The organism is Thauera sp. WH-1, from assembly GCF_047806685.1.
Lineage (GTDB): Bacteria > Pseudomonadota > Gammaproteobacteria > Burkholderiales > Rhodocyclaceae > Thauera.
In genome coordinates this window covers 1-55,557 of sequence record NZ_JBLQGP010000008.1, presented here as the reverse complement: position 1 = coordinate 55,557, position 55,557 = coordinate 1, and the positions used below count along the sequence as shown (strand labels likewise).

General features: G+C 67.7%; 54 protein-coding genes and 3 pseudogenes (1 of these 57 only partly in view). 44 read left to right on the top strand and 13 right to left on the bottom strand.

Annotated features, from left to right (window positions below; translation table 11 throughout):
* From ACMV5O_RS09980 to ACMV5O_RS09960, 5 genes are all read left to right on the top strand, one after another.
* Positions 1-130, top strand: partial view of a flavoprotein gene (locus ACMV5O_RS09980; protein ID WP_416163314.1) — the 3' end only. 527 nt of this gene lie to the left of the window's left edge; the window shows 130 of its 657 coding nt (coding positions 528-657); the start codon falls outside the window, past its left edge; its stop codon occupies positions 128-130.
* On the top strand, positions 109-1,536 hold the full coding sequence (locus ACMV5O_RS09975) for a DUF6513 domain-containing protein (protein ID WP_416163313.1): 1,428 nt from the start codon (positions 109-111) through the stop codon (positions 1,534-1,536). The genes ACMV5O_RS09980 and ACMV5O_RS09975 overlap by 22 nt, the downstream gene beginning before the upstream one ends.
* Positions 1,533-2,114, top strand: a complete 582-nt coding sequence (locus ACMV5O_RS09970; RefSeq protein WP_416163312.1) for a DUF447 domain-containing protein — start codon at positions 1,533-1,535, stop codon at positions 2,112-2,114. Before ACMV5O_RS09975 ends, ACMV5O_RS09970 begins: the two co-directional genes overlap by 4 nt.
* 7 nt (positions 2,115-2,121) lie before the next feature.
* A complete protein-coding gene (locus ACMV5O_RS09965; RefSeq protein WP_416163311.1) occupies positions 2,122-2,826 on the top strand; it encodes a (5-formylfuran-3-yl)methyl phosphate synthase in 705 nt (234 codons plus the stop codon).
* A 70-nt stretch (positions 2,827-2,896) separates the two neighbouring features.
* Positions 2,897-4,231 (top strand): trypsin-like serine peptidase, encoded by a 1,335-nt coding sequence (locus tag ACMV5O_RS09960; RefSeq protein ID WP_416163310.1) that lies wholly within the window; start codon positions 2,897-2,899, stop codon positions 4,229-4,231.
* Here the strand turns inward: ACMV5O_RS09960 and ACMV5O_RS09955 are convergent.
* The 3 genes from ACMV5O_RS09955 to ACMV5O_RS09945 are packed head-to-tail and all read right to left on the bottom strand — an operon-like array spanning position 4,173 to position 7,085.
* Entirely contained in the window at positions 4,173-4,817 is a 645-nt protein-coding gene (locus tag ACMV5O_RS09955; protein ID WP_416163309.1) for a protein kinase, read from the bottom strand. The genes ACMV5O_RS09960 and ACMV5O_RS09955 overlap by 59 nt on opposite strands.
* The gene (locus ACMV5O_RS09950) at positions 4,805-5,995 is read right to left on the bottom strand and encodes a hydantoinase/oxoprolinase family protein (RefSeq protein WP_416163308.1); all 1,191 of its coding nucleotides are present in this window, start codon (positions 5,993-5,995) and stop codon (positions 4,805-4,807) included. Before ACMV5O_RS09950 ends, ACMV5O_RS09955 begins: the two co-directional genes overlap by 13 nt.
* Positions 5,973-7,085, bottom strand: a complete 1,113-nt coding sequence (locus tag ACMV5O_RS09945) for an ATP-grasp domain-containing protein (protein WP_416163307.1) — start codon at positions 7,083-7,085, stop codon at positions 5,973-5,975. The genes ACMV5O_RS09950 and ACMV5O_RS09945 overlap by 23 nt, the downstream gene beginning before the upstream one ends.
* Here ACMV5O_RS09945 and ACMV5O_RS09940 point away from each other — a divergent pair.
* Positions 7,084-7,794, top strand: coding sequence for a HisA/HisF-related TIM barrel protein (locus ACMV5O_RS09940; protein WP_416163306.1), 711 nt, complete (start codon positions 7,084-7,086; stop codon positions 7,792-7,794). The genes ACMV5O_RS09945 and ACMV5O_RS09940 overlap by 2 nt on opposite strands.
* Before the next feature lie 154 nt (positions 7,795-7,948).
* Here ACMV5O_RS09940 and ACMV5O_RS09935 read toward each other — a convergent pair whose 3' ends face one another.
* Positions 7,949-8,539, bottom strand: a complete 591-nt coding sequence (locus ACMV5O_RS09935) for a type II toxin-antitoxin system RelE/ParE family toxin (RefSeq protein ID WP_416163305.1) — start codon at positions 8,537-8,539, stop codon at positions 7,949-7,951.
* 130 nt (positions 8,540-8,669) lie between these two features.
* Here ACMV5O_RS09935 and ACMV5O_RS09930 point away from each other — a divergent pair.
* From ACMV5O_RS09930 to ACMV5O_RS09815, 24 genes and pseudogenes are all read left to right on the top strand, one after another.
* Positions 8,670-8,864, top strand: a pseudogene (locus ACMV5O_RS09930) (integrase); the annotation flags it as partial.
* A gap of 48 nt (positions 8,865-8,912) precedes the next feature.
* Positions 8,913-9,227 (top strand): hypothetical protein, encoded by a 315-nt coding sequence (locus tag ACMV5O_RS09925; protein ID WP_416163304.1) that lies wholly within the window; start codon positions 8,913-8,915, stop codon positions 9,225-9,227.
* Positions 9,224-9,388: a hypothetical protein gene (locus tag ACMV5O_RS09920; protein WP_416163303.1), complete on the top strand. Its 165-nt coding sequence runs from the start codon at positions 9,224-9,226 to the stop codon at positions 9,386-9,388. The genes ACMV5O_RS09925 and ACMV5O_RS09920 overlap by 4 nt, the downstream gene beginning before the upstream one ends.
* Before the next feature lie 13 nt (positions 9,389-9,401).
* Positions 9,402-9,815, top strand: a complete 414-nt coding sequence (locus tag ACMV5O_RS09915) for an SAM-dependent methyltransferase (RefSeq protein WP_416163302.1) — start codon at positions 9,402-9,404, stop codon at positions 9,813-9,815.
* On the top strand, positions 9,812-11,104 hold the full coding sequence (locus tag ACMV5O_RS09910) for a ParA family protein (RefSeq protein WP_416163301.1): 1,293 nt from the start codon (positions 9,812-9,814) through the stop codon (positions 11,102-11,104). The genes ACMV5O_RS09915 and ACMV5O_RS09910 overlap by 4 nt, the downstream gene beginning before the upstream one ends.
* Positions 11,101-12,534: a hypothetical protein gene (locus ACMV5O_RS09905; protein ID WP_416163300.1), complete on the top strand. Its 1,434-nt coding sequence runs from the start codon at positions 11,101-11,103 to the stop codon at positions 12,532-12,534. Before ACMV5O_RS09910 ends, ACMV5O_RS09905 begins: the two co-directional genes overlap by 4 nt.
* 561 nt (positions 12,535-13,095) lie before the next feature.
* Complete coding sequence (locus ACMV5O_RS09900; RefSeq protein ID WP_416163299.1) at positions 13,096-14,409, top strand: formylmethanofuran dehydrogenase; 1,314 nt, start codon at positions 13,096-13,098, stop codon at positions 14,407-14,409.
* Positions 14,406-16,082, top strand: coding sequence for a formylmethanofuran dehydrogenase subunit A (locus ACMV5O_RS09895; RefSeq protein ID WP_416163298.1), 1,677 nt, complete (start codon positions 14,406-14,408; stop codon positions 16,080-16,082). The genes ACMV5O_RS09900 and ACMV5O_RS09895 overlap by 4 nt, the downstream gene beginning before the upstream one ends.
* A gap of 29 nt (positions 16,083-16,111) precedes the next feature.
* Entirely contained in the window at positions 16,112-17,047 is a 936-nt protein-coding gene (gene fhcD / locus ACMV5O_RS09890; RefSeq protein WP_416163297.1) for a formylmethanofuran--tetrahydromethanopterin N-formyltransferase, read from the top strand.
* Positions 17,044-17,940: a formylmethanofuran dehydrogenase subunit C gene (locus ACMV5O_RS09885; RefSeq protein WP_416163296.1), complete on the top strand. Its 897-nt coding sequence runs from the start codon at positions 17,044-17,046 to the stop codon at positions 17,938-17,940. The genes fhcD and ACMV5O_RS09885 overlap by 4 nt, the downstream gene beginning before the upstream one ends.
* Before the next feature lie 112 nt (positions 17,941-18,052).
* The gene (fae, locus tag ACMV5O_RS09880) at positions 18,053-18,586 is read left to right on the top strand and encodes a formaldehyde-activating enzyme (protein ID WP_416163295.1); all 534 of its coding nucleotides are present in this window, start codon (positions 18,053-18,055) and stop codon (positions 18,584-18,586) included.
* Positions 18,587-18,596: 10 nt separating this feature from the next.
* A complete protein-coding gene (gene pabB, locus ACMV5O_RS09875) occupies positions 18,597-20,531 on the top strand; it encodes an aminodeoxychorismate synthase component I (protein WP_416163294.1) in 1,935 nt (644 codons plus the stop codon).
* A complete protein-coding gene (locus tag ACMV5O_RS09870; RefSeq protein ID WP_416163293.1) occupies positions 20,524-21,240 on the top strand; it encodes an HAD family hydrolase in 717 nt (238 codons plus the stop codon). The genes pabB and ACMV5O_RS09870 overlap by 8 nt, the downstream gene beginning before the upstream one ends.
* A gap of 116 nt (positions 21,241-21,356) precedes the next feature.
* A complete protein-coding gene (locus tag ACMV5O_RS09865) occupies positions 21,357-22,400 on the top strand; it encodes an ArsJ-associated glyceraldehyde-3-phosphate dehydrogenase (protein ID WP_416163292.1) in 1,044 nt (347 codons plus the stop codon).
* A gap of 2 nt (positions 22,401-22,402) precedes the next feature.
* Positions 22,403-23,734 (top strand): organoarsenical effux MFS transporter ArsJ, encoded by a 1,332-nt coding sequence (gene arsJ, locus ACMV5O_RS09860; protein ID WP_416163291.1) that lies wholly within the window; start codon positions 22,403-22,405, stop codon positions 23,732-23,734.
* Positions 23,735-23,768: 34 nt separating this feature from the next.
* Positions 23,769-24,101: an ArsR/SmtB family transcription factor gene (locus tag ACMV5O_RS09855; RefSeq protein WP_416163290.1), complete on the top strand. Its 333-nt coding sequence runs from the start codon at positions 23,769-23,771 to the stop codon at positions 24,099-24,101.
* Between the two features lie 20 nt (positions 24,102-24,121).
* Positions 24,122-25,183, top strand: coding sequence for an ACR3 family arsenite efflux transporter (gene arsB / locus ACMV5O_RS09850; RefSeq protein WP_416163289.1), 1,062 nt, complete (start codon positions 24,122-24,124; stop codon positions 25,181-25,183).
* Positions 25,180-25,278: pseudogene (locus tag ACMV5O_RS09845) on the top strand (arsenical resistance protein ArsH); the annotation flags it as partial. The gene arsB and the pseudogene ACMV5O_RS09845, both read left to right, overlap by 4 nt.
* Positions 25,279-25,322: 44 nt before the next feature.
* A complete protein-coding gene (locus ACMV5O_RS09840) occupies positions 25,323-26,792 on the top strand; it encodes a permease (RefSeq protein ID WP_416163288.1) in 1,470 nt (489 codons plus the stop codon).
* Between the two features lie 2 nt (positions 26,793-26,794).
* Positions 26,795-27,034, top strand: coding sequence for a thioredoxin family protein (locus tag ACMV5O_RS09835; protein ID WP_416163287.1), 240 nt, complete (start codon positions 26,795-26,797; stop codon positions 27,032-27,034).
* A 69-nt stretch (positions 27,035-27,103) separates the two neighbouring features.
* Positions 27,104-28,042, top strand: a complete 939-nt coding sequence (locus ACMV5O_RS09830; RefSeq protein ID WP_416163286.1) for an AEC family transporter — start codon at positions 27,104-27,106, stop codon at positions 28,040-28,042.
* Positions 28,043-28,279: 237 nt separating this feature from the next.
* Entirely contained in the window at positions 28,280-28,654 is a 375-nt protein-coding gene (locus tag ACMV5O_RS09825; RefSeq protein ID WP_416163285.1) for a hypothetical protein, read from the top strand.
* 22 nt (positions 28,655-28,676) lie between these two features.
* Positions 28,677-29,675 carry a hypothetical protein gene (locus tag ACMV5O_RS09820; protein ID WP_416163284.1) on the top strand — a complete coding sequence of 333 codons (999 nt, stop codon included), beginning with the start codon at positions 28,677-28,679 and terminating at the stop codon, positions 29,673-29,675.
* Positions 29,676-29,771: 96 nt separating this feature from the next.
* Entirely contained in the window at positions 29,772-30,698 is a 927-nt protein-coding gene (locus ACMV5O_RS09815; protein WP_416163283.1) for a peptidoglycan-binding domain-containing protein, read from the top strand.
* A gap of 84 nt (positions 30,699-30,782) precedes the next feature.
* Here ACMV5O_RS09815 and ACMV5O_RS09810 read toward each other — a convergent pair whose 3' ends face one another.
* Positions 30,783-31,718 (bottom strand): LysR substrate-binding domain-containing protein, encoded by a 936-nt coding sequence (locus ACMV5O_RS09810; protein WP_416163282.1) that lies wholly within the window; start codon positions 31,716-31,718, stop codon positions 30,783-30,785.
* Positions 31,719-31,815: 97 nt separating this feature from the next.
* Between ACMV5O_RS09810 and ACMV5O_RS09805 the strand changes: the two genes are divergently transcribed.
* A complete protein-coding gene (locus ACMV5O_RS09805; protein ID WP_416163281.1) occupies positions 31,816-33,039 on the top strand; it encodes an MFS transporter in 1,224 nt (407 codons plus the stop codon).
* Positions 33,040-33,117: 78 nt separating this feature from the next.
* Entirely contained in the window at positions 33,118-33,567 is a 450-nt protein-coding gene (locus tag ACMV5O_RS09800) for a MaoC family dehydratase (RefSeq protein WP_416163280.1), read from the top strand.
* Between the two features lie 24 nt (positions 33,568-33,591).
* Here ACMV5O_RS09800 and ACMV5O_RS09795 read toward each other — a convergent pair whose 3' ends face one another.
* The 5 genes from ACMV5O_RS09795 to ACMV5O_RS09775 form a co-directional block, all read right to left on the bottom strand.
* On the bottom strand, positions 33,592-33,993 hold the full coding sequence (locus ACMV5O_RS09795; RefSeq protein ID WP_416163279.1) for a PIN domain nuclease: 402 nt from the start codon (positions 33,991-33,993) through the stop codon (positions 33,592-33,594).
* The gene (locus tag ACMV5O_RS09790; protein WP_416163278.1) at positions 33,990-34,184 is read right to left on the bottom strand and encodes a type II toxin-antitoxin system VapB family antitoxin; all 195 of its coding nucleotides are present in this window, start codon (positions 34,182-34,184) and stop codon (positions 33,990-33,992) included. Before ACMV5O_RS09790 ends, ACMV5O_RS09795 begins: the two co-directional genes overlap by 4 nt.
* 83 nt (positions 34,185-34,267) lie before the next feature.
* Positions 34,268-37,111 carry a formate dehydrogenase subunit alpha gene (fdhF, locus tag ACMV5O_RS09785; RefSeq protein ID WP_416163277.1) on the bottom strand — a complete coding sequence of 948 codons (2,844 nt, stop codon included), beginning with the start codon at positions 37,109-37,111 and terminating at the stop codon, positions 34,268-34,270.
* The gene (locus ACMV5O_RS09780; RefSeq protein ID WP_416163276.1) at positions 37,108-38,865 is read right to left on the bottom strand and encodes an NAD(P)H-dependent oxidoreductase subunit E; all 1,758 of its coding nucleotides are present in this window, start codon (positions 38,863-38,865) and stop codon (positions 37,108-37,110) included. Before ACMV5O_RS09780 ends, fdhF begins: the two co-directional genes overlap by 4 nt.
* Before the next feature lie 47 nt (positions 38,866-38,912).
* A complete protein-coding gene (locus ACMV5O_RS09775) occupies positions 38,913-39,305 on the bottom strand; it encodes a hypothetical protein (protein WP_416163275.1) in 393 nt (130 codons plus the stop codon).
* Between the two features lie 316 nt (positions 39,306-39,621).
* On the opposite strand from ACMV5O_RS09775, the gene ACMV5O_RS09770 reads away from it, so the two are divergent.
* Positions 39,622-41,655 (top strand): sigma-54-dependent Fis family transcriptional regulator, encoded by a 2,034-nt coding sequence (locus ACMV5O_RS09770; protein ID WP_416163274.1) that lies wholly within the window; start codon positions 39,622-39,624, stop codon positions 41,653-41,655.
* Positions 41,656-41,767: 112 nt separating this feature from the next.
* Here the strand turns inward: ACMV5O_RS09770 and ACMV5O_RS09765 are convergent, their stop codons facing one another.
* From ACMV5O_RS09765 to ACMV5O_RS09755, 3 genes are read right to left on the bottom strand one after another with little or no spacing between them, the layout of a single operon-like run.
* Entirely contained in the window at positions 41,768-42,541 is a 774-nt protein-coding gene (locus ACMV5O_RS09765; protein ID WP_416163273.1) for an enoyl-CoA hydratase, read from the bottom strand.
* A 20-nt stretch (positions 42,542-42,561) separates the two neighbouring features.
* Positions 42,562-44,190 carry a cyclohexanecarboxylate-CoA ligase gene (aliA, locus tag ACMV5O_RS09760; protein WP_416163272.1) on the bottom strand — a complete coding sequence of 543 codons (1,629 nt, stop codon included), beginning with the start codon at positions 44,188-44,190 and terminating at the stop codon, positions 42,562-42,564.
* A 24-nt stretch (positions 44,191-44,214) separates the two neighbouring features.
* Positions 44,215-45,477, bottom strand: coding sequence for an ABC transporter substrate-binding protein (locus tag ACMV5O_RS09755; protein ID WP_416163271.1), 1,263 nt, complete (start codon positions 45,475-45,477; stop codon positions 44,215-44,217).
* 299 nt (positions 45,478-45,776) lie between these two features.
* Between ACMV5O_RS09755 and aliB the strand changes: the two genes are divergently transcribed.
* From aliB to ACMV5O_RS09700, 11 genes and pseudogenes are all read left to right on the top strand, one after another.
* Positions 45,777-46,925 (top strand): cyclohexanecarboxyl-CoA dehydrogenase, encoded by a 1,149-nt coding sequence (gene aliB / locus ACMV5O_RS09750; RefSeq protein ID WP_416163270.1) that lies wholly within the window; start codon positions 45,777-45,779, stop codon positions 46,923-46,925.
* Between the two features lie 118 nt (positions 46,926-47,043).
* Complete coding sequence (gene badH, locus ACMV5O_RS09745; RefSeq protein WP_416163269.1) at positions 47,044-47,811, top strand: 2-hydroxycyclohexanecarboxyl-CoA dehydrogenase; 768 nt, start codon at positions 47,044-47,046, stop codon at positions 47,809-47,811.
* A gap of 42 nt (positions 47,812-47,853) precedes the next feature.
* Positions 47,854-48,636 (top strand): 2-ketocyclohexanecarboxyl-CoA hydrolase, encoded by a 783-nt coding sequence (gene badI, locus ACMV5O_RS09740; protein WP_416163268.1) that lies wholly within the window; start codon positions 47,854-47,856, stop codon positions 48,634-48,636.
* Between the two features lie 103 nt (positions 48,637-48,739).
* Positions 48,740-49,894 (top strand): acyl-CoA dehydrogenase family protein, encoded by a 1,155-nt coding sequence (locus ACMV5O_RS09735; protein ID WP_416163267.1) that lies wholly within the window; start codon positions 48,740-48,742, stop codon positions 49,892-49,894.
* Positions 49,895-49,944: 50 nt separating this feature from the next.
* Positions 49,945-51,123, top strand: a complete 1,179-nt coding sequence (locus ACMV5O_RS09730) for an acyl-CoA dehydrogenase (protein WP_416163266.1) — start codon at positions 49,945-49,947, stop codon at positions 51,121-51,123.
* A gap of 37 nt (positions 51,124-51,160) precedes the next feature.
* A complete protein-coding gene (locus ACMV5O_RS09725) occupies positions 51,161-51,964 on the top strand; it encodes an ABC transporter ATP-binding protein (protein ID WP_416163265.1) in 804 nt (267 codons plus the stop codon).
* Positions 51,964-52,671: an ABC transporter ATP-binding protein gene (locus ACMV5O_RS09720; protein ID WP_416163264.1), complete on the top strand. Its 708-nt coding sequence runs from the start codon at positions 51,964-51,966 to the stop codon at positions 52,669-52,671. Before ACMV5O_RS09725 ends, ACMV5O_RS09720 begins: the two co-directional genes overlap by 1 nt.
* A gap of 58 nt (positions 52,672-52,729) precedes the next feature.
* Positions 52,730-53,617 (top strand): branched-chain amino acid ABC transporter permease, encoded by an 888-nt coding sequence (locus tag ACMV5O_RS09715; RefSeq protein WP_416163263.1) that lies wholly within the window; start codon positions 52,730-52,732, stop codon positions 53,615-53,617.
* The gene (locus ACMV5O_RS09710; RefSeq protein ID WP_416163262.1) at positions 53,618-54,559 is read left to right on the top strand and encodes a branched-chain amino acid ABC transporter permease; all 942 of its coding nucleotides are present in this window, start codon (positions 53,618-53,620) and stop codon (positions 54,557-54,559) included.
* 34 nt (positions 54,560-54,593) lie between these two features.
* The gene (locus ACMV5O_RS09705; protein ID WP_416163261.1) at positions 54,594-55,292 is read left to right on the top strand and encodes a nitroreductase; all 699 of its coding nucleotides are present in this window, start codon (positions 54,594-54,596) and stop codon (positions 55,290-55,292) included.
* An 86-nt stretch (positions 55,293-55,378) separates the two neighbouring features.
* Positions 55,379-55,557 (top strand): annotated as a pseudogene (locus ACMV5O_RS09700) (electron transfer flavoprotein subunit beta/FixA family protein); the annotation flags it as partial.

The following is a 55,557-nucleotide window of genomic DNA, read 5'->3' as shown; positions in this document are numbered from 1 at the left end:
GCTCGAGAACGTCGAGCGCCTGCGCCGCATCGACTTCTGCGAAGTGGTCGAATCCCCCGAAGAACTCGAGCGCGCGCTGCAGTTGCGCCTCGATACGCTCGCCCTGACATGGAACACATCCTCTTCCTGACCGGCCGCCTGGCGCAGCACAGCCTGGAAAAGGTGCTCGCCGGCATGACGCCCGCGCCCTTTCGCTGGCAGGTGCGCGAACTCGGCCTGCAGGTGGCCGGGCTGATGACCGCCGACATGATCGCGCGCCGTCTGCATGACGTCAGCGGCTTCGACCGCGTGATGGTGCCGGGGCGCTGCCGCGGCGACCTCGACGCCCTGAGCGCGCACTTCGGCGTGCCGGTCGAGCGTGGCCCCGAGGAGCTGAAGGACCTGCCGCGCCACTTCAACCGCGCGGCGCGGGCGGTGGACCTGTCGCAGTACGAGACGCGCATTTTCGCCGAGATCGTCGACGCGCCCCAGCTCGACGTGGCCGGCGTCGTGGCGCGCGCGCGCCAGTTGCGCGCCTGCGGGGCCGACGTCATCGACCTCGGCTGCCTGCCCGAGACCCCTTTCGCCCATCTCGAGGACTGCGTCGCGGCGCTGAAGGCCGAGGGCCTCGCGGTGTCGGTCGACTCGCTCAACCCGCAGGAGCTGCTGCGCGGCGGCAAGGCCGGCGCCGACTACCTGCTGAGCCTGTCGCTCGACACCCTGTGGATCGCCGACGAGGTGGCCTCGACGCCCGTGCTGATCCCGCGCGAGCCGTCCGATGAGGCATCGCTGCATGCGGCGGTCGATGCCATGCTGGCGCGCGGCCGGCCCTTCCTCGCCGATGCCATCCTCGACCCGATCCCCTTCGGCCTGCTCGCCTCGCTGTGCCGCTACCAGCGCCTGCGCGAGCGCTATCCCGAACTCGCGATCATGATGGGGGTGGGCAACGTCACCGAACTGACCGAGGCCGACACCAGCGGCATCAACGCGGTCCTGTTCGGCATCGCCGCCGAGCTGCGCGTGGCGGCCGTGCTCACCACCGAGGTCAGCGGCCATGCACGGCGGGCGGTGCGCGAGGCCGACATCGCGCGCCGCATCATGCATGCCGCGCGCGAGACGCACAGCCTGCCCAAGGGCCTGTCCGACGAGCTGATGACGGTGCACGACAAGCGCCCCTTCCCCGACACGCCGGCCGAGATCCTAGAGACCGCCGCCGCGGTGCGCGACCCGAACTTCCGCGTGCAGATCTCCGAGCAAGGCCTGCATGTCTACAACCGTGACGGCCACCACATCGAATCCGAGCCCTTCGCCCTGTGGCCCAGGCTCGGGCTCGAGCACGACGGCGGCCACGCCTTCTACATGGGGGTGGAGCTCGCGCGCGCCGAGATCGCCTGGTCGCTCGGCAAGCGCTACACCCAGGACCAGCCGCTCGCCTGGGGCTGTGCGACCGAACGTGCGGCACAGGACCTGCTCACCTGGTGCGCGCCGGCTTCCACCAAACAGAAGGGGTCGCCGCCCGTGCGACCCGAAACCGCTCCAGAAAGGCCCGAACAATGATCTTTGAAACCGTGGTCAGTACGCTCTCGCCCGCGGGCGAGGTGCATCTGGCGCCAATGGGGGTGCGCTACGAGGGTGAGGGCGACGACGCCGTCGTCATCCTGATGCCCTTCAAGCCGTCGAAGACGCTGGACAACATCCTCGCCACGCGCTGCGCGGTGCTCAATCTGACCACCGACGTGCGCGTGTTCGCCGGCTGCGTCACCGGCCGCCGCGACTGGCCCACGGTGGCGCTCGAAGGATTCCATGGCCGCCGCCTGGAGGGCGCGCTCGGCCATGTCGAGCTCACCTTGCGGGGCGACCAGGACGACGCCTTGCGCCCGGTGCTGCGCATGCGGCGCGGGCGCGAAGTGCAGCACGGTGCCTTTGCCGGCTTCAATCGGGCGCAGGCGGCGGTGATCGAGGCCGCGGTGCTGGTGAGCCGGCTCGGCATGCTGCCGCGCAGCAAGGTCGAGTCCGAAATGGACTACCTGCAGATCGCCATCGACAAGACCGCCGGCCCGCGCGAACAGGAAGCCTGGGACTGGCTCTACGGCGCGGTTGTGCGCTTCTACGCCGACGCTGCGGGAGTGGCCTGAGATGCGCATGCTGGTCAGTGTGCGCGACGTGCCCGAGGCGCTCGAGGCCGCGCGCGTCGGCGTCGACTTCATCGACCTCAAGGAGCCGGCGGCCGGGGCGCTCGGCGGCCTGCCGCTGTCGATGCTGCGGGCGATCTGCGCCGCCCTGCGCGCAGGCCGTCGTGGCAATGCCGAGGGCGCGCCGCTGATCAGCGCGACGATCGGCGATCTGCCGGCGCAGGCGGAGGCGCGCATCGTGCATCGCGTGCGCCTGGTTGCGGCGAGCGGGGTGGATCTGGTGAAGGTGGGCATACCGGGGTGCGGTTCCGCGGCGCTGCCCCTACTGGCGGCGCTGGCGCGACTGCCGCTGGCAGTGGTGCCGGTGCTGCTCGCCGATGAGGGCCTGGATGCTGACGTGGTCGATGCCGCGTGCAGGCCGGCGTTTGCCGCGGTGATGGTCGACACCGAGGGCAAGCAGGCAGGCAGCCTGCTGCAGCGGGTGGCCGCGGCCGAGCTGCGGCAGTTCATCGCCGCGGCCCGCGCGGCGCAGGTCGCGGTGGGCCTGGCGGGGGCCCTGCGCGCCGATGACCTCGATGAGCTGGCCGTGCTGAGGCCGGATTTCGTCGGTTTTCGGACCGCGGTGTGCGAGGGCTCGCGCGCCGGGCGGCTCGATCCGCAGCGCCTGAAGGCGCTGCAGGCGCAGTTGCGACAGTCGGATCTGGTGCCGGGGTGACCGCATGGCGGGCGTGCGGCGATCAGTGCGCCCGTGGGGCGGCTGCGGCCTGAGGCCTGGGTTCGGCGCGATGCTGGCCGTGGCCCTCGTCTGGGGGGCCGGTTTGGCGCATGCGCCGCAGGCGGCGGCCAATGTCTTCGTCACCGATCAGCGCGAGTTTCGTGACGCCGACCAGCCCCTGCTGCGCTCGGTCGGCATGCTGGTCAATGCCCGCCGCCAGGTCGGCACCGCCTTCCTGGTCGGCGAGTGCCACATCCTCACGGCCTTTCACTCGGCCTTCTTCCGCGATGCGCAGGCCATCGCCAGCGCAGAACTCGCCAGCGGACCGCGCCCCGGCCATGCGCTCGAGTTCTACATCGGACCCGATCCGGCCAAGCCGGGGCGCTTTCGCACCCGGACCACGGCGCGGGTGGTCGACTACGGCAACTATCACCCCGGCGCGCCGCGCGGCATGACCGGCGACTGGGCGATCCTCGGACTGGAGGATTGCGTCGGCCGCGACTACGGTTTCCTGCCGTACCTGCGCCCGACTTCCGCCGACCTCGTGCCACGCGGCCCCTTGATGACGATCGGCTTTCCGACGGCAGGCTGGAACCGCGCCGGGGTGGCGGTCGAGGAGGGCTGCCGGGTGCGCGAAAGCGGCCCGGTGACCGGGCTGCTGGCGGTGGATTGTGCTTTTGGAAGCGGCATGTCGGGCGGGCCGGTGCTGGAACGCCAGGCCGATGGTCGCTGGCTGGTGGTGGGCCTGATGCAGCTGCGTTTTGCGCCGGTCGAGCGCGTGCTGCCGGCTTATGTGCACCGCCACCGCAACCAGATGCTGCACGCGGTAGCCTTCTTTCGCTCGCTTGATCGGATTCTTGCGGGTTCCAGCGGGCGGGTGAGCGCACCCGATCCCTCGAGCGAGCGCGAAGTCGCCTTCGAGCGCGCGGCGGTGGAACTGGTGCTGCGTGCGCGCGCCGAGGCCTTGCACGCGGACCCCGAGGCCAGCATCGCCCTGTGGCGCGGCGACCTCAACCGGGACGCGGTCAGCGAACTGATCCTGCGCCTGTGCGGACGCGAGGCAGCGCGGCAGGTGTCCTGCTCGCTGCATGTGCTGACGCGTGACAGTGGGGGGCGGCCGCGGCTGGCCGGGATGTTGCCCGATGCGGGCGGCCGGGTGCGGCTCGGATTCTCCGAAGTCAATGGCTGGCGGCCGCTGATTGTCGGCGGTGGCGGGCGTGCGCGCGGCGTGGTGTTCGACGGCCTGCGCTATCGCGCGCTGGAGTCTGGGGCCAGCGGCGCTGCGACGGCGTCGTCGCCAGGCAGCGAGGAGGCGGCCGACAAGGAAGGCAGCGAGGACGAGGAGATCATGCGCGTGGAGACGCTGCTGGCGCCATTGTTGAAGTCGCTGAATCTGTCGCGCTGAGCAGGGCGCGCAAGCCGGCGAGCGCGTCGCGCGTGAGCAGCTCGATACTTATGCCGGCGCCACTGCAGGCCCGGGCGAAGTCCGGAAAGCGGCGGTCGACGATGCCGTCGGCGGCCAGCGCGGGCCAGTCGCGCAATCCGGGTCCGGATGGCAGGGCACAGGACTTGAGCAGGACCAGACCCTGCGCGCCGAGTTGCAGCGCCAGCCAGGCCGCCAGACTGTCGGCGCTGACATCCCAGGTCGTGAGTTCGTCGGCATGGCTGCGCTGCAGCTCGGTCGGCAGCCACAAGGCGACCCGCCCGTCGCCTAGCGCGGCACGGATGGCGGTGGCGTTGTCCGCCAGTTGCAGGCGCGGCTCCAGACCGTGCAGCAGGTGGGCGAACTGCGCCATGCCGAGCACCGCCATGTTGTGGGCGCTCACGTCGTCCACCCGCCAGTGCGCCTGCGCGGCGCGGGCAGCGTCGGCAAAGGCGCCGCCGCCCGGCACCAGCACCAGCCTGCCAGCGCCGGCCTCGGCGCACAGGGCGAGCCAGTCGGGCAGCAGCGGGTCGCGCAGCAGGCTGCCGCCGAGCTTCAGGACGAGCATGCGGCCTCCGTCGGACACGGCGCCGGCGCCAGGCCGGCGGGCGCGGGCTGCGCCGCCAGCCACGCCACCGCCACGCTGGGCGCGCACACCCGGGCCCAGTCGGCGCAGGCCCCATCCACCGCGGCGAGGCGGTCGAAGCCGACCCAGGGGTGGCCGAGCGCATCGCCGAGCTCGTCCACCAGGAAGGCGCCGCAGCCGGCGCCGACCAGGGGCGCGTCCGCAGGCAGGCCGGCGACGCGGATCACGCGCTCGAGGTTGCGGCGGATCTCGGCCAGCATCAGCGCACGCCAGCGGCGGGCGAAGTCGGTCCAGTCGTCGGCGCCGGCGTCGCGTGCGTCGTGGCCGATCATGCGCGCCAGCCGCAGCCGGCTGCCGGCCTCGTCGCGCGCGCCCTCGTCGGCCGGCGGATAGAGGTCGTGCGCGGGGTCGAGCTCGGCGGTCAGGCGGAAGACGTCGGCCGTGGTGGCGAAGAACTCGTTCATCACGTTGTAGGCCTGGCCACGAAAGCGGATGCGGCGCGCGAGCGCGCACAGCGGGCTGCGCACCACGCCGAGATAGACCAGCTCGCCGCTGGCCAGCCGCGCCGCGTCGCTGCGTCCGCAGGAGACCGGGCGGCCGGCGCGGATCGGGATCAGGTCGGTGGTGGTGCTGCCGATGTCGATCAGGAGGGCGTCGGGCAGCGTGCGCGCGACCAGGCTGGCGCTGGCGAGCCAGTTGGCGGAGGCCACCGCCGGCCACTGCGCGGCCGCCGTGCCCGCGTCCAGCCAGCCGGCCTCGCCGGCGTAGAAGCGGGTCGCCGCGCCGAGGCGGTCGGCGAGGTGCGCGCACAGCGCGCGCACGCCGGCCTCGCGGTCGGGGAAGAGGTCGGTCATCTCAGCGGTCATCGTCACCGCGTGGCGGGCGTGAGCGAAGGCGGGCCAGCGCGCGCGGGCGGCGTGCAGCGCCTCGTCCAGATGCGCCAGCCCCTTCCACAGCGGCGTGGCCCACTGGCCGATGGCGGTGACGGTGCCGGCCTCGAGCAGGCTGGCCTTGACGTGCGCGCCGCCGATGTCCCAGCCGATGAGGGGCGCGCACCGGGCCCCGGCATCCGGGGTCGAGGAGGCGACGGCCGCGGCCTCGCGGGCGGCGGCGGCTGCGGTGTCAGGGGCGGGCGTCTCAGGCGTGTGTGCGGGGTGCATCGGCGGTTCCGGTGGCTTGGCGGGAAAATGCGGCGTCGTGGGCGGCGATGATGTCGGCGGCGAGCGTGCGCTGGCGCGCGCCGGGGCTGGGCGGCCTGGCGGTCTCCGGTGCCGGGGCGGCGAGGCCGGCGTAGGCGCAGGTCAGGCGCGGGTTGATCTCGATCACGCACAGCCGGCCATCGGGCTGGCGGACGAGGTCGAGGCCGACGAAGCCGGCCAGGCCGGGCACCGCGGCGGCGCAGCGCTCGGCGAGGTCGCGCAGCGCTTGCGTGACCGGCTCGACCCCGGTGTCGACGCCGGCAAAGCCGAGCTGGCCATCGGCTTCCAGGATGAGGCGCTGGCGGTTGACGCTCAGCACCTCGACGCCCCCGGCGGCACACAGCAACGACAGGCTCAGCGCCTCGCCCTCGACCCAGGCCTCGAGCGTCCATCGGGGGGTGAGGCCGGCGTCGGCTCGCGCCTCACCAAGACCACCGCTCGCGACGGCCGCGGCCAGCGCCGCGCGCGCGGCGGCGAAGTCGGCGAACACGCGGGTGTGCTCGCTGCCGGCACCGTCGTCGGGCTTGAGCACCCAGCGCCCCGGCTGCACGGGCGCAGGCAGGCCCGGCGCCCACGCCTGCGGCGTCGGAATGCCCTGCGCGGCGAGGCGCTCGCGGGTGCGCGTCTTGCTGGTCGCCAGCCGGATCGCGTCGGCGCTGCAGCCGATCCAGCGCGCCGGCGGTACGGCCGAGCACAGCGTGAGCAGGCAGTCGTCCGTCTCGGGCGCGATCACCCACACCAGGTCGAAGGCCGCCTTCTGCGCGCGCAACCAGTCGGCCAGATCGGCGACGCCGGTAGTGGACAGGCGCTGCACGGCCGCAGCGGGTGCGTGCATGGGCGGGTGCGCGGGCAGCCGTGCCAGGCCCGCGTCGGCAACGCTGATCTCCAGGCCGGGCAGGGCGCTCAGCTCGCCCAGCAGCGCATCGCGCATGCGCACGCCCTGGGCGAGCAGCGGCTCGCCGGCGGCGCCTGCCGGCTCGGCCGACGTGGCTTCTCCCAGCCCCCCCGCGCTGATAAATTCGAGCACCAGAATCCGTCGAGTCCTTGTCATGCAGCTCATTCCCGTCATCGACCTGATGGCCGGCCAGGTCGTCCGCGGCGTGCGCGGCGAGCGCAGCGCCTACCGGCCGATCCGGTCGTCCCTGTGTGAATCGAGCGCGCCGCTCGAGCTCGCGCCGCGCCTGCTCGAGCGTGCCGCGAGCGACACCCTCTACATCGCCGACCTCGACGCGCTGACGGGCGGCGCCCTGCAGTTCCAGATCCTGGCCGCGCTGCTGGAACGCCTGCCCGCGGTGCGGCTCTGGGTCGACGGCGGCTTTCGCGACGCCGAATCGATCGACGCCTTCCGCCAGCGCCTCGGCGCACACGCCGCCCGCGTCACCCCGATCGTCGCCAGCGAGTCGCTTGCCGACGCCGACCGCGCGCGCCGCTGCTTCGCGGCGCATCGTGCGCACTGCATTCTGTCACTCGATCGCCGCCAGGGCAGCCTGCTCGACCCCGGCGGCTGCCACGCCCACCCCGAATGGTGGCCTGCGCGCGTGATCGTGATGACGCTCGACCGAGTGGGCGCCGACGCGGGGCCCGACCTCGACACCCTGCGCAGCGTTCAGGCGCTGCGACCGGAGCTGCAGTTGATCGGCGCCGGGGGTATCCGCGACGCGGCCGACCTGCAGCGCGCCGCGGCGTCGGGCGCGCAGGCCTGGCTGGTGGCCTCGGCGTTGCACGACGGGCGTATCGGTGTGCAACACGGCGGCCAGTGATACAGGAATCGTGCCAGCGGCAGGGGTGTGGGGGGAGCAGGTGTACTGAATGGGACTTGGCGGAGCAGGCGCCAGAGATCGAAACTCGGGTGGCGCCTGCGGGCGGTTCCGTCGCTCGATCGCCAGGCCCTCGTCGCCTGCGCCACCGCAAGGCTCATGAATGCACTGGCGTTGCGGAGATCTTCACGCCCAGGGCATGAAGCAGCTTGAGCACCGTGTCATAGCGCGGCTTGGCGCCGGGCGTGAGCGCCTTGTAGAGGCTCTCGCGGCCCAGTCCCGCATCCTTTGCGAGTTGCGCCATGCCACGGGCGCGCGCTACGTCGCGAATGGCAGCGAGGAACACGTCAGGGTTTGGGTCTTCCAGGGCGGCCGTCAGATACTCCGCGATGGTTTCTTCATCGTTCAGGTAGTCGGCAGCGTCAAAGGTGGCGGTCTTGACCATCGTTCCCTCCTTGTCCAAAGCCCGCGCCATCGCGATGGCACGTTTGATGTCGCGCTTCTGCGACGACTTGTCCCCGCCCAGCAGAAGCAGATAGATCACTGCCCCACGTCGCGTGTAGTAAGCGCGATACCCGGGACCGACGTGTATCCGCATCTCCGAAACACCGTCGCCGACTGGCTCACAGTCGCCGAAATTACCGTGTTCGGCAGAGCGGATGCGGTGGACGATGCGGGCCCTTGCCACGTTGTCCTTCAAGCCTGCAAGCCAGGTGTCGAACTCGTCCGTACGCAGGAAGGTGTTCATGGGTGAAGTGTATCCGTAGGGATACACTCATACAAGGGCGAATCGGTGGCGAAGACCGAGAGACCCCCAACCCTGCACGTCGTGCTGCAGCCGTTGGCCTATTGCACGCCGTGGGCAATCTTCCACGATGGCCGCCGGTCTCGATCCATCCGACTACGGTACGCACGTGATGCGGCGTACAAAGGCGACCTTGATCTTCATGCGCACGAAGAACCTGCCGGGCGTTCAGTTCCTGCTGGGCCACTCCAAGCGCTTGCCGACCGTGCGGTATTTGGGTATTGAGGCGGACGACGCACTGGAGATCGACGAGCAGATCGAGATCTGATGGCGTAGGGCAAGTCGTCGACCTTTGCCGACACCCAGACTCGTCACCATGACCGGCAGCTTCGCAAAACAAAGCACCTTCCTGACAACCAACCCAAACAGCATTGTGGGAATGCTGATGAATACTGTAAAATGCAGTACATTTACAGTGGTTTCTGGAGAGGCTATGGCCACCGTCAAGACTGCCACCCTCACATTTCGTATTGACCCCTGCCTAAAAGAGGCGCTTCGCATTGCGGCGGATCAGGAGCTCCGGTCCATCGCGAACATGGTCGAATTTCTGATTCGGGACTACTGTGAGCGGCGCGGTATTGCAATTCCGTACTCAGAGGAGGCCAAGAACAACAACGGAGCGCGCTCATGATCAAGACAGTCAAGCAAGCCTGTCGGTTCAACCCCATCATCCGCAAGTATATAGTGGCTAGCAGCATTGAGCAGATCGCCGAGGAGGCCAGGAAATCCGAGATGGGTTCTACCGCCAAGGTACTGGACGTGCGTCTCAAGAGTCTGCTCTTCGGCAAGTGATACGACGATGCAAATGAAAGAAGATTTCCTCGATGCGCACCAACGCCACTTGGATGACGCAGAGCGTCTATTTCAGGCACAACGTTGGGCAAATGCCGATCATTTGTATGGCGTGGCTGCCGAGTGTGGATTGAAGGTGTTGCTAGAGAAGTTGAAGGGTGGGTCGCTCGACAAAGGTGATCGGCTGCATATCATGGAAGACAAAAAACCAGATAATGCCTGGGTTAGGTATCAGTCCTACATTTCAGGTCACCTTTTGGCGACAAAAATGTCTTTACCCCAATTCAATCCTTTCTCCAATTGGTTGGTTTCTCAGCGCTATGCGCATCAGTCCAATTTTGATCAGACAAAAGTGCAAGGCCATCAAGCGGGTGCTCTAGCTGTCGCAGCACTGGTCAAGAAAGCGGACAAAGAGGGCTTGCTATGATCACCTTCGACCAAACTCTGCCCGTTGCGCGTGAAGTCCTAGCAATCCACCACGATCAGATTTCGAAACTGGACTGGCTGATTCTGAACCGCGATCTGAATGGCCGTGTGCGCTTTATCGTTCCTGAGGAGATCGGTGCAGATGAGGTGCAGCGTCCCGAAATCGAGGCAGTCTACCAATCGCTTTCCAAACAGCTTGAGTTGCACGCCTATCCTATTGATTCGGGCATTCTCTATGAGGCGACCCAAGAGCAGGCGCACTATGGTGCACAGGCTTTCCGCCTGGATGGTTTTGATAACGTCTGGATTGTTGATCGACTGGCAAACGAAAGTGGATGGGAGTCCATTGCGGAGGTTGCAGGTGGTGCGCCCCGGATTGTGTTCTTTTCCATCAAGGGAGGCGTAGGCCGTTCAACAGCGCTTGCAGCAAGTGCTTGGGCATTGGCTCGGGCAGGCAAGCGCGTTCTGGTGCTTGATTTGGATCTTGAATCCCCGGGGCTTTCCAGCGCGCTGCTGCCAAGTGATCGGCAACCGAAGTATGGGGTTACTGACTGGTTGGTCGAGGATCTGGTTGATAACGGAGAGCCACTGATACAGGACTTGTATGCAACTAGCGGCTTGACTACGGCTGGTGAAATTTATCTGGTGCCTGCACATGGTCGTGATCCAGGAGAGTACGTCTCCAAGTTGGGACGTGTCTGGATGCCCAAAATCCGTGCGCAGATGCAAGCCGAATCCTGGTCGATGCGGTTGAATCGCTTGGTCAATACCCTTGAGGAGCGTATTCGCCCGCATGCGATCTTGATTGATTCACGCGCAGGCATTGATGAGGTCGCAGCAGCCTGCGTGACAGATCTCGGTGCGCACACTATTTTCATGTTCGCCATACAGGGGCAACAAACCTGGACAGGCTATCGAGCACTGCTCTCCCATTGGCAGCAACGAGGCGTGATTACGGATATTCGTGGTCGCCTACAGTTGGTTGCCGGATTGGTTCCGGACGATGAACGAAGGTTGGATTATCTGGCAATTTTGCGTGCCGATGCCTACGCCCTGTTTGCAGACACCTATGATGAAGTTGAGCCGGGAGCCATTAGCGACTGGAACTTCGAAGAAGACGACGACAATGCACCTCACTCACCGTTGCAAATTCGTTGGAATCGGGGCTGGTATGGCCTGCTGAGCCTGCAACATCGTATGGTGCAGGTCGATTACAGTGAAGTTCATTCTGTATACGGAGAGTTAATTGAGTTTCTGAATCGCTCACTCACGCAGGGGCAATTGGCATGATGAACCCACAAGCCATTCGGCAGGCCATCATTGCCGCACCTTTCGAGCTTGATAACAAGGGTGAAATTCCGCGCCCCGGAACCCTCTACATTCCACCAGCCCACCGTAAGGCACTATCCCGCGAGTCTGTTCTAGTGGTCGGCGCTCGAGGGGTGGGCAAGTCGTTCTGGACTGCTGCATTGAGTGATGATGATTTGCGTAAGCAGATCGGAGGATCAGTCGAGGAATTGGCCAAAACGCTTATTCATGTTGGACATGCAGCACGACCGAGCAGGCAGCTCTATCCGGATAAAGAAACATTCAAGGATTTGCTAGATAAGGGACATGATCCCTACCTTGTTTGGCGGGCAGTGGTGATTCGCTGGTTGTCGTCAATCGTTGACGAAGTCGTTACCCAAGCCTCCTGGACGGACTCTGTACAATGGGTCTTAGCAAACCCGGAGGAGTTTGCGCGGATTGCTGAGGCTGCAAATGAGAAGCTAGTTGAGCGCAATCAGTTGGGCATGATCGTCTTTGATGCGCTTGATCGCACAAGTGATGATTGGGATACTATGAACCGCATCGTGCGGGATCTTTTGCGGGTTGCGTTGTGGCTGAGAGATTTTCCGAACTTGCGTGCCAAGGTTTTTCTCCGCCCGGATCAGATGGAACGTACCGTGACATCATTTGTGGATGCCTCCAAAATACTGGCAACTCGTGCAGACTTGACTTGGGAACTCCAGGACTTGCATGCCATGATGTGGCAGCGTCTGATCAATGCGCCCGGCGGACATGGTGACTGCCTGCGTTCAGTGGCGACTTCAGTTCTGCCAGCTAGTGAAAAACTGCTCTCTGCGGGCAAAACTTGGATTTTGCCTCGAGCCTTATATTCGGAAGCACCTTATCAACGCAGGTTGTTCGAAGCACTGGCAGGGGACAAGATGGGCAAGGATGCACGGCGAGGCGTTCCCTATGTGTGGAGCGTTAGTCACCTTGCCGACGGCCATGGCTGGACTTCGCCACGTTCTTTTCTTGCCGCTATCAGTGCAGCCGCCGAAGACAGCGAACGATACTCCGACGAATACCCCTTTGCACTCCATTATGAAAGCATCAAGCGAGGTATTCAGAAAGCATCGCAGATTCGTGTTGAGCAGGTCGCTGAGGATGACCCCTGGGTTCCGGAAGTGATGTCCCCACTTGAGGGCACAAATGTTCCTTGCGAATACGATGGAATTAAGGCTGCTTGGGAAGACACATTCCGTGAGGGGCCGGGAAGCATTTCAACGACGCACCTACCACCGCAGCATGCCGGGAGTTGGGATGGTGTGCGCAAGGACCTAGAGCGACTTGGGATTCTAGTGAATCGCAAGGACGGCCGTATCGATATGCCCGATCTGTATCGTGTCGGTTTCGGTCTGGGCCGCAAGGGCGGCGTGAAACCCAGGAGCTGAGGCTTATAAGCATCCAGCGTTTTCAGAATAGGAAACAGACTACGGTTCAAACCAAACGCTTTACGTAATTCAAAGCAGTGCCTCGCGTAGCCGAAATCGTGGTCTGTCCCCAATTTGCCCCGGGGGCGCTGCCCCGGTCGGCAACCGGCCATACTGCGGACGCTCAAGGGAGATTAGTCAGATGTCCGCAAGGGCCGATGACCTCCCTGAGCCCAAAGCGAGACAGCCGACCGGACCACGATGCCTAACCCGCCATTGGCGTCCGGCGAGACTCTTCCACCGTCATCTCCTCGATGACCGCGCGCTGCGATCCAGCCAGCCTGCGATCCGGACGACGCGGATCGTGCCTCCGCAGCGCCCGGGTTCGCCATCTTCCAAGGGTAGAACGAGCTTCCAGGCCTGCTCAGTTGTGACACAGTCGGCCGCCACAGGGCCGCGGTGTTGTGCCAGAGTTGAACGCCACCGGGTGGCAGCGCGCCAGGGCGCTGGGCGGAGAACTCGCCCCGGGCCTGCATGTGCCCGTCGCCCCGGCTTGGCATATCGCTTGCATGGGGCGTGCGCATGAGTACGACGACCGAAACGAATCCCACCGCGTCCGTGTCCGCCGCAGCCGCGCAGCCGGCGAACTGGACCTGCCCGTTCTGCAGCCTGTTGTGCGACGGCTTTGCCGTGCGTGCAGGGGCTGCGCTGGAACTGATCGGCAGCGACTGCCCGCGTGCGCGCGCAGGGCTCGCTGCCTTCGATGGCCTGGGGCGTGTCACGCCCTGGGTGGATGGGGCGGGTGCGAGCCTCGATGCCGCGCTCGATGCCGCCGCCGACCGGCTGGCTGCCGCGCGCCTGCCGCTGTTCGGCGGGCTGGCCACCGACGTGCAGGGCATGCGCGCGCTGTACCGCCTGGCCAACGTCGGCGGGGCGATCCTCGACCACGCCCATGGCGAGGCGATGATGCCCGCGCTGCGCATGCTGCAGGACCGCGGGCAGATGTTCACCACGCTCGCCGAGATCCGTAACCGCGCGGACCTGATCGTCTGCGTCGGCACCGATGCGGTGTCGAGCCATCCCGAGTTCTTCCGCCGCTGCGCGCCGGCGGATGGGCGCGGCGAGGGCGGCCGGGTGGTGTTTCTCGCCGCCGGCGAGGGAACGCCCACCGCGGCCGACATCCCGTGGGCGAGCGCGGTTGAGGCGGTGCGCCCGGCGGGCGACCTCTTCGATGCGGTGGCGATGCTGGCGGCGCTGGTCGATGGCCGCCGGGTGGCCGCCGCCGCTTCCTCCGAACTCTCCGCGCTCGCCGACGCCATGCGCAGCGCCCGCTATTGCGTGATCGTCTGGGAGCCCGGCCGCCTGCCGCAGCACGGCGCGCTGGTCGGCGAAGCCCTGCTGCGCCTGCTGATGAACCTGAACCGCAAGACCCGCGCCGGCGCCTTCACCCTCGGCGGCAACGACGGCGCGCAGACCGCCAACGGCGCGATGAGCTGGCTCTCCGGCTTGCCGCTGCGCTCGCGCGTGGGGCCGCAGGGCGTGGATCACGACCCGCTGCAGTACGCCAGCGCGCGCCTGCTGGACGAGCGCGCGGTCGACTTGCTGCTGTGGGTGGCGAGCTTCACGCCCGGACTGCCGCCGCCGGAAACCGCGCTGCCGCGCATCGTGCTCGGCCACCCGGGGCTCGCGGCGGGCTGCGCGCAGGCGGGCACCGTGTTCATCCCGGTGGCGACGCCGGGCATCAACGCCGACGGCCATCTGCTGCGCGCCGACAGCGTGGTGTCGCTGCCGCTGCACGCGCTGCGAGACGACGGCCTGCCGACCGTGGCCGAGGTGGCGCGCGCGCTGGTCGCGCGCCTGACGAGCGGGGCGGCGGCAAAGGAGGGCGCGCAATGACGACGATCCGGCTCAAGGGCGGGCGCATCGTTGACCCCGCCAACGGCGTCGACGGCGAGATCCGCGACCTCGGCATCCGCGACGGCCGCATCGTCGCGCTGCACCCCGGGGACACCGTCGACACCGAATACGACCTCGCCGGCTGCGTGGTGATGGCGGGCGGCATCGACCTCCACACCCACATCGGCGGCGGCAAGGTGAACCTGGCGCGCATGATGCTGCCCGAGGACCACCGCCTGAACCGCCCGCGCGACTCGCTGCTGGAACTCGCCTCCAACGGCTGCTGCACCCCGGGCACGCTCGAGACCGGCTACCGCTACGCCCAGATGGGCTACACCGCCGCCTTCGAGCCGGCGATGCTCGCCGCCAACGCGCGCCAGGCGCACATGGAGATGGGCGACACGCCGATCCTCGACCACGGCGCCTACGTGATGCTGGGCAACGAGGAGCTGTTCCTCGAGATGCTGGCGCGCGGCGAGGACCCGCAGCGCATCCGCGACTACGTCGGCTGGGCGATCGGCGCCAGCAAGGCGATGGGCGTCAAGGTGGTGAACCCGGGCGGCATCTCGGCCTTCAAGTTCAACCAACGCAAGCTCGACGTCGACGAGGACCACGTGCATTGGCGGGTGACGCCGCGCCAGGTGGTGCATAGCCTGGCGCGCGCGCTGTCCGAGCTCGGCGTGCCGCACCCGCTGCACATCCACGCCAGCAACCTCGGCGTGGCGGGCAACATCGACTCCACGCTTGCCACCATCGACGCCCTCGAGGGCTTGCCCGGGCACCTCACGCATATCCAGTTCCACAGCTACGGCCGGGAAGGGCCGAAGAAGTTTTCCTCGGCGGCGCGGCAGCTGGTCGAGCGCGTCAATGCGGCGCCCAACGTCAGCATCGACGTCGGCCAGATCATTTTCGGCCAGACGGTCACCGCTTCGGGCGACACCATGCGCCAGTTTGCCAACGCCGACCTCGGCAACCCGCGCAAGTACGTCGGCGGCGACATCGAGTGCGACGCCGGCTGCGGCGTGGTGCCTTTCCGCTACCGCGAGCAGAGCTATGTGAATGCGCTGCAGTGGGCGATCGGGCTGGAGATCTTCCTGCTGATGGACGACCCGTGGCGGGTGGTGCTGACCACCGACCACCCCAACGGCGGCCCCTTCACCAGCTACCCGCACCTGATCAAGCTGCTGATGGACAAGAGTTTCCGCGACGAGCAGCTCGCCCGCCTGCACCCGGACGTGGCGGCGATGGCGGACCTGCGCGAGATCCGCCGCGAACTCTCGCTGTACGAGATCGCGATCATGACCCGCGCCGCGCCGGCGCGCCTGCTCGGGCTCACCGACCGCGGCCAGCTCGGCGTCGGCGCTGCCGCCGACATCGCGGTGTATCGCGAGGAGGCCGACCGCGAGGCGATGTTCGCCACCCCGGAATACGTGTTCAAGGACGGCCGCCTGGTGGCGCGCAAGGGCCGCATCGAGGCGGTGCCGGTGGGCGGCACGCACTTCGTCGAGGCCGACTACGACCCGGCGATCGAGAAGACGGTCGAGGCCTGGGCGGACCGCCACGCCAGCATCAGCTACCGCCACATGAAGATCGGCACCGACGAGCTGTGCTCGTGCAGCAACGGCGGCGCGCTGCTGGCGTGCAAGGTGCACGGACGCGGGAGGGCGCTGTGAGCAACCCGCCGCAGGAGACGACAAGCGCGATGAACACGGCGCCAAAAAGCGCGACGCTCAACGGCGTGACGATCGACGACACCTTCGCCGAGGCCTTCCCGATGAAGGCCACGCGGGTGCTGATCACCGCCCACAACGAGACCTGGGCGCGTCATGCGGCCGTGTCCATGACCGGCTTCGCCACCTCGGTGATCGCCTGCGGCTGCGAGGCCGGCATCGAGCGCATGCTGGGCGCGGACGAGACGCCCGACGGTCGGCCGGGCGCATCGGTGCTGCTGTTCTCGATGTCGGGCAAGGAGCTCGCCAAGCAGCTCGAGCGCCGCGTCGGCCAGTGCGTGCTGACCTGCCCGACCACCGCGATCTACGCCGGGCTCGATGAAGGCGAGGCGGTCGCGCTCGGCAAGAACCTGCGCTTCTTCGGCGACGGCTGGCAGATCTCCAAGATGATCGACGGCAAGCGCTACTGGCGGGTGCCGGTGATGGATGGCGAGTTCGTTGCCGAGGAGACCACCGCGTTGGTGAAGGCGGTGGGCGGCGGCAACCTGCTGCTGCTGGCGCGCGACACCGACGCGGCGCTGGCAGGGGCCGAGGCCGCGGTCGAGGCGATGCGTGCGGTGCCGGGCGTGATCATGCCCTTCCCGGGTGGGGTGGTGCGTTCCGGCTCCAAGGTCGGCAGCAAGTACGCCTCGTTGCCGGCCTCGACCAACGACGCCTTCTGTCCCGCGCTGACGCCGCTGGTCCGGGCGAGCGAGCTCGACGCCGACACCCGTAGCGTGATGGAGATCGTCATCGACGGCCTCACCGAGGCCGACGTGTCGGCCGCCATGCGCGCCGGCATCGCCGCCATCGCCGACCGCGGCGCGGCGGCCGGGGTCACGCGGATTTCCGCCGGCAACTACGGCGGCAAGCTCGGGCCTTTCCACTTTCATCTGCATACGCTGCTCGGCGGGGAGGGCGCGGCATGAGCGCGACACAAGGCTGGAGCCTGCGCCTGAAGGCGCAGCCGGACTTTCGCGTCGACTTCGGCGGCGTGCTTCCGGCACGGCTGGCGGCGATGACGGCCGACGAGGTGGCGCGCGTCGAGATCCGCCATGGCAACGAGAGGCTGGCGCTGGGCGAGCTGTTCGACGTCGCGGCGCTAGGCGGCGCGGCGGGTGAGGCGGGCGCCGGTGCCCGTTCGGCAGCCATCCCGGCGGCCGCCGCAGAAGGGCGTGTCGAGCCGGGCCCGGAACTGCACCTGGAGGGCGACCTCTCGCGCTTCGACGCCATCGGCCAGGGCCTGGACGGCGGCGTGCTACAGATTGACGGCGCGGTGGGCGACCGCCTGGGCCTGTCCATGCGCGGCGGGGAGCTCCGCGTCGCGGGCAGCGCCGGCCAGCTCGCCGGCTGCGAGATGGCGGGCGGCCTGATCGAGGTCGCGGGCGATGTCGGCGACTTCGCTGCAGGTGCCATGCCGGGCAGCATGGACGGCATGCGCGGCGGCACGCTGATCGTGCGCGGCAATGCCGGCGCGCGCTGCGGCGACCGCATGCGGCGCGGCACCGTGGTGCTGTACGGCGACGCCGGCGACTTCCTGGCCTCGCGCATGGTTGCCGGCACGATCGCGGTCGCCGGCCGGGTTGGGGGGCACTGCGGCTACGGCATGCGCCGCGGCACCCTGGTGTTCGCCGGGCCGCAGCCCCCGGCGCCGCCGACCTTCGTCGCGACGCGTCAAGATATCGTCGTGTTCTGGACATTGCTGCGGCGCAGCCTGGCCTATCATGGCGGCCCCTTCGCCGCCTTGCCTGCACGTGCGCCGCACCGTCTGGTCGGCGACCTGGCGGTCGATGGCAAGGGCGAATGGCTGCTGCCGACGTGACGCCGCCCGGCCTCGTCGAATCCGTCGCGCACACCACAGCCGATGCCGGGGGTACAAGCCCGGCATCGGCCGCTTTCGATCCGACTTCATTGACCCAAGAGGAAGCATGCGAATGAGCAAGTTCTACACCTTCCACGCTGGCGAAGCCACCGTGCTGGCTGCCGAAGGCCAGTTCACCGATGCCATGCCCGAGATCCTGATCGGCCGCACCGATGGCCCGGTGGGCCAGGCCTTTGCCAACATGATGGCGCAGAGCAAGGGCCACACCGCGATGTTCGCGATCCGCGCCTGCAACCAGATGGTGCGTCCGGCCACGATCACGGTGCCCAAGGTGACGCTCAAGGATTCCGCCAACATCGACCTCTTTGGTGGCGTGGTGCAGGCGGCCACCGCCGATGCGGTGATCGACTGCGTGATCGAGGGCATCATCCCGCGTGAAGTGGCGAACGAGCTGTGCATCATCAGCCTGGTGTGGATCGACCCGCGCTGTGCCAAGGACCCGAACTTGGACAAAAAGGACATGTACCGCACCAACTACGAGGCGACCAAGCTGGCGATCCAGCGCGCGCTCAACGACGAGCCGAGCATTGAAGAACTGATCGCCAACCGCCACACGATCAAGCACGACATGGACGACTGGAGCTGAACCGTTCGCCATGACCTGCTTCGCCCTGCTCGACGACTGCCACGCCACCGCCGCTGCGCCCACCAGCCGGCTCTTCACCGGCTTCGTGCGCGAGCATCGCTGCGACGACCCCGCCACGCTCGATGCGGTGTGGGCGGCGGCCGACCGCGACCTGCGCGCCGGCCTGCATGCGGTGGTGCTGGCCGACTACGAGTGGGGCGCACGCCTGCTGCATGCCGGGCATGAGCGTCTCGCGCCCGAGCACGGCGGCAGCCTGCGGGTGCTGATGTTCGAACAGATGGCGCTGCTCGCTGCTGACGCGGTCGAGGCCTGGCTCATCGCGCGCGAACGCGCGGACACCGGCGGCGAGCAGGGCGGTGATGGCCGCAGCCCGGCTCCGGCGGGGGCGCTCGACATCTGCCCGACGGTGGATCACGACGCCTTCTGCGAAGCGATCGCCCGCATCCACGCCGCGATCGGCGAGGGCGAGACCTACCAGGTCAACTACACCTACCGGCTGGACTTCCGCAGCTTCGGGTCGCCGCTGAGCCTCTACCGCCGCCTGCGTGCGCGCCAGCCGGTGGCTTTTGGCGCCTTGATCGCGCTGCCGCCAGGCACGACCGGGCTGGACTGGGTGCTGTCGTGCTCGCCCGAACTCTTCCTGCGCAACCGCGGCGGGCGCCTGATGGCCAAGCCGATGAAGGGTACCGCGCCGCGCGCGCGCGAGGCCGAGGGCGACAGCGAGATCGCGCGGCTCCTCGCCGGCGACACCAAGAACCGCGCCGAGAACCTGATGATCGTCGACCTGCTGCGCAACGATCTCGGCCGCATCGCCCGCACCGGCAGCGTGCGGGTGCCGGCGCTGTTCTCGGTCGAGGCCTACCCGACCGTGTTCCAGATGACCTCGACGATCGAGGCCGAGCTGCCCGACGACACCGGCTTTGCAGACCTGCTGCGCGCGCTCTTTCCCTGCGGCTCGATCACCGGCGCGCCCAAGCATCGCACCATGCAGCTGATCGCCGAGCTCGAGAACACGCCGCGCGGCCTGTATACCGGCAGCATTGGCTGGATCGCGCCGCCGGCGAGGCCGGAGCAGGCCTGCGGCGACTTCTGCCTGTCGGTCACCATCCGCACCCTGACCCTGCAGCAACGTGCTGACGGGGCCGGTTGCGACGGCCGCATGGGGGTGGGCGCGGGCATCGTCATCGACAGCCGGGCGGAAGAGGAATTCGAGGAGTGCGCGCTCAAGGCGCGCTTCCTGACCGGGCTCGACCCCGGCTTCAGCCTGTTCGAGACGATGTACGCGACGCGCGAGGACGGCGTCCGTCAGGTCGAGCGCCATCTGGCGCGGCTGGCGGCGAGCGCCGCAGCGCTGCACTTTGCCTTTCCGCGCGCGGCTATCGTCGCCGCGCTGCGCCAGCAGGTCGCGGGCCTGGCGCCCGGCCAGCCCAGCCGCATGCGGCTGGCCTTGCACAAGGACGGGCGCTTCGAGATCGTGGTGGCGCCGCTCGAGCCGCTGCCGCCCGGGCCGGTCGAGCTGCTGCTCGCGCCGGCGCCGATCGAGGACCCGCACGGCCTTTTCGCGCACAAGACCACGCTGCGCGGCCGCTACGACGCCGGCATCCGCGCGGCACAGGCGCGGGGCGCCTTCGACACCGTGTTCCTCGATGCCGACGGCTGGCTCACCGAAGGTGGGCGCAGCAACGTCTTCCTGCACATCGACGGCGAATGGCTGACGCCGCCGGTCGGCCGTGGCGTGCTGCCCGGCACGATGCGCGCCGCGCTGCTGGACGACCCGGAGTGGGCGGCGCGCGAGCAGGCCCTGCGCGTGGAGGACCTGCTGCGCGCCGAGCGCATCGTGCTGACCAACGCGCTGCGCGGCGTGCTCGAGGCGCGGCTGGCGTCGGGCGAGGCGGAGCGCGTCCGCCGTCCGGCAAGCGCAGCGGCACGTGCCGACCGTGGCTGACACGCTCGCGTCCTTCGATCTCGCGCTGTTCGATCTGGATTTCACGCTGATCCCCTTCGACAGCGGGCTGCGCTGGGCGCGCTTCATGGTCGGGGAGGGGGTGCTTGCGCCCGGCACCGATGAGGCCTATCTCGAGGTCTGCCATGGCTATGTCGCTGGCCGCACGCCGATCGAGGTGCTGCACCGCTTCGCCGCGCAGCACCTGCTCGCCATTGCGCCCGACGAGTTGCCCGGCTTGCAGGCCCGCTTCGAGGCGGCGATCCGCGCCGAACTGCCCGGCGCCAGCCGCGAGCTGGTTGCGCGCCACCAGCAGGCCGGTCACCTGTGCTGCATCGTGACCACCACCAACGAGATCGTTGCCCGCCCTTTCGCGCGCGCCTTCGGCATCGGGCACCTGCTCGCCAGCCAGCCGGTGCGCGTCGACGGCCGCTACACGGGCGACTACCTCGGCCCGCTGTGTCACGGCGCGGCGAAGGTGGCGCGCGTGGAGGCGTGGCTGCGGGCGCAGGCCGCGGAAATTGCCGGCGTGCCCGATGGCCAGGCGCCCGCTGCGGCCGCCGGTTTCCGCCAGCGCGTGTTCTACTCCGACGCCCGCAGCGATCTGCCGCTGCTCGAATGGGTGGACGACCCGATCGCGGTACGCCCCGACCCCGGTCTGCGCGCCCACGCCGAGGCGCGCGGCTGGAGGATCATCGAGCGGCTGGACTAGGGGCTTCAGGCCGGGACGTCATTCAGGCTGGCACCGCACGATCTTCATATTTCCTTCACAATGGCGCTTCTATAATTCAAGACTTCTAAAAATATCATCCTGTTGTGGAGTGCGACATGAGAGTGGGTATCAACGGCATGGGGCGCATCGGGCGGTTGGCCTTGCGCGCGGCGATGGGTGCGGCGGAGCGGCAGGCGGACGATCCGCGCGCCGGCAACCGGCTGGAAGTGGTGCACCTCAACGAACTGAAGGGCGGCGCGGCGGCGACGGCCCACCTGCTGGCCTTCGACAGCGTGCAGGGCAAGTGGCGCGCCGACATCCGTGCCGAAGGCGAGGATGTGATCCGCATCGACGAGCGCTCGCTGTCCTTCTCCTCGCACGCCACGGCGGCCGAGATCCCCTGGGGCGAACTGGGTGTGGACGTGGTGCTGGAATGCACCGGCAAGTTCCTGAGCCCCGAGACCCTGCAGGGCCACCTCGACCGCGGCGCCAAGCGCGTGATCGTGGCCGCGCCGGTGAAGACCGGTGGCGTGTTGAACATCGTCGTCGGCATCAACCATGAGGCCTATGATCCGGCGCGCGACCGTATCGTCACAGCGGCATCTTGCACGACGAACTGCCTGGCGCCGGTGGTCAAGGTGGTGCACGAGAATCTGGGCATCCGCCACGGCCAGATCACCACCATCCACGACCCGACCAACACCAACCTGGTGGTCGATGCGCCGCACAAGGACCTGCGCCGCGCGCGCAGCGCGCTGATGAGTCTGGCGCCCACCACCACTGGCAGCGCCACCGCGATCGCGCTGATCTACCCGGAACTCAAGGGCAAGCTCAACGGCCACGCGGTGCGCGCACCGGTGTTGAACGCCTCGCTGACCGACTGCGTGTTCGAGTTGCAGCGCGCGACCACGGCGGAGGAGGTCAACGCCTTGTTCAAGGCCGAGTCGGAGGGCGAGCTGGCTGGCATCCTCGGCTATGAGGAGCGCCCGCTGGTCAGCGTCGATTACGCCCGCGACACGCGCAGTTCGATCGTCGATGCGCTGTCGACGATGGTCACCGACGGCACGATGTTGAAGGTGTACGCCTGGTACGACAACGAGATGGGCTACGCCTGCCGCATGGTCGACCTGGCCTGCCACATGGAAAGCGTCGGCATTTGATGATGAACGCAGCACCCCGCCCGCCCTCGATGCCCCCCGCGCCCGCAGCGCCCCCCAAACCCGCGGCGCCCGCCGCCGGTGTGGGGCACGCCGCGCGCAACTACGCCATCGTCACCGCCGCCTACTGGGGCTTCACGCTCACCGACGGCGCGCTGCGCATGCTGGTGCTGCTGCATTTCTATCGCCTGGGTTATTCGCCGTTCACGCTCGCCTTCCTGTTCCTGCTCTACGAGGCGGCGGGCGTGCTGGCCAACCTTGTCGGTGGCTGGCTGGCGACGCACTTCGGTATCGCGCGCATGCTGGCGGTCGGCCTGGTGACGCAGATCGTGGGCTTCGTGCTGCTGTCGTTGCTCGACCCGGCTTGGACGGCGGCGATGGCCGTGGCCTGGGTGGTGGTGGCGCAGGGCATCTGCGGCGTGGCCAAGGACCTGACCAAGACGGCCAGCAAGTCGGCGATCAAGCTCACGCAGGCCGAGGCGAAGGCCGAGTCCCAAGGTGGAAGTCAGGGCCAGCTCTTCAAGTGGGTGGCGTGGTTCACCGGCAGCAAGAACGCGATGAAGGGCATCGGCTTCTTTCTCGGCGGCGTGCTGCTCGAGACGCTGGGTTTCCGCGGTGCGCTGTGGGCGATGGCGGGGCTGCTGGCGCTGGTGCTGATCGGGGTGGCGACATCGCTGCCGGCGATGATGGGCCGGAAGAAGGCCTCGCGCTCGGTGCGCGAGCTCTTTGCCAAGAACCCCGGCATCAACGCGCTGGCGGCGGCGCGGGTGGTGCTGTTCGGCGCGCGCGACGTGTGGTTCGTGGTCGGTGTGCCGGTGTTCCTGTATTCGGCCGGCTGGACTTTCACCATGGTCGGCAGCTTCCTCGCCGCGTGGACCATCGGCTATGGGCTGGTGCAGGCGGCCGCGCCGCACATCGTGCGTCGCAGCGCCGACGGCCTCAGCCGCGAGGTGCCGGCCGCACGCCTGTGGTCGGCGCTGCTGGCGGTGATTCCCGCCGCGCTGGCAATGGCGGTGTGGCTGCAGGTGCCGAATCTCGAGTGGGTGGTGGTCGGCGGGCTGGGCCTGTTCGGCTTCGCCTTCGCGGTCAATTCCTCGGTGCATTCCTACCTGGTGCTGGCCTATGCAGGCTCGGAGAAGGCGGCCGAGGATGTCGGCTTCTACTATGCCGCCAACGCGCTCGGGCGCTTCATCGGCACGCTGCTGTCGGGCCTGCTGTACCAATGGGGCGGGCTGCTGTATGCGCTGATCGGCTCGGCGCTGATGTTGTTGTTGTGCTGGCTGGCGACGCTGGCCTTGCCGCTGGTGCGTCAGGATGCCGCCCGGGGGGCGCCCTGAGCGGCGCCCTGAGCCGCCGGCCTGGAGAACGATCATGGAAAAGAACACTGCACTGCCCATCTTCGAGGCGTTGTCCTCGGGGATCCGCCTCGATGTCTTCCGCCTGCTGGTGCGCGTCGGCCCCGCAGGCATGGTGGCCGGCGAATTGTCGGCCGCGCTCGACGTCCCGCCGACCAACCTGTCCTTCCACCTCAAGACGCTGACCCACGCCGGCCTGGTGTCGGCGGAACAGGAAGGCCGCTACCAGCGCTACCGCGCCAACATGGCGCTGATGCGCGAACTGATTGCCTACCTCACCGAAGAGTGCTGCGCCGGCATGCCCGAGCTGTGTGGTGTCGACGCTTGTGGCTCCGGGCTGAACTGCTGAACTGAAGTTGGAGGCTTGAGATGGGGTTGTTCGAACGCTACCTGACGATCTGGGTCGGGCTGGGGATCCTCGCCGGCGTGGGGCTGGGGCTGCTCGCGCCGGGGGCTTTCCAGGCCATCGCCGGCCTCGAGTTCGCCCAGGTCAACCTGGTCGTCGCCGTGTTCATCTGGGTGATGATCTACCCGATGATGATCCAGATCGACTGGCACGCCGTGCGGGACGTGGGCAAGAAACCCCAGGGCCTGATCCTCACCCTGATGGTGAACTGGCTGATCAAGCCCTTCACGATGGCGGCGCTGGGCGTGCTGTTCTTCCACCACGTGTTCGCGCCCTGGGTCGATCCGGCTTCGGCCAGCGAGTACATCGCCGGCATGATCCTGCTCGGCGTGGCGCCATGCACCGCGATGGTCTTCGTGTGGAGCCAGCTGGTGAAGGGTGACCCCAACTACACCCTGGTGCAGGTGTCGGTGAACGACATCATCATGATCTTCGCCTTCGCGCCGATCGCCGCCTTCCTGCTCGGCGTGACCAACATCACCGTGCCGTGGGAGACGCTGCTGCTGTCGACCATGCTCTACGTGGTGCTGCCACTCGCGGCCGGCATGGCGACGCGGCATGCGTTGCAGCAGCGCTCGCCCACCGCGGTGGCGGCGTTCGTCGGCCGCCTCAAGCCCTGGTCCATCGTCGGCCTGATTGCCACCGTGGTGCTGCTGTTCGGCTTCCAGGCCAATACCATCATCGACAAACCCCTGGTGATCGCGATGATCGCGGTGCCGCTGCTGGTGCAGACCTACGGCATCTTCCTCATCGCCTATGTCGCCGCCAGGGCGATGAAGCTGCCGCACAATGTCGCCGGCCCGGCCTGCCTGATCGGCACCTCGAACTTCTTCGAGCTGGCGGTGGCGGTGGCGATCTCGCTGTTCGGGCTCAACTCGGGCGCGGCACTCGCAACCGTGGTCGGCGTGCTGGTCGAGGTGCCGGTGATGCTGTCGCTGGTGGCCATCGTCAACCGCACGAAGCACTGGTTTGCCCCTGCCGTCATCCCCGCGCGGCAGTGCGTCATGAAAGAGGAAGCACGCTGATGCGCGACATCGCGGGCTGCCTGGTCGATCGCTACAGCGAGCGCAAGGAGCGCGCGGCCGAGCTGTCGGCGCGGGTGAATCAGGCGGCAATCTGACGAGCGTGGGCGCACAATAAGGACTTCCTTGCGGGAGGGCGTACATGGACTCGGTGCTTTCCTGGGTGCTGCCCGTGCTCCACGGCGGCGTGGGCAACCTCGCCGCCTATCTTGCTGCCCATGTGCTGCTGTGCCTGCTGCCGGCCTTCTTCATTGCCGGTGCGATGTCGGCGCTGATTCCCAAGGAGACCATCACCCGCTTCCTCGGTCGCAACTCGAGCAAGGCGGTGTCGTATCCCGCTGCCGCTGCCGCCGGGTCCTTGCTGGCGGTGTGTTCGTGCACCATCGTTCCGCTCTTTGCCGGCATCTACAAGAAAGGCGCCGGCCTCGGCCCGGCGATCACCTTCCTGTTCTTCGCCCCGGCGGCCAACATCCTGGCGCTGGTCTACACCGGCGGCATCATCGGGCCTGACCTGGCCATCGCGCGCTTCCTGCTGTCGCTCACCTTCGGCATCGGCATCGGCCTGATCATGGCGCTGCTGTTCCGCGCGGACGACGTCGCGCACGACCTCGCCACCGACAGCGCCTTCGGCGCGCAGGGCGCGGGCATGGGGCGGATGGCGCTGGTCTTCCTGTTCGTGTGGGTGGCCTTGCTGCTCGCGGGCACGCTCAAGCTCGACGTGCTGACCGGGACGTATGTGAGCCTCCAACTGCCGCTCGCCGACGCCCAGGGCTGGCAGGCCGCGCTCGACCGCCTGGTGCCCTACGACGCGGCGAAGGGCGAGGAGGGTGTGTCGGTGCAGGGCGTGGTGCTGATCGCGCTGCTGGCGGCGATCGGCGTTGCGGCCTGGCGCGGGCTCGAGAACATCGCCGGCGGTGCCAACGCATGGACCTGGACGAGCCTGGCGCTGATCGCGGCGACGCTGCTGGCGGCGGCGCTTTCGGTGCAGCCGGTGGAAGGCGGGCTGCGCGTGGGCCTGACCGGCAAGTTCTTCGCCGTGGCCGCCGCGCTCGCGGTGTTGCATTTCATCGTGCGCCACCGCCTGAGCGAGGACGAACTGCGCGACTGGCTGTGGGAGTCGTGGCGCTTCGTGAAGCAGATCTTCCCGCTGCTGGTGGTGGGCGTGTTCATCGTCGGCATGATCCGCGTGCTGATCCGCCCGGAATGGATCGAGATGCTCGCCGGCACCAACTCGCTTACCGGCAACCTGGCGGGGGTCGCCTTCGGCGTGTTCATGTACTTCCCGACCCTGGTCGAGGTGCCGATTGCCAAGATGTTCCTCGAACTCGGCATGCACCGCGGCCCGCTGCTCGCCTACCTGATGTCCGACCCCGAGCTGTCGCTGCAGAGCGTCCTGATCATCGCGGCGATCATCGGCCGCACAAAGACCTTCACCTATGTCGGCCTGGTCGCGCTCTTCAGCGCGGCTGCCGGTTTGATCTACGGTGCCTGGATCGATGGCGCCGCGCTGCTCCTGCTCGCGCTCTACCTCGCGGGCTTCATCGTGGTTCTGGCGGCGCTGCTGTCGATTGCCAGCCGCCGCAGCACCGCGTCCTCACTCAAGGGAGTCTGATCATGCTCAGCATCAAGGTCCTCGGCCCGGGCTGCGCCAACTGCCGCAAGCTGGAAGAAATCGTGCACGAGGCGGTGGCCGCCACCGGGGTGGAGGCGCAGGTGGTCAAGGTGACCGACGTGGGCCAGATCGTCGCCTATGACGTGCTCAAGACGCCCGGCCTGGTGATCAACGACAAGCTGGTGTCGTCGGGGCGGATTCCGACCGCCGCGACGATTGCGGAGTGGATCCGGGCGGCTTGATGCCTGCCGAGGACAACCCACCGGCAACGGCCCACCCCAAGCCAGATCTGCGACGAAACCGCGTCCCCCATGCTCGCCATCCTCGCCATCACCGGCCCGATCTTCATCCTCATTGCCGTCGGCTTCGCTGCGGTGCGGCTGCGCGTGCTGGTGCCGACCGACATGCGTGCGCTTGGCGTCTTCGTGATCAATTTTGCGCTGCCCGCGCTGTTGTTTGGGGCAGTGTCGTCGGGGGCGCTCGCCGAGACCGTCCGCCTCGACCTGCTGCTGCCCTATGCGCTCGGCTCGCTGGTGGTGGCAGGCGGCGTGGTGGCGCTGGCGATGACGGCGCTGCGGCGCAAGCTGCAGATGGCGGCGGTGCTGGCGCTGGGCATGTCGGTGTCGAACAGCGCCTTCATCGGTTTTCCGATCGCCCGGCAACTGTCGCCCGACACTGCGAGCGCGGCGCTGGCGGTGTATGCGCTGGTCGAGGCGCTGATCATGTTCCCGCTGCTGCTGGCGCTGGCCGAGCTCGGGGGTGGGGGCGGTGGGCGCTGGCCGGTGGTACTCAGGGGGATCGTGTTGAGCCTGGCGCGAAACCCGATGATCCTCGCCATCCTCGCCGGCCTTGCGTGTTCGGCGCTGGGCTTGGCGCTGCCGGTGCCCTTTGCGCGCGCGGTGGAGCTACTGGGCAGCACCGCGGCGCCGGTGGCGCTGTTCTACATCGGCGGCACCCTGGCCGGCCTCAAGGTGCGAATTGCCGCCGGCGATATCGGCCTCATCGTCGCGGGCAAGCTGCTGCTGCATCCGCTCGGCGTTTATCTCGCCTTCCTCGCTTTCCCGGCCGCGGGCGAGGCCTTGAGTACCGCGGCCGTCCTCAATGCCTGCATGCCGATGATGAGCGTGTATCCGATCCTGGCGCAGAAGTACGGCCACGAGGGGCTGTGTGCGGCGGCACTGGTGGCGACCACGGTGAGCTCCTTCTTCACCATCAGCGGCTTCCTGTGGCTGAGCGGCGCCGGGGGGTGAGGCCCCGACCTACGTCGTCATGGTGAAGATGAAGCCGGACGGCGCGGGCGGCGTATCGGGTTGACACCGAGCCTTGTCCCGCGCTGCGCGCGCCCGCAGTGGCGGCAAGCCGATGCGGTCCGAATGCGGCAGCTTGCAAATGATGCGCCCTGTGCTAGACCAGACTCATCAGGCGCGTCGTCATCGGTCATATGACGAAAGGCGCTCCCCGACCGCGGACGACGAGGTGCAACATCGATGGATGCCGCATGGGTCCGCACGAGCCGCTTTCGCGCCGCGCTTGTGGTAATGGGTGCGGTACTCGCGCTGGCCGCGTGCACGACCGTGCGGATCGAATCCACGCTCGATCCCAATGCCGTCAGGATGGAGCGGCATTGGGGCGTGCTCGCGGTGGAGCTGCCGGACGCGACTTCGTCCTATGTGGCCGAGCTGCGTTCGTTCGGGTTGTCGCGCAGTCCGTTCGGCTGGACGGCGGGGTATGCGCGCCAGAGCTGGGCGGCACTCGACGATGAGTGCCGGGTGGTGGTCTGGGTCCTCACCCGCGAGGAGCTCGACGCAGCCCGTCAGTTGGCGAGCGACAGCGCGGGACTGTGCGTCGCCTCGGCACCCTAGGGGCAAACAGGAGATCGATCCGATGTGTCCGCTTGCGAAAGGCCTTGTGTGCGTCGCTCCGCTCATCCTCTATGCATGCACCAGCGCACCAGCACCGCCGCTCTTCTTCGGCGAGCAGGTCGTGATGGGGCTCGGCATCGGCACCGGTGCGGCTACCCAGGGGGTGGACTTCACGCTGGGCTACAAGGACCAGGACGTCGCCGTCGTGCCGGTCGGAGCGGTCAGTCAGGGCAGGGGGCAGGCCATCACGGCGCGCACGCAGGATGGCGCGGGCACCACGTGGGACAAGGACGCGCTGTCGGTGTTCGGGCAGTTCGAGGGCCAGGGCGCCCACGCTGCAGACAGTGGCTCCGGCACGCGAAAGGTGGCGCTCGGGCGCTTCTTCGCGACCGGCCTCGCCGCGACGAACCTCGCCGAAGCCTACCGTGACGGATGGGCCGGCCGGCCCAAGGGCCGCAAGGCACCGGCCGATGCCTCAATTGACTCGCGCGGCCCTGCCGAACCGGCCGCGACACCCGGGCCGCAGGATGGCGACGCGAAGGACGGCAAGGCGCAGGCCGCCGACGACGACTCCGAACGGCGTGGCGCGGCGGGCTCGCCGCAATCGAACTCGGCGAGTCTGGTCTATGTGCCGCCCCTCGTCTTTGCGCAGACCAATACCCTGGGCATCGGCCTCTCGACATCGGTGGCCGAGCAGGGCGTGCAGTTCAGCCTGGGCTATTCCGGCCGCGACATCGCCTTCGTGCCGGTCATGATCCGCTCTGCGGATGGTTCGTCCGCACGACTGGGTGGCCGCCATGGCGGGGAGGGGCCCGAACCCGACTACGAGGACGACGCGCTGTCGGTCTTCGGCCAGTTCAAGGTCGACACTGCAACCGAGACAGTGCAGTTCGGGCTGCAGCGCTTCTTCACCACTGGCATGGCCGCGCGGCGGCTGACCGAGGGGGTCAAGGCGGTGGTCGCGCGCGAGCTGCAGGCGCAAGAGAACGGCGCGGCGAGCGGCACCGGCCAAGCCCAGTGAGGAGCGCTGTGCGGCGCGTGAAGCCGCACAGCGAAGGACGCGCGCCCGCTGATGAGGCGCCGCGTCGCCCGGCATGGCACGTCGCGAGGAGAAATCATGGCGAAGAAATCCCGAAACCTGTCGAAGGTCAATCGCGAGGCCGAAGGTGGCCGCGCGCGGAAGACCCTGCCCCCTGCGACGCCTCAAGTGCCGTTTGCGGAGGACATGTCATTCGCGGACGACATGCCGTTCGCGGACGATATGCCCTTCGCGGCGACCCCATCCGTCGCCGCACCTGCCGAGCGGCCGAGTGCGCTGCTCGCACCGATCGTCCGGCGCGCTGGTCGCGAAGTGAGCGGCGAGGATGTGCTCGCCCTCGCGCGGCGGCATATCGGCGAGCCCTACAAGCTGGGCGCGCGCGCGCCGATGGCCAACGCCGGCTGGAAAGGGCCGTGGGACTGTGCCGAGTTCGTATCCTGGTGCGTGTTCCAGAGTTCGGGAGTGCTATTTGGCACGCAACCGCGCAACGACCCCGTGCGTGCGGATGCCTTCACCGGGTTCTGGGCGCAGCAGGCGCGCGCCGCTGGATGCACGGTGCGCGTGGCTGAGGCCGCAGTGATTCCAGGTGCCGTCCTGCTGCGCTTTCCGCAGCCCGGGGCGGTCGGCCACATCGTGTTCTGCGATGGCAGCGGCGGCACCGTGGAAGCGCACAGCAGCAAGACCGGCGTCATTGCCCACACGATCAGCGCGCGGCGCTGGGACACCGGTGTGCTCGTCCCCGGCATTCGCTACTTCCGCACCGGCGACCCGGTTCGGGTGACTGCGCCATCGGGCTTCTTCCGCCTGACTGAGCCGATGACCAAGTCGGACATGGTCGAGAAAATCCAGCGCCGCCTGGTGAAGCTCGGTTTTGCGCCGGGGACGGCAGACGGCATCTATGGGCCGCAGACGGCGGACGCGGTCAAGCACTTTCAGGCCGCGCGCGGGCTGGTGGTGGACGGCGAGGTCGGCCCGGATACGCTCGCCGAATTGGGGCTTTCGTGATGTAGCAGCGCTTTTCTGCTGTCCTTTGGCATCGACGGGCTCTGCGCTTTCCTCAATCCTTCGTTGTCCAGATTGACGCCCGCTTCACGTCCCCGCTGGGCGAGGCGCTTCCGGAGGTGTCCCGGCTGCCCCAGGCGAACGGCCTGCCTCCTCGATCAACCACTGCTTGACCGTCGCCACCGCCGAGCGCAGCGGCGGCCTGCCGTGGTGCACCAGGTAGTAGCCCTGCGTCAGCGCCAGCGCATGCGCGAACGGTTCGACCAGCGAACCTTCGGCCAGCTCCGCTTCCACCAGGTGCGGGCTGGTCATGACCAGGCCCTGCCCTTGGCGCGCGGCCTCGATCGCCATCAGGCTCTGGTCGAAGTGGATGCGCGGGATGGCGGCGATCTGCGCCGCCGACAGCCGGCTGTAGCGATCCAGCCAGGTGGGCCAGTGCGGTTGCAGTGTCGTCACCAGCAGCGTGGCACGAACCACGTCGTCGGGCGCGCGCAACGCGAGCGGGGCGAGATAGCGCGGGTTGGCGTAGACGCGGCTCTCGTCCTGCAGCAGCAGCGTCACGTCGAGTTCGGGGGCGCGGCCGTCGAAGTAACGGATGGCGAGGTCGATGGATTCGCGCTCGAGGTCGACCACCTGGGGCGTGGCATTGAGGTGCAGTTCGATCTCGGGATGCCGGCGCAGCAGGCCGGCCATGCGGCTGGCGAACCACTTGGTGGCAAAGCCGGGCGGCATGGACAGCACCACGGCGCTGTTGCGGCGGTCGCGGAGCCTGTGGCTGGCGTCGGCGATCTGCGCCAGCGCGGGCTGGATGCGCTTCCAGTAGCCGAGCGCGTCCTCGGTCGGCTGCACCTGGCGGACCTGGCGCACGAACAAGGCGACGCCCAGCCATTCCTCCAGCTTCTGGATCTGCTGGCCGACGGCACCGGCGGTGACGAAGAGTTCCGCCGCAGCAAGAGAAAAACTGCCGGTACGCATCGCGGCATCGAAGGCAACAAGCGCCTTCAGGGGCGGGTAAGGATTCATGGCATAGAAAATCTATTTCATGGCGCAGTATAGATCGTTTGTCGGCGACCGCCCGCGCGGACACAATCGCGCTCGTCCGAAAGCGGAAGTTCGAGCCATGTTCCACACCCTGCGCCGCCCCGATGTGCTGGTCGTCACCCTGGCTGCTGCCGGCATCCTGATGGTCACGATGGGCGTGCGGCAGTCGTTCGGCCTGTTCGTCAGCCCGCTCAACAGCGCGACCGGCATGGGCGTGGCCACCGTCAGCCTGGCGCTGGCGATCGGGCAGCTCAGCTGGGGGGCGATCCAGCCCGTCGCCGGCGCGCTGGCCGATCGCTACGGGGTGCGGGTGGTGCTGGTGGTGGGCCTGGCGGTGCTCGCAGTGGGCTGCGCGCTGACGCCCTTCGTCGACGACGGCTTCGGCCTCGCGGTGAGCCTGGGCCTGCTCGCCTCGATGGGCTCGGGGATCGGCAGCTTCTCGGTGCTGATCGGCGCCGCGGCGCAGCGCCTGCCGGCCGATGCGCGCGGTGCGGCGTCGGGGGTGATCAACGCCGGTGGCTCGTTCGGCCAGTTCGTGTTTGCGCCGCTGTTGCAGAAGCTGATCCAGTCGATCGGCTGGATGGGCGCAATGTGGGCGATGGCGGTGGCGGCGCTGGCGGCGCTGCCGCTGGTCGGCCGGCTCACGGCGCCCGGTGCCGCTACTGCAGCGGCGCCGGCGGCGGGGAGCGAGCAGCGCCTCGGCCCGGCCGTGCGCGCGGCGCTGAAGGACCGGAGCTACCTGCTGCTGCACGCCGGGTTCTTCACCTGCGGCTTTCACATCGCCTTCCTGGTCACGCATCTGCCTGGTGAGGTCGACCTGTGCGGCCTTCCGGCCGGGGTGGCCAGCACCTCGCTGGCCATCATCGGGCTGGCCAACGTGTTCGGCAGCCTGTTCGCCGGCGCCTGGGTGGGGCGCTACCGCAGCAAGCACGTACTGGCGCTGATGTATGGCTCGCGCGCGCTGCTGATCGCCTGGTACCTGCTGATGCCGCCCACCGCATGGACCTTCTACCTGTTCGCCGCCGGCCTGGGTTTCACCTGGCTGGCCACGGTGCCGCCGACAGCGGCGATCGTCGGCAAGCTGTTCGGTACGCGCTATCTGGCGACGCTGTTCGGACTGACGCTGCTGTCGCACCAGATCGGCGGCTTTCTCGGCGCCTGGCTGGGCGGTCTTGCGTTGAGCGCGTTCGGTGACTTCACCTGGATGTGGTACGCGGACATGGCGCTCGCCCTTGCCGCCGCACTGCTCAATCTCCCCATCCGCGAGGCGCGGGTGCAGCCGCTGCAGACGCACGCCGCCTGACCCGCCTGCGCGCGGCGATCGCGTCGTCCGCGGCTGAATTCAAGACCCACACGATGATCGGGCAAAGGAGCCTTGACGATGACACAGCCTCACTACCTCGACGACCTCACCGTGGGCCAGAGATTCGGCTCGGGCCGCCGCACGCTCGGACTCGACGCGATCCGGTCCTTTGCGGCCGAATTCGACCCGCAGCCTTTCCACCTCGACGAGGCGGCGGCGCAGGAAACGCTCTTCCGCGGGCTCGCGGCAAGCGGCTGGCACACTGCGGCGGTCACCATGCGGCTGCTGGTAGACAGCGAGTTCCGCCCGGCCGGCGGCGTGGTCGGCGCCGGCCTGGAGGAACTGCGCTGGCCGCGGCCGGCGCGGCCCGGAGACGAACTGCGTCTCGAGATCGAGGTACTCGATGTCCGCCCGTCGAAGTCGCGCCCGGAGCAGGGCATCGTCAAGGTGCGCGTCACGACGCTGAACCAGGACGATGAGGCACTGCAGGTCTACGTGGCGAATCTCGTGGTGCAGCGGCGGGCGTGAGCGGAGACGTCGCCCGGAGCCGAATCACGCTTCACGCATTGCCGAGCGCAGGCCAAGGTGGCGCACGAACGGGTCGAAGTCACGGTCGCTGAACAACAAGGCGTGGTCGTGCTCGATACAGCTCGTGGCGATCACGGTGTCGATGGTCTTGCGGACGGTGATACCGAGTGCCCGCAGCGTGCGGAAGTTGCGCGCGGCCTGGACGCCGATCGCGGCGCCGCCGAGGTTGAGCACCTCGAGCGCGCCGAGTAGCGTTCTTGCCTGCTCGAAGTCGCGGTCGCTGGTGAAACCTTGCAGGACTTCGGCGAGGATGAGGTCGCCGATGAGGATGGGCTCGCGGCCGAGCAGGGCGTCGAGGAAGTCCGCCTGCGGGGTGGGCATTCCGCGGAAATAGTCGATCCAGACGCTGGAGTCGACCAGGATCAACGGTCGGTCCTCATCGCGTCGAGATCGCCCTGCCAGTCGAGCTTGCCGTGCAGACTGCGGATCCTCTGCTGTTCGCACAGGCGCAGCAGGGTGCGCAGGCCGGTTTCGACCACTTCACGCTTGGTCTTGAGTCCGGTCATGCGCAGGGCGTCCTGCATCAGGTGGTCGTCGATTTCGATGTTGGTGCGCACGATGTGTATTCCTTTGATGATTGATACACATCATAGGCCCGGCGGCAGGCGATCGCAATGTACGGAGCTTCGAGCAACTGGCTTCAACCCCCCGTCAGCCTGCACGCCGCGTACTTGAACTCCGGGATCTTGCCGTACGGGTCGAGCGCCGGATTGGTCAGCATGTTGGCCGCCGCTTCCACGTAGCAGAAGGGTACGAAGACCATGCCTTCGGGCATCAGCGGGTCGCTGCGGGCGGTGAGCGTGATGCGGCCGCGGCGGGTCTCGATGGTAAGCGCGGCGCCGGGTTCGAGGCCGAGGCGGGCGAGTTCGCCGGGGGCGAGGGTGGCCACCGCGGCCGGCTCCAGCGCGTCGAGCACGCTGGCGCGGCGGGTCATGGAGCCGGTGTGCCAGTGTTCGAGCTGGCGGCCGGTGATGAGCACGGTGGGCCAGGCATCGTCGATCGGTTCGTCCGGCGGCAAGGGCACCGTCGGCCGGAAGCGGGCGCGGCCGCTGGCAGTGGGGAAGCGGTCGCCGAAGACCACGTCCAGGCCGGGCGCGTCGTCGGCCGGGCAGGGGTAGGTGACGGACTCCTCTGCGTCCAGCCGGTCCCAGCTGATGTGGTCGAGCGAGTGCATGCCGCGCTTCATCTCGGCGAACACGTCGCGCGGGTGGGTGTAGTGCCAGTCGAGGCCGAGCCGGCGGGCCACCTCCTGGATGATCCACCAGTCGGGGCGGGCGTCGCCCGGCAGGGGCACGGCGGCGCGGCCCATCTGCACCTGGCGGTTGGTGTTGGTGACGGTGCCGTCCTTCTCCGGCCAGGCCGAGGCGGGCAGGATGACATCGGCGAACTGCGCGGTCTCGGTGACGAACAGGTCCTGCACGACCAGGTGCTCGAGCTTGGCCAGCGCGCCACGGGCGTGCTCGAGGTCGGGGTCGGACATCGCCGGGTTCTCGCCCTGGATGTACATGCCGCGGATGGTGCCGTGGTGGATGGCGTGCATGATCTCGACCACGGTGAGGCCGGGCTTGTCGGCGAGCGGTGTGTTCCACAACTCCTCGAAAGCGGCGCGGATCTGCGCGTCGCCCACGGGCTGGTAGTCGGGGAAGACCATCGGGATGAGGCCGGCGTCCGAGGCGCCCTGCACGTTGTTCTGCCCGCGCAGCGGATGCAGGCCGGTGCCGGGGCGGCCGATGTGGCCGGTGGCGAGCGCGAGCGAGATCAGGCAGCGGGCGTTGTCGGTGCCGTGGGTGTGCTGCGAAATGCCCATGCCCCAGAAGATCATCGCGCGCTCGGCCTTGGCGTAGAGGCGGGCGATGTCGCGGATCTCGTCGGCGGTGACGCCGCAGGCGGGCGCCATGGCCTCGGGCGTCATCGGCGCGACGTGGGCCTTGAGCGCCTCGAAGCCCTCGGTGTGGGCGGCGATGTAGTCCTCGTCGTAGAGGTGCTCGGTGACGATGACGTTGAGCATGGCGTTGAGCAGCGACACGTCGCTGCCCGGGGTGAAGCGCACCATGCGGTGGGCGTAGGCGCCCAGGGTGATGCCGCGCGGGTCGAGCACGATGAGCTTGGTGCCGCGCTTGGCGGCCTGCTTGAAGTAGGTGGCGGCGACCGGGTGGTTCACCGTCGGGTTGCAGCCGGTGAGGACGATGACGTCGGCCTGCTGCGCCTGCATGAAGGAGGCGGTGACCGCGCCCGAGCCGATGCACTCGATCAGCGCCGCGACCGAGCTGGCATGACACAGCCGGGTGCAGTGATCGACGTGATTCGAATGGAAGCCGGTGCGCACCAGCTTCTGGAACAGCCAGGCCTCTTCATTGGAACACTTGGCGCTGCCGAAGCCGGCGAGCGCGTCGGGGCCGTGCGTGTCGCGCAGGCGGCGCAGACCGGCGGCGGCGAGGTCCAGCGCCTCGTCCCAGCTCGCGACGCGGAAATGGGTGAGCGGCTTGGCGGGATCGAAGTCGGGGTCGAGGCCCTTGGGCACGCCTTCGCGCCGGATCAGCGGCACGGTGAGGCGGGAAGGGTGGTTGGGGTAGTCGAAGCCGAAGCGGCCCTTGACGCACAGGCGGTTCTCGTTCGACGGCCCGTTGCGGCCCTCGACGAAGACGATTTTGTCGTGCTTGACGTGGTAGGTGAGCTGGCAGCCGACACCGCAATAAGGGCAGACCGAATCCACCTTGCGATCGGCGCACGCCGAGTCGCCGCGGCCGTGCTCATCGACGATGCGCGCCGGCATCAGCGCGCCGGTGGGGCAGGCCTGCACGCATTCGCCGCAGGCCACGCAGGTGCTGTCGCCCATCGGGTCGTCGAAGTCGAACACGACTTTCGACGCCGCGCCGCGGTGGGCGAGGCCGATGACGTCGTTGACCTGTACTTCGCGGCAGGCGCGTACGCACAGGTTGCATTCGATGCAGGCGTCGAGGTTGACGTGCATCGCGGTGTGCGAGGTGTCGGGCGGGGTCGGGGCTGCGCGGCGCTGCGGCAGGCGGCTGTGAGGGGCGTCGCGGGCGTCGATGTCGAGCGCCATCAGGTCGACCATCTCCCAGAAGTGGCTCGAGCGGTCGGGGCTGTCAGCGCGCGCCGGCTGGTCGGCGAGCAGCAGTTCCATGACGCCTTCACGGGCCGTGCGCACGCGTTCGGAGCTCGCGCTGCTGACCACCATGCCCGGCGTGGCGGGCCGGATGCAGCTTGCGGCCAGCGTGCGTTCGCCCTCGATTTCGACCATGCAGGCGCGGCAGTTGCCGTCGGCACGGTAGCCGGGCGCGTCCTTGAAGCACAGGTGCGGGATGCGCTCGCCGGCGCGCTTGGCGACCTGCCACAGGGTCTCCCCGGAAAAAGCCTGCACGCGGACGCCATCGAGGGTGATCTCGAAGGCGTCCAGCGGTGCAGTCAAGGAGGGAGCCGGAGAGGTGGAGGAGGCGGGGGACGCGGGAGCGGGCGTGCTCATGAGGCGGATTCCGTGTTGGCGGCGGCCGGGCGCAGGCGGATGCCCTGTCCTGCCAGTTCGACCGGGAAGAAGCGCAGCAGGCTGGTGACCGGGTTGGGCGCGGCCTGGCCGAGGCCGCAGATCGAGGCGTCCTGCATGACCTGGGCAAGGCGCTGGAGCTGGTCGGGGTCCCAGTCGTCGCGTTCGAGCAGGCCGAGCATCTTTTCGGTGCCGACGCGGCAGGGCGTGCACTGGCCGCAGGACTCGTCGGCGAAGAAGGCCATCAGGTTCTGTGCCACCGCGCGCAGCTCGTCCTGGTCGGAGATCACCACCACCGCGGCCGAGCCGATGAAGCAGCCATGCGGCTGCAGGGTGTCGAAGTCGAGCGGCAGGTCGGCCTTGTTTGCCGGCAGGATGCCGCCCGAAGCGCCGCCGGGCAGGTAGGCGAGCAGGCGGTGACCGGGCAGCATGCCGCCGCAGTATTCGTCGACCAGCTCCTGCAAGGTGATGCCGGCCGGCGCGAGGTGCACGCCGGGCTTGTTCACCCGGCCCGACACCGAGAAGCTGCGCAGGCCCTTGCGGCCGTGACGGCCCTGGCTGGCGAACCAGTCGGCGCCGCGCTGCCACAGCAGCGGAATCCAGTACACCGTCTCGACGTTGTTCACCAGCGTCGGGCGGTCGAACAGGCCTTTCTGCGCGACGAAGGGCGGCCGGTGGCGCGGCTTGCCGGGCTTGCCCTCGAGCGATTCGATGAGGGCGGACTCCTCGCCGCAGATGTAGGCGCCGGCGCCGCGGCGCAGGTGGATGAAGCCGGGCGCGGCCAGGCCGGCCGCCTCGGCCTCGGCGATCGCCGCGCGCAGTACCGCGTGCAGGCCGGGGTATTCGTCGCGCAGGTAGATGTAGAGCGCGGCGGCATCGACCGCCCAGGCGCTGATGAGTGCGCCTTCCAGGAAGCGATGCGGGGACTGCTCCAGGTAGTGGCGGTCCTTGAAGGTGCCGGGTTCGCCCTCGTCGGCGTTGATCACCATGTAGCGCGGCGCGGGTTCGGCGCGCACGAAAGCCCACTTCTTGAAGGTCGGAAAGCCTGCCCCGCCCAGGCCGCGCAGCCCGGCCTGCTCGAGCAGGCTGCTGAGCTGTTCGACGCTGACCTCGCCGCCGCGGGCCTGGGTGAGCAGCGCGTAGCCGCCCTCGCCGCGATAGGCGTCGAGGCGCGGCCAGTCGATGGGGGCGGGGTGAAGCGCCTCGCTCGCGAGCAGGGTGCGCACCGCCGCCGGCGTGGCGTCTCCAAGGTGGCGGTGGCCGACCTCGACCACGGGCGCGGCGTCGCAGCGCCCCATGCACGGCGCACGTACCACCCGTACCTGCTCCGGGTCGAGCTCGCCCGCCAGCGCCGACTGCAGGGCTTGCGCACCGGCGAGCTGGCAGGACAGGGAATCGCAGATGCGGATCGTCACCGCCGGTGGCGGAATTTCGCCGTCGCGGACGATGTCGAAGTGGGCGTAAAACGTGGCCGTCTCATAGACGGCAGCCATCGGCAGGTTCATCCAGTGCGCCAGCGCGCGCAAGTGGGCCATCGACAGGTGGCCCCGGGCGTCCTGCACGGCGTGCAGATGCTCGATGAGCATGTCGCGGGCGCGGCTGCGATCTCCGAGCAGGTGCTCGATCTCGCGCAGGGCGGCGGGATCGAGCTGGCGACCGCGCTGCGTGGCGCGTGTACGCCGCGTCGCAGCAACTGTCGACGCGGGCGAAATGCCGGATAGAGTCGATTGGGCCATCGTGATTGGGCTTCCCAGGCGTGCCTGGTGGTTTGAAGGAAGTGGGCTCAGCGCCCAAGGATGCGATCGAGCAGGCTGGCGAACCAGCTCTTGCTCGGCGCCTGGGGAGGCTGCCGGGGGGCAGGGCTGGGTTGCGACTGCGGCGCACGCGGCGCCGCGCTCTGGGCCGTCGCCGTCGCCGAAGCGGTGGCCGGGCGCTCAGGGGCTGCGGCCGGCTTTGGCGGTGTGGCTGCGCCGGTGCGCGCAGCGGCGGCAGGCGCTGCGGCCGCTGCCGGGGCTGCAGCGAAAGAGGTCGCCTGGGCGAGTCGTGCCTCGAGCAACTGTCGGTAATGACGCAGTTGCACGGAATCCTGGGGCGGGGTAGTGAGTCCGACGGTGGACGCGAGCTGCTCGAAGTGACGACGTAGGACCGAGTCGGTGGGCAGGGGACAGGCACTCATGATGGACGCCTCCTTGGTGGTTTTCGGTTTGCGCTGTGGATCGACGGCGAGCAGGGCTGGCGTGACTCCTTTCATTGCAAGCCTTGTGCCAGAATTGGGAGGCGTGTCCCTGCGCGGCTCGAGGCGCCTTTGTCGTGGGGTGCGCGCTGTCCGTCGGCTTGCGGGGTGAGGGTGGGCGGCGGGCATAGCCCAGCTTGATGCAGACCATTGTTCATCTGCATTTGCTTCAATCTTGGGCAGGTGCTACTTTTTTGAACATAAATATAAGTCGCATCCCGAAACCATGCTTTTCGGGAGCATACGGAGGAAGACCGACATGGCTGCTGTGCCGCAGTTGAAGGTGGCGCGCGAGGATCGAATTGCCGTCGCGCGCGAAAAGTTTTTCAACAGCGGGGTGCTGCCGGAAGACGATGTTTCGCCGCTGATCCTGCGCTCATGGGAGCGCTGCCGCGAGTCCGGCCTGGATCACCGTGGCGGTGGCAGCGTCGAGGTGGCCAGCCGCGGTCAGCTCGAGGAGTCGCGCAACCAGAGCACCAAGCTGCTCGATCTCGCCAGTGGCGTGATGGAGCACGTGTTCGAGCAGATTCGCGCCTCGGGCAGCATGGTCATCCTTGCCGATCCCGATGGCATGATCATCCACAGCCTCGGCGATGCCGCCTTCGTTGATCGCGCCCAGCGCGTGGCGCTGCAGCCGGGCGCCTGCTGGACCGAGACGCGACTGGGGACGAACGGCATCGGCACGGCACTGCAGGAGCGGACGCCGGTCGAGATCTTCGGCTCCGAGCACTACCTGGACCGCAACGTCTTCCTTGCCTGCTGCGCGTCGCCGATCTTCGATGCCCACGGTCGCATGGCAGGCGTGTTCGACATTTCCGGCGACTACCGCAACCCGCAGCGGCATACCCTCGGCCTGGTCCGCCTGTCGGTGCAACTGCTCGAGAAGCGCCTGTTCGAGTCCGAATTCGCCAAGGACATCCTGATTGCCTTCCACCCGCGGCCGGAGTACATCGGCAGCCTGCAGGAAGGGCTGATCGCGCTCAGCCCGGATGGCACCATTCTCGGCGCCAACCCGGCCGCGCGCGAATGGCTGTCGACACAGTCGGGCGACGCCGGCGCGCCCAATTTCAGCGATCTGTTCAGGCTCAGTTTCGGCGCCATTCTGGATCGGGCGCAGGCAAGCTCGAATGCACTCATCCGCCTCGGCATGAAGCAGGGTGGCGAGCTCTACGTGCAGGTGCGCAGCATGCGCCCGCTGGTGCTCACCCATGCCGGCCTGGTCGAGGTGGGCGAAGCGCGCGCACGCACACAGCCAGGGGTGAGCACCAAGGGCGGCGATCGCAGCGGCGAGCTGCGCTTGACGCTCGAATCGCTGGCGACGGGCGATGAGCGCCTGCAGCGCGCCATCGATCGCGCCAGACGGGTGGGCGGCAAGGACATCCCGCTGCTGATCCAGGGCGAATCCGGGGTGGGCAAGGAATTGTTCGCCCGCGCCTTCCACAACTCGAGTGCGCGTGCGGACGGTCCTTTCGTGCCGCTGAACTGCGCCGCCATTCCCGAGCACCTGATCGAGTCCGAACTGTTCGGCTACGTGGGCGGCGCGTTTACCGGCGCCCGCCGCGAGGGGGCGATCGGCAAGGTGCAGCAGGCCCATGGCGGCACGCTCTTCCTCGACGAGATCGGCGACATGCCGCTGGCGATGCAGACCCGTCTGCTGCGCGTGCTCCAGGAGCGTAGCGTGACGCCGGTCGGTGGCATGAAGGCGATCCCGGTCGATATCTCGCTGGTCTGTGCCACGCACCGCGTGCTGCGCGATGCGGTGGCCAACGGCGAGTTTCGCGAGGACCTCTATTACCGCGTCAATGGCCTCACCGTCACGCTGCCGCCGCTGCGCGAGCGCAGCGACGTGTCCAGCCTGGTCGATCGCCTGCTGGAGGCCGAAGCGCAGGATTCGGGGCGCAGTACGATCACGATCAGCGCCGAGGTGCGACGATTCTTCGAGACCTACCCCTGGCCGGGCAACATCCGCCAGCTGCACAGCGTGATTCGGGTGGCCGCCGCCTTGCTCGACGACGACGAGGACGAGATCGACTCGGTGCACCTGCCCGAAGAGCTGTTCGGGGCCGACTCCGCCAGCGAGCGCCTGGAGCCGTGTGCGTCATCGACGCCGGGCACGGTGGCGCCGGCCGCCCCGGCGCCGGCCGATCCGGCCGCCACGCGCAGCCTGGACGAGCTCGAGCTCGAGGCCATCGCTGCGGTGATGCACGAGGTCAAGGGCAACGTGTCGGCCGCCGCGCGCCGGCTCGGGGTGAGTCGCAACACGCTTTACCGCAAGCTCGGGCGCATGAGCTGAAGGCCCGCCCGCAGAAGCATCGGGCGGCGGCTTGGTACGATCACCCCAGTCGAGCCGCCGTCGAGGATTGGCATCCCGAGTTCGATCGATCCGCGCTACCCCGCAATCACCCTCAGCGGTTCTCGAAGCGCGGGCTGCGCTTGTCGAGGAAGGCGGCCATGCCTTCCTTCTGGTCGGCGAGCGCGAAGGTGGCGTGCAGCGTGCGGCGTTCGAACAGCAGGCCCTCGTTGAGCGGGCTTTCGAAGGCACGATTGACCGACTCCTTGAGCATCATCAGCACCGGCAGCGACTGCCTGGCGATGCCCACCGCGGCGGAGATGGCTTCTTCCAGCACCTTGTCGGCGGGGTAGAGGCGCGACACCAGCCCGCTGCGCTCGGCTTCGACAGCGTCCATGATGCGACCGGTCAGCACCAGGTCCATGGCCTTGGCCTTGCCGACCGCGCGCGGCATGCGCTGCGTGCCGCCGGCGCCGGGGATCACCGCCAGCTTGACCTCGGGCAGGGCGAACTTGGCCGTGTCGGCCGCGAACACCAGATCGCACATCATCGCCAGCTCGCAGCCGCCGCCCATCGCCACGCCGGACACCGCGGCGATGACCGGCTTGCGGAAGGTCTTCAGGCGCTCCCAGTTGCGCGTGATGAAGTTGGATTTGTATACATCCATGTAGCCCCAGGCCTGCATTGCGGCGATGTCGGCGCCGGCGGCGAAGGCCTTGTCCGAGCCGGTGATGACCACGCAGCCGACGTTGTCGTCGGCCTCGAAGGCGTCGAGCGCTGCCGACAGCGCGTTCATCAGCTCGTCATTGAGGGCGTTATGGACCTCCGGCCGGTTCAGCCGGATGAGGCCGACCCGGTTGAGGGTTTCGACGAGGATCGGGGATTTCACTCCGTGTTCTCCGTGTTCGATCACTGCGTGTCGGCGAACTGCCTGGCCATCTCGCGCAGCTTGAACTTCTGCAGCTTGCCGCTCGGTGTGGCCGGCATGCTGTCGACGATTTCGAGGCGCTCGGGGATGTACTGCTTGGTCAGCTTTTGTTCGTCGAAGTAGCGCACCATCTCCTCGAAGCTGAACTGACTGCCTGGTTTAAGCATCACGAACGCGCAGGCGCGCTCGCCGAGGCGCTTGTCCGGGTAGCCGACCACCGCGCAAGTCTGGATGGCGGGGTGCTTGTACAGCAGGTTCTCGACTTCCATGACCGGGATGTTCTCGCCGCCACGAATGACGATGTCCTTGCTGCGGCCGTTGATGCGCAGATAGCCCTCGTCATCGATGAAGGCGAGATCGCCGGTGTCGAACCAGCCGTCTTCGGACGTCGCGTTCAGATGGGGCCGCTTGAGGTAGCCGGCGAACAGCGAGGCGCCGCGGACATGCAGTGAGCCGGTCTCGCCGGGGGGCAGGGCCAGGCCGTTGGCGTCGACGACGCGGATCTCGATGCCGGGCACCGGGCGGCCGTCGGAAACACCGGATTTTTCCAGGGCGCGCCCCGGTTCGGTAATGGTGATCGCACCGTTCTCCGTCATGCCCCAGGCCGAACTGATGCGCAGTCCCATCAGGCGGTGCGCGCGCTCGATGAGGACTGGTGGAATCGGCGCGCCGGCGCAATTGAACTTGGTGAAGCTGGGGGACGTCTGTTCGCCGTCCTCGACGGCCAGGCACATGTCGGCGACGAAGGCTGCGGAGGCCATGCTGAAGGTGACGCCTTCGCTGCGGACGATGCGGAGCGCGAGCTTCGGATCCCAGATGTCCTGCAGCACGGTCGTCGAGTTCAGGATCAGGGGAAGCATCGCCAGGTAGCCGAACCCGGTGAGGTGGGCCATGGGCGAGGCGCCGAGCACGATGTCGGATGCCCCCAGTTCCATGACCTTGATGTAGGCGTGAAGGTTGGAGAACAGGGTGTTCGAGGTGTGCATCACGGCTTTCGGCTCGCCGGTGGTGCCCGAGGTATACATCAGCAGCATCACGTCGTCCGGTCCCAGGCCTTCCGCAGCAAGGGCTGGCGTGTCAGCGCGCATCAGCACATTGTCGAAGCTGTCCTCGCCTTCGCCGCCGATGACGACCAGACGCTTGAGGTGCGGCAACTCGGGCAGCATGGCGCGCGCCATCGCCTCGTAATCGTGGTTGCGGAAGGTCTTCGGGACGATGAGGACCTTGGATTCACCGAAGTTGAGCATGAACTTGAGTTCATGCTCGCGGAAGATGGGCATCACCGGATTGGCCGCGGCGCCGAGGCGGGCGCATGCCAGCGCGATGGCGATGAACTCCCAGGTGTTGGGCAACTGGAAGGTGACGACATCGGACTTGCCCACCCCCTGCGCCGCCAGGCCGCGCGCAATCAGGTCGGCGCGGCGGTCCAGTTCGCGATAGCTCAGGCGGAGGGGTTCGGCCTGGTCCTGGCGGTAGGACACCACGGCCGTCTTGTCCGGGCAGTGCGCGAGGGCGCGCTGGAAGAAGACGTTGATGGTCTCGTCGCGCCAGAATCCGGCGGCCTTCATCGGCCCCATGCGCGGGGCGAGCAGTACGGGATCGAAGTTCATGCTGTTCTCCTGACTAGGTCCGCGTTACTGCTTGACCAGCGGACACTTGGATTGGGCCAGCGGCAGCGCGGCGTCGCTGGCCGGGATCACGGCGCGGACGTGGTAGTAGTCCCAGGCTTCCTTGGATTCACTCGGCTTCTTGACTTCGAGCAACAGCATGTCGTGGGCGAACTTGCCGTCGGCGCGGATCTGGCCCTTGAACAGGCCGTCATCGATCTCGGTGGACTTCAGGTACTGCATCACCGCGGTGGCATCGTCGGTGCCGGTCGCCTCGACCGCCTTCAGGTAGTTCAGCACCGAGGAGTACACGCCGGCCTGCGCCATGCTCGGCATCTTCTTGGCCTGCTCGAAGAAGCGGCGGCCGAAGGCGCGCGTCTTGTCGTCGCGGTCCCAGTAGAAGCCTTCGGTCAGCGTCAGGCCCTGCGCGGTCTCGAGACCGAGGGCGTGCACGTCGTTGATGAACAGCACGATCGGCACCAGGGTCTGGCCGGCAGCGGTGATGCCGAACTCGGAGGCCTGCTTGATCGCGGTGATGGTGTCCTGGCCGCCGTTGGCGAGCGCGATCACGTCGGCCCGCGAGGCCTGCGCGCTGAGCAGGAAGGAGGAGAAGTCGGCGTTCGGGAAGGGGTGCTTGGTCGAGCCGACCACCTTGCCGCCGCTGGCGGTCACCACGCTGGCGGCGCCGTTCATCATGGCTTCGCCGGCGGCGTAGTCGGCGGCGATGAAGTACCAGTTCTTCTTGCCGGCGTTGACCATGGCCTTGGCGGTGCCGGCGGCGAGACCGTAGGAGTCGTACACCCAGTGCACGGTGTTGGCGTTGCAGCGCTCGTTGGTAATGGGTAGCGAGGCTGCGCCCGAAACCAGCGCGATCTTGTTCTTCTGCGCGACGACGTCCATCACCGACAGCGCGACGTTGGTGGTGACCAGCTCGGTGATGACGTCGACCTTGTCGCGATCGATCCAGCTGCGCGCGCGCTCGGCGCCGATGTCGGCCTTGTTCTGGTGGTCGGCGCTGACGATCTCGATCTTCTTGCCCAGCACCGTGCCGTCGGCGGAGAAATCCTTCACCGCCATCTGCGCAGCGATCACCGAGCCCTGGCCGGTGAAGTCGGCATAGGTGCCGGCCATGTCGGTGAGCACGCCGATCTTGACCACGTCGTCGCTGATCGCGGCGTAGGCAGGCGCGCTCACCACACCCATGAGGGCGAGGGCGCAGGCGAGGCGGGTGGGGGCGCCGAACTGCGCGCGGGCGGGTTTGGCGTGCTGGATTGTGGTCTGGTTGTGCATGTCTCGCTCCATTTTCATCTGTTCATGTGGACGGTCGCCGTCGAGGCAGCGCAAAGCTATCGGCAGGGCTTCTAGAAGTCAACAGCTTTACCTAAAAAAGCTGATGGCTGGATAGATTATTGTGCAGTGCACAACAAAGAGACGAAAAAAAAATCAATAAAAACAGGTAGATCGAAGTTCGTTGTATTGGGGTGGTGTGTGCGCTGGGCGCTCTGTTCGTGCAAATGCGTAAAGATATTGACAGATAAAATCGCCTGCTCCTAGAATGGCCTCACTCACAACGAACAGAGGTGCAGGCGATGGATTTCAGTCTGAGTTCCGAGCAGCAGGCGCTGGTCGACATGGCGGGTCGCTATGCCCGCGAACGTCTGGCACCGGGCTACAAGGCACGTGAAAAGGCCGAGCGCGTCGAGCGCGAGATCATTCTGGAAATGGGTGGCATGGGCCTGCTCGGTCCCGAGCTGCCCGAAGAAAAGGGCGGGCTGGGCGTCGGCTGCGTGAGCAGCGGCCTGCTGCTCGAGCAGATCGCCTACGGCGACTTCAACGTCTCCTACGTCAATCTGCTGGTGTCGCTGTGCGGCCAGATCGTCGCCACGCACGGCCGCTCGGACGAGGCGCGCGACTGGCTGGCCGAGGTGGTCGCCGGGCACAAGACGATCGCGATCGCGCTGACCGAGCCGAGCGCCGGTTCCGACGCTGCGCGGCTCAAGCTCAAGGCGGTGCGTGACGGCGACGACTTCGTGCTGACCGGCGAGAAGACCTCGATCTCGATGGCGACCCAGGCCGACGTGGCGGTGGTGTTCGCTCGCACCGGCAGCGAGGCCGATGGCGCTCGCGGCATCAGCGCCTTCCTGGTGCCGATGGACCTGCCCGGTGTGTCGCGTACCACCTTCGACGACATCGGCACGCGTCCGGTCGGCCGGGGCTCGATCTTCTTCGATGGCGTGCGCATCGGCCGCCACATGATGCTCGGCGACGAGGGCCAGGGCTTCATCCAGGTCATGCAGGGCTTCGACTACAGCCGCGCGCTGATCGGCCTGCAGTGCATGGGCGTGGCCCGTGCCTCGCTCGACGAGACCTGGCGCTATGTGCAGGAACGCGAAGCCTTCGGCAAGCCGATCGGCGAGTTCCAGGGCGTCACCTTCCCGCTTGCCGAGGCCGAGACCCTGTACGAGGCATGCCGGATGCTGTGCCTGCGCACACTCTGGCTCAAGGACAACGACCTGCCGCACACCGCCGAGGCGGCGATGTGCAAGTGGTGGGGGCCCAAGCTGGCCTGCGACATCATCCACCAGTGCCTGCTGACGCACGGCCACGGCGGCTACGGCGGCGACTACGACTTCGGTCAGCGCTACCGCGATGTCATGGGCCTGCAGATCGGCGACGGCACCGCCAACATCATGAAGATGATCATCGGCCGCCAGAAGATCGCCCAGTACCGCATCTGACGCAGCCGTACCCGAATCACGCCCGGCCGCGGCCGGGTTCCCGAGATCAACAGCATCGGCGCCTTGCTGGCGCACCCGGCCGGCGCGCCGGCAAGCATTTCACCTAAGGAGCAGGGACATGAAAGGACTCAAGGACAAGGTTGTGATCGTCACCGGTGGCGGCGGCGGCATCGGTTCGTCGATCTGCCGTCGTTTCGCCGAGGAAGGTTCGGCGGTGGCGGTGTTCGACATCAACAAGGACGCCGCCGAAACGGTCGCCGCGGGCATCCGTGACGCCGGCGGCAAGGCCCAGGCCTTCGCGGTCGACCTGACCAGCCAGGAATCGGTGGTCGCTGCCGTGAAGGCCGCGGAAGCCGCGCTCGGCGCGACCGACGTGCTGGTCAACAACGCCGGCTGGGATCACGCCGCGCCCTTCCTGAAGACCGACAAGGCGCTGTGGGAAAAGATCGTCGCGGTGAACCTGTACGGCGCGCTGTACATGCACCACGCGGTGCTGCCGGGCATGTCCGAGCGTGGCCGTGGTCGCGTGGTCAACGTCGCCTCCGACGCCGCCCGCGTCGGCTCCTCGGGCGAGTCCGTGTATGCCTTCTGCAAGGGCGGCCTGGTGTCGTTCTCGAAGACGCTGGCGCGCGAACTGGCGCGCAAGCAGATCAACGTCAACGTCGTCTGCCCCGGCCCGACCGACACCGCGCTGTTCCGCGACTTCGCCGGCGAGGGCGAGAAGGGCGAGAAGCTCAAGGACGCGCTCACCAAGGCCATTCCCTTCGGCCGTCTCGGCCAGCCGGATGACCTGGCCGGCATCGTCGTCTTCCTGTCGAGCGATGAAGCCTCCTTCATCACCGGTCAGATCATCAGCGCCTCCGGCGGCCTGACGATGGCTGGCTAAGCCCGTCCCGCCTGTAGTACTCAAATTCAAGGAATCGAGAACATGCAATACGAAGACATTCTCTACACCAAGGCCGACGGCATCGCCACCATCACCATCAACCGTCCGAAGCAGTTCAACGCCTTCCGCGCCCAGACCTGCGAGGAGATGATCCACGCCTTCAAGGATGCGGACTTCGACAAGAGCATCGGCGTGGTCGTGCTGACCGGCGCCGGCGAGAAGGCGTTCTGCACCGGCGGCGACCAGGGCACGCAGGACGGCGGCTACGGCGGCCGTGGCGTGATCGGCCTGCCGATCGAGGAAGTGCAGAGCGCCATCCGCGACATCTCCAAGCCGGTCATCGCCCGTGTCAATGGCTACGCCATCGGCGGCGGCAACGTGCTGGTCACGATCTGCGACCTCGCGATCGCCTCGGACAACGCCCAGCTCGGCCAGGCCGGCCCGCGCGTCGGCTCGGTCGACCCCGGCTTCGGCACCGCGCTGCTGGCGCGCGTCGTCGGCGAGAAGAAGGCGCGCGAGATCTGGTACCTGTGCCGCCGCTACACCGCGCAGCAGGCGCTGGAGATGGGCCTGGTCAATGCGGTGGTGCCGCAGGCCGAGCTCGACGCCGAAGTGAAGAAGTGGTGCGACGAGATCGTCGACAAGAGCCCGACCGCAATCGCGCTGGCGAAGAAGTCGTTCAACGTCGATACCGAGATGATCCGCGGCATGGGCGGCCTGGCGATGCATGCGCTCAAGCTCTACTACGAGACCGCCGAGTCGGCCGAGGGCGGCAACGCCTTCCGCGAGAAGCGCAAGCCCGACTTCCGCAAGCACCAGAAGTAAGGCGGTACGGCGCGGCACGGGACTCCCCTCCCTCCTCACTCGTGCCGCGCCGCGACCTCCTGCTTCTACAGCCACACCCCTACCGCCACGGAGACAGACAAGAATGATCCGCGACCAGGAAACACTGAACATCCTGCTGGACACGATTTCGCGCTTCGTGCGCGAACGCCTGGTGCCGGCCGAAAACATCGTCGCCGAGACCGATCGCATTCCCGACGACATCGTCGCCGAGATGAAGGAGCTGGGCCTGTTCGGGCTGTCCATCCCCGAAGAGCATGGCGGCATGGGATTGACGATGGAAGAGGAGGTGCTGGCCACCTTCGAGATCGGCCACACCTCGCCGTGCTTCCGTTCGCTGTTCGCCACCAACAACGGCATCGGCGGCCAGGGCATCGTCATCGACGGCACGCCCGAGCAGAAAGCCCATTACCTGCCCAAGCTCGTCACCGGCGAGTACATCGGCTCGTTCGCGCTGACCGAGCCGGACAGCGGCTCGGACGCCGCCAGCCTGCGCACCACGGCCATCCGTGACGGCGACTTCTACGTGCTCAACGGCACCAAGCGCTACATCACCAACGCCCCCGAGGCCAGCATCTTCACCGTGATGGCGCGCACCGACCCGGCGAAGAAGGGCGCCGACGGCATCTCGGCCTTCATCGTCGAGCGCGGCACGCCCGGCCTGTCGCTGGGCAACCCGGACGAGAAGATGGGCCACAAGGGCTCGCACACCTGCGACGTGATCTTCGAGGACTGCCGCGTGCCGGCCGCCAACCTGATCGGCGGGCGCGAGGGCGTCGGCTTCAAGACCGCGATGAAGGTGCTCGACAAGGGCCGCATCGCGATCGCCGCGATCTCGGTCGGCGTCGCCGAGCGCATGCTCGAAGACGCGCTGCGCTATGCCTGCGAGCGCAAGCAGTTCGGCAAGCCGATCGCCGAGTTCCAGCTCATCCAGGCGATGCTCGCCGACAGCAAGGCCGAGCTCTACGCCGCGCGCTGCATGGTGCTCGACGCCGCCCGCCGCCGCGACCAGGGCCTGGACGTGGGCACCGAGGCCTCGTGCGCCAAGATGTTCGCCTCCGAGGCCTGCGGCCGCATTGCCGACCGCGCGGTGCAGATCTTCGGCGGCGCGGGCTACCTGGCCGAATACGGCATCGAGCGCTTCTACCGCGACGTGCGCCTGTTCCGCCTGTTCGAAGGCACCACCCAGATCCAGCAACTCGTCATCGCCCGCAACATGATCCGAGCCCACAACGGCTGAGGCTTCGCCGCCGCCGCATCCCGTACCGAAGACCCGTAAAGGAGAGACACATGAGCAACGAATTCAAATGGGACGACCCGCTGTTGCTGGACCTGCAACTCACCGAAGACGAGCGCATGATCCGCGACGCCGCCCAGGCCTATTCCCAGGGCAAGCTGCTGCCGCGCGTGCAGGAAGCCTTCCGCAACGAGAGCACCGACCCGGCGATCTTCCGCGAGATGGGCGAGATGGGCCTGCTCGGCCCGACCATCCCCACCGAGTACGGCGGCGCCGGCCTCAACTACGTCGCCTACGGCCTGATCGCGCGTGAGGTCGAGCGTGTCGACTCCGGCTACCGCTCGATGATGAGCGTGCAGAGCTCGCTGGTGATGGTGCCGATCTTTGAGTTCGGCACCGAGGCGCAGAAGCAGAAGTACCTGCCCAAGCTCGCCAGCGGCGAGTGGATCGGCTGCTTCGGCCTCACCGAGCCCAACCACGGCTCCGACCCGGGCTCGATGATCACCCGCGCCCGCACCGTGCCGGGCGGCTTCAGCCTGTCGGGCAGCAAGATGTGGATCACCAACAGCCCGATCGCCGACGTCTTCGTGGTGTGGGCCAAGGACGACGAAGGCAAGATCCGCGGCTTCATCCTCGAGAAGGGCTGGAAGGGCCTCAGCGCCCCGGCCATCCACGGCAAGGTCGGCCTGCGTGCCTCGATCACCGGCGAAATCGTCATGGACGAGGTGTTCGTGCCGGAAGAGAACGCCTTCCCCGAGGTGCGCGGCCTCAAGGGCCCCTTCACCTGCCTCAACTCGGCGCGCTACGGCATCGCCTGGGGTGCGCTCGGCGCTGCCGAGGACTGCTGGCACCGTGCCCGCCAGTACGTGCTCGACCGCAAGCAGTTCGGCCGCCCGCTCGCCGCCAACCAGCTCATCCAGAAGAAGCTCGCGGACATGCAGACCGAGATCACGCTCGGCCTGCAGACCTGCCTGCGCGTGGGCCGCATGAAGGACGAGGGCATCGCCTCGGTCGAGGTCACCTCGCTGATCAAGCGCAACTCCTGCGGCAAGGCGCTCGACATCGCCCGCATGGCGCGCGACATGCTCGGCGGCAACGGCATCTCGGACGAGTACGGCGTCATCCGCCATGTGGTGAACCTGGAGGTGGTCAACACCTACGAAGGCACCCACGACATCCATGCGCTGATTCTTGGCCGCGCCCAGACCGGCATCCAGGCCTTCTCGGGCTGATCACGCGTGCCGCGGCAACGCGGCAGAGGAGGAGACCATGAGCCACAAGACTGCAGCAGCAGCGAACACGGCATCCGATCTGATCCTCGAAACCTCGGGACTCGTCAAGGAGTTCCGCGGTTTCGTGGCAGTCGATGGTGTGGACCTGAAGATCCGGCGCGGTGACATCCACGCCCTGATTGGCCCCAACGGCGCGGGCAAGACCACCTGCTTCAACCTGCTGACCAAGTTCCTGCAGCCCACGCGCGGGACGATCCGCTTCAACGGGCGGGACATCACCAAGGAAACGCCGCAGCGCATCGCGCGCATGGGCATGGTGCGTTCGTTCCAGATCTCGGCGGTGTTCCCGCACATGACCGTGCTCGAGAACGTGCGCATCGCGCTGCAGCGCAAGCTCGGCACCACCTTTCATTTCTGGAAGTCGGGCCGCAGCGTCGATCATCTGAATGATCGCGCGATGGAACTCCTCGCCGAGGTCGGCCTGGAGGGCTACGCCAGGATGATCACGGTGGAGATGCCCTACGGCCGCAAGCGCGCGCTCGAGATCGCCACCACGCTCGCGCTCGAACCCGAGCTGATGCTGCTCGACGAGCCCACCCAGGGCATGGGTCACGAGGACGTCGACCTGGTGATGCAGCTCATCAAGAAGGTCTCCGCCAATCGCACCATCCTGATGGTCGAGCACAACATGAAGGTCGTGTCCGGCATCTGCGACACGATCACCGTGCTCGCCCGCGGCGCGGTGCTCGCCGAAGGCGATTACGCCGCGGTGTCGTCCAATCCGGTGGTGATCGAGGCCTACATGGGCAGCGAGGCTGCCGAACTTGCCGGAGCCCACTGATGAGCGCCACCGAATACCTGCGCGTGTCCAAGCTGCACGCCTTCTACGGCGAGTCGCACATCCTGCACGGCATCGACTTCACCGTGCGCCGCGGCGAATGCGTGAGCCTGCTCGGGCGCAACGGCGCCGGCCGCACCACCACGCTGCGCGCGCTGATGGGGCTGACCGGCAAGCGCACCGGCTCGATCATGATCAACGGCCGCGAGGCCATCGCCATGTCGCCGCACAAGATCGCCCAACTCGGCGTCGGCTACTGCCCGGAGGAGCGCGGCATCTACTCCGCCCTCACCACCGAAGAGAACCTGTTGCTGCCGCCCCGCGTCGGCAGCGGCGGCATGAGCGTCGAGGAAATCTACGAGATGTTCCCCAACCTCGCCGAACGCCGCCACAGCCAGGGCACCCGCCTGTCGGGGGGCGAGCAGCAGATGCTGGCGCTCGCGCGCATCCTGCGCACCGGCGCCCGCCTGCTGCTGCTCGACGAGATCTCGGAAGGCCTCGCGCCGGTGATCGTGCAGAAGCTCGGCGAGATCATCCGCCAGCTCAAGCAGAAGGACTACACGATCGTGCTGGTCGAGCAGAACTTCCGTTTCGCCGCACCGCTGGCCGACCGCATGTTCGTCGTCGAGCACGGCCAGATGGTGGCCGAGATCGCCCAGAACGAGCTGTCGGGCCGCATGGGCTACCTGCAGGAACTGCTCGGCGTCTGAGCCGGGTTCCGCCTTCGTCGCGTGCGCGCGCAAACCCTCACAATCGGAGTCCTGCCCAATGAATGAAGTCTTCGGCATTCCGCTTCCCGCCTTGCTGGGCCAGCTCATGCTGGGTCTCGTCAACGGCTCGTTCTACGCCCTGATGAGTCTTGGCCTCGCCGTCATCTTCGGCATGCTGCAGATCATCAACTTCGCCCACGGCGCGATGTACATGATGGGCGCGATGTTCGCCTGGATGGCCATGGTGTATCTGGGCATCGGCTACTGGTGGTCGCTCGTGCTGGTGCCGTTCGCGGTCGGTGCCATCGGCATCGTCATCGAGCGCTTCCTGCTGCAGTGGATCTACAAGCTCGACCACCTCTACGGCCTGCTGCTCACCTTCGGGCTGGCGCTGATGATCGGCGGCGGCTTCCGCTACGTGTTCGGTGCCGCGGGCCAGCCCTACACCATCCCCAAGGAGCTCTCCGGTGTCATCGATCTGGGTTTCATGTTCATGCCCAAGTACCGCCTGTGGGTGATCGTGGCCTCGCTCGCGGTGTGCTTCGCCACCTGGTACATGATCGAGAAGACCCGGCTGGGCGCCTACCTGCGCGCCGCGACCGAGAACCCGAAGCTGACCCAGGCTTTCGGCATCAACGTGCCGGTGATGGTGATGCTGACCTACGCCTTCGGCGCCGCGCTCGCCGGTTTCGCCGGCGTGCTGGCGGCCCCCACCACCCAGGTCAGCCCGCTGATGAGCGCGAACATGATCATCACCGTGTTCGCGGTGGTGGTGATCGGCGGCATGGGCTCGATCATGGGCTCGATCGTCACCGGCCTGGGGCTCGGCGTGCTCGAGGGCCTGACCAAGGTCTTCTACGCCGAAGCCAGCTCCACCGTCATCTTCGTCGTCATGGTCTTCGTGCTGATGTTCCGCCCGGCCGGCCTGTTCGGAAAGGAGAAGTAAATGAACCCCAGAATCGCCAACGTCGGCTACCTCATCGGGCTCGTCCTGCTGCTGCTGGCACCCGCCGTGATCTATCCGGTGCTGATCATGAAGGTGCTGTGCTTCGCGCTGTTTGCCTGCGCCTTCAACCTGCTGCTCGGCTACACCGGCCTGCTGTCCTTCGGCCATGCGGTGTTCCTTGGCAGCTCGGCCTACCTCACCGGTCACGCGCTCAGTGCCTGGGGTCTGCCCACGCTCGCCGGCCTGGCCTTCGGCACGCTCGCTGCCGCAGCGCTCGGCCTGGTGATCGGCGCGCTCGCCATCCGCCGCCAGGGCATCTACTTTGCGATGGTCACGCTCGCGCTGGCGCAGATGGTGTATTTCATCTTCCTGCAGGCGCCTTTCACCGGCGGCGAGAACGGCCTGCAGGGCGTGCCGCGCGGTAGCGTGTTCGGCTTCGACCTGGCGGACGACTACAAGCTCTACTATCTGGTGGTGATCCTGTTCGCCGCGGCGTTCTGGCTGATCCTGCGCACCATCCAGTCGCCCTTCGGCCAGACGCTGAAGGCGATTCGCGAGAACGAGGCGCGCGCGATCTCGCTCGGTTATGACGTCGATCGCTACAAGCTGCTCGCCTTCGTGCTGTCGGCCGGCATCGCCGGCCTGGCCGGTGCGCTGAAGACCCTGCTGTTCGGCTTCGCCACGCTGACCGATGCGCACTGGCACACCTCGGGCGAGGTCGTGCTGATGACCCTGCTCGGCGGCATGGGTACGGTGATGGGGCCGATCGTCGGTGCCGGCGTGATCGTGACCCTGCAGACCGAACTCGCCGACAAGCTCGGCTCGCTGGTTGCCGTGGTCATGGGCGGACTGTTCGTGTTCTGCGTGCTGGTGTTCCGCCGCGGCATCGTCGGCGAGGGGATCGCCCTGTTCAACCGCACGATCGGCGAGAAGACGCGCTGATCGGGGTGCGGGAAACGTCGTCATGGAGAAGGCAATGAACGATGCAGCATTGATGAGCGTGACCGAGGCTGTCGATCATGTGATGAGCAAGCGCCGCTCGGTGCGCGCCTTTCTGCCGGAAAGGGTGGCGGACGGCACGATCGACGCCATCCTGCGGGTGGCGGCGCGCGCGCCTTCGGGCACCAACACCCAGCCGTGGCGGGTGCATGTCCTCACCGGCGCCACGCTCGGCCGGCTGGTGGATGCGGTGTGTGCCGCCTTCGATGCCGCCGATGGCAGCCACAAGCCGGAGTACGACTACTACCCGCCGGAGTTCTTCGAGCCCTATCTCGGACGCCGGCGCAAGGTGGGCTGGGACCTGTACAGCCGCCTCGGCATCGCCAAGGGCGATGGGGCACGGATGAAGGCGCAGCACCGCAGGAACTTCGAGTTCTTCGGCGCGCCGGTGGGCCTGATCTTCACGATCGACCGCCGGCTGGGCAAGGGCAGCTGGCTCGACTACGGCATGTTCCTGCAGAACGTCATGCTCGCGGCCGAGGCACGCGGGCTGGCGACCTGCCCGCAGGCGGCCTGGATCGACTACCACCGCATCATCGGCGAGCAGTTGCAGCTGCCGCCCAACGAGCAGGTGGTGTGCGGGATCGCACTCGGCTACGCCGACCCCGACGCGCCCGAAAACGCGCTCGTCAGCGAGCGTGCCGAGCTGGCGGAATTCGTCGTCCGTCATCCATGAAACAGTATGCCGGAGAGGTTTTTCCTGCCGGCGCCATCGATGTGTAGGTGCTCCGCAGGGAGCAGCTTCGTCAAGGGAGAAGAGGCATGAAGGTACTGGTACCCGTGAAGCGGGTGGTCGATTACAACGTCAAGGTTCGCGTCAAGGCCGACGGCAGCGGCGTGGATCTGGCCAACGTCAAGATGTCGATGAACCCCTTCGACGAGATCGCGGTGGAAGAGGCGGTGCGCCTGAAGGAAGCGGGCGTCGCCACCGAGGTCGTCGC

Bases quoted from the DNA above. Each gene is read 5' to 3' on its own strand.
- fhcD (WP_416163297.1), top strand. From the start codon at position 16,112: ATGAACACGGCGCCAAAAAGCGCGACGCTCAACGGCGTGACGATCGAC.
- arsB (WP_416163289.1), top strand. From the start codon at position 24,122: ATGGGGTTGTTCGAACGCTACCTGACGATCTGGGTCGGGCTGGGGATC.
- ACMV5O_RS09840 (WP_416163288.1), top strand. From the start codon at position 25,323: ATGGACTCGGTGCTTTCCTGGGTGCTGCCCGTGCTCCACGGCGGCGTG.
- aliB (WP_416163270.1), top strand. From the start codon at position 45,777: ATGGATTTCAGTCTGAGTTCCGAGCAGCAGGCGCTGGTCGACATGGCG.
- ACMV5O_RS09820 (WP_416163284.1), top strand. From the start codon at position 28,677: ATGTGTCCGCTTGCGAAAGGCCTTGTGTGCGTCGCTCCGCTCATCCTC.
- ACMV5O_RS09755 (WP_416163271.1), bottom strand. From the start codon at position 45,477: ATGCACAACCAGACCACAATCCAGCACGCCAAACCCGCCCGCGCGCAG.
- ACMV5O_RS09910 (WP_416163301.1), top strand. From the start codon at position 9,812: ATGATCACCTTCGACCAAACTCTGCCCGTTGCGCGTGAAGTCCTAGCA.
- ACMV5O_RS09780 (WP_416163276.1), bottom strand. From the start codon at position 38,865: ATGGCCCAATCGACTCTATCCGGCATTTCGCCCGCGTCGACAGTTGCT.
- badH (WP_416163269.1), top strand. From the start codon at position 47,044: ATGAAAGGACTCAAGGACAAGGTTGTGATCGTCACCGGTGGCGGCGGC.
- ACMV5O_RS09805 (WP_416163281.1), top strand. From the start codon at position 31,816: ATGTTCCACACCCTGCGCCGCCCCGATGTGCTGGTCGTCACCCTGGCT.
- ACMV5O_RS09735 (WP_416163267.1), top strand. From the start codon at position 48,740: ATGATCCGCGACCAGGAAACACTGAACATCCTGCTGGACACGATTTCG.
- ACMV5O_RS09770 (WP_416163274.1), top strand. From the start codon at position 39,622: ATGGCTGCTGTGCCGCAGTTGAAGGTGGCGCGCGAGGATCGAATTGCC.
- ACMV5O_RS09885 (WP_416163296.1), top strand. From the start codon at position 17,044: ATGAGCGCGACACAAGGCTGGAGCCTGCGCCTGAAGGCGCAGCCGGAC.
- ACMV5O_RS09895 (WP_416163298.1), top strand. From the start codon at position 14,406: ATGACGACGATCCGGCTCAAGGGCGGGCGCATCGTTGACCCCGCCAAC.
- ACMV5O_RS09725 (WP_416163265.1), top strand. From the start codon at position 51,161: ATGAGCCACAAGACTGCAGCAGCAGCGAACACGGCATCCGATCTGATC.
- ACMV5O_RS09940 (WP_416163306.1), top strand. From the start codon at position 7,084: ATGCAGCTCATTCCCGTCATCGACCTGATGGCCGGCCAGGTCGTCCGC.
- ACMV5O_RS09965 (WP_416163311.1), top strand. From the start codon at position 2,122: ATGCTGGTCAGTGTGCGCGACGTGCCCGAGGCGCTCGAGGCCGCGCGC.
- ACMV5O_RS09945 (WP_416163307.1), bottom strand. From the start codon at position 7,085: ATGACAAGGACTCGACGGATTCTGGTGCTCGAATTTATCAGCGCGGGG.
- badI (WP_416163268.1), top strand. From the start codon at position 47,854: ATGCAATACGAAGACATTCTCTACACCAAGGCCGACGGCATCGCCACC.
- ACMV5O_RS09950 (WP_416163308.1), bottom strand. From the start codon at position 5,995: ATGCACCCCGCACACACGCCTGAGACGCCCGCCCCTGACACCGCAGCC.
- ACMV5O_RS09900 (WP_416163299.1), top strand. From the start codon at position 13,096: ATGAGTACGACGACCGAAACGAATCCCACCGCGTCCGTGTCCGCCGCA.
- aliA (WP_416163272.1), bottom strand. From the start codon at position 44,190: ATGAACTTCGATCCCGTACTGCTCGCCCCGCGCATGGGGCCGATGAAG.
- ACMV5O_RS09865 (WP_416163292.1), top strand. From the start codon at position 21,357: ATGAGAGTGGGTATCAACGGCATGGGGCGCATCGGGCGGTTGGCCTTG.
- ACMV5O_RS09955 (WP_416163309.1), bottom strand. From the start codon at position 4,817: ATGCTCGTCCTGAAGCTCGGCGGCAGCCTGCTGCGCGACCCGCTGCTG.
- ACMV5O_RS09730 (WP_416163266.1), top strand. From the start codon at position 49,945: ATGAGCAACGAATTCAAATGGGACGACCCGCTGTTGCTGGACCTGCAA.
- ACMV5O_RS09855 (WP_416163290.1), top strand. From the start codon at position 23,769: ATGGAAAAGAACACTGCACTGCCCATCTTCGAGGCGTTGTCCTCGGGG.
- ACMV5O_RS09775 (WP_416163275.1), bottom strand. From the start codon at position 39,305: ATGAGTGCCTGTCCCCTGCCCACCGACTCGGTCCTACGTCGTCACTTC.
- ACMV5O_RS09810 (WP_416163282.1), bottom strand. From the start codon at position 31,718: ATGAATCCTTACCCGCCCCTGAAGGCGCTTGTTGCCTTCGATGCCGCG.
- ACMV5O_RS09815 (WP_416163283.1), top strand. From the start codon at position 29,772: ATGGCGAAGAAATCCCGAAACCTGTCGAAGGTCAATCGCGAGGCCGAA.
- fae (WP_416163295.1), top strand. From the start codon at position 18,053: ATGAGCAAGTTCTACACCTTCCACGCTGGCGAAGCCACCGTGCTGGCT.
- ACMV5O_RS09835 (WP_416163287.1), top strand. From the start codon at position 26,795: ATGCTCAGCATCAAGGTCCTCGGCCCGGGCTGCGCCAACTGCCGCAAG.
- ACMV5O_RS09710 (WP_416163262.1), top strand. From the start codon at position 53,618: ATGAACCCCAGAATCGCCAACGTCGGCTACCTCATCGGGCTCGTCCTG.
- ACMV5O_RS09935 (WP_416163305.1), bottom strand. From the start codon at position 8,539: ATGAACACCTTCCTGCGTACGGACGAGTTCGACACCTGGCTTGCAGGC.
- ACMV5O_RS09970 (WP_416163312.1), top strand. From the start codon at position 1,533: ATGATCTTTGAAACCGTGGTCAGTACGCTCTCGCCCGCGGGCGAGGTG.
- ACMV5O_RS09975 (WP_416163313.1), top strand. From the start codon at position 109: ATGGAACACATCCTCTTCCTGACCGGCCGCCTGGCGCAGCACAGCCTG.
- ACMV5O_RS09800 (WP_416163280.1), top strand. From the start codon at position 33,118: ATGACACAGCCTCACTACCTCGACGACCTCACCGTGGGCCAGAGATTC.
- ACMV5O_RS09925 (WP_416163304.1), top strand. From the start codon at position 8,913: ATGACCGGCAGCTTCGCAAAACAAAGCACCTTCCTGACAACCAACCCA.
- ACMV5O_RS09825 (WP_416163285.1), top strand. From the start codon at position 28,280: ATGGATGCCGCATGGGTCCGCACGAGCCGCTTTCGCGCCGCGCTTGTG.
- fdhF (WP_416163277.1), bottom strand. From the start codon at position 37,111: ATGAGCACGCCCGCTCCCGCGTCCCCCGCCTCCTCCACCTCTCCGGCT.
- ACMV5O_RS09715 (WP_416163263.1), top strand. From the start codon at position 52,730: ATGAATGAAGTCTTCGGCATTCCGCTTCCCGCCTTGCTGGGCCAGCTC.
- ACMV5O_RS09705 (WP_416163261.1), top strand. From the start codon at position 54,594: ATGAACGATGCAGCATTGATGAGCGTGACCGAGGCTGTCGATCATGTG.
- ACMV5O_RS09830 (WP_416163286.1), top strand. From the start codon at position 27,104: ATGCTCGCCATCCTCGCCATCACCGGCCCGATCTTCATCCTCATTGCC.
- ACMV5O_RS09960 (WP_416163310.1), top strand. From the start codon at position 2,897: ATGCTGGCCGTGGCCCTCGTCTGGGGGGCCGGTTTGGCGCATGCGCCG.
- ACMV5O_RS09905 (WP_416163300.1), top strand. From the start codon at position 11,101: ATGATGAACCCACAAGCCATTCGGCAGGCCATCATTGCCGCACCTTTC.
- pabB (WP_416163294.1), top strand. From the start codon at position 18,597: ATGACCTGCTTCGCCCTGCTCGACGACTGCCACGCCACCGCCGCTGCG.
- ACMV5O_RS09915 (WP_416163302.1), top strand. From the start codon at position 9,402: ATGAAAGAAGATTTCCTCGATGCGCACCAACGCCACTTGGATGACGCA.
- ACMV5O_RS09720 (WP_416163264.1), top strand. From the start codon at position 51,964: ATGAGCGCCACCGAATACCTGCGCGTGTCCAAGCTGCACGCCTTCTAC.
- arsJ (WP_416163291.1), top strand. From the start codon at position 22,403: ATGAACGCAGCACCCCGCCCGCCCTCGATGCCCCCCGCGCCCGCAGCG.
- ACMV5O_RS09920 (WP_416163303.1), top strand. From the start codon at position 9,224: ATGATCAAGACAGTCAAGCAAGCCTGTCGGTTCAACCCCATCATCCGC.